The following is a 53,048-nucleotide window of genomic DNA, read 5'->3' on the forward strand; positions in this document are numbered from 1 at the left end:
TGAACAGTGGTGAGTTGACCACTCCCGCGCCCGGGCCGCGCAGCGGTGAGCCAGTCGGGATCATGACCGCGACCAGTGCGGTGACGAACGCGACGGCCACCAGGCTGGTGACCCGCAGCGCACGCTGTTCGCGGCCGGTCAGCTCCTCCGTTTCCGCCAGGCCCGCATCGGGGTCGTCGGCCTGGTCGGCGGCCAGGTCCGGCCGCTTGGCCAGGGCTGTCTCCACAACCACGGTGATGACCAACGCGATGAGAACGGAAGAGGCAAGTCCGAAGAAGTAGTTCGCCACCGGTGTCACGGTGTGGTGGGGGTCGACGGTTTGGGCCGCGGCGGTGGTGATGCCCGACAGCAGGGCGTCGGTCGTGGTGAGGGACGGGGAAGCGTCGTAACCGGCCGAGATGGAGACGAAGGCTACGACACAGCCCAGGACCGGGCTGCGGCCCGCTGCGCGGAAAGCCAGGGCGCCGATGGGAATAAGGGTCACATAGGCCGCGTCACCGGCGATGTGACCGACCATGGCTGCCAGTGATAGCGCGAACGTCAGGTAGCGGCCCGAAACCTGGGCGACCATCCGGCGGAGCAGGGTGGTGATGAACCCGCTGCGGTCCGCCACGGAGATTCCGAGCATCACCGCGATGATGGTCGGCAAGGGCGGGAAGCCCGCGAAGTTCTGCATGGCGTCGTCCACGATGACGGTCAGGCCGTCCGCGCTGAGCAGGTTCCGTACTGCGATGGTCTTCCCGGTCGAGTCCTGGACCACGCTGAACCCGGTGGCCGACAGGACCGCGCTGAGTGCGATGACCCCGAGCGCCAGCAACCAGAACAGCCAGAACGGATCCGGGAGCTTGTTCCCGATCCGCTCGATGGCCGCGAAGGAGCGGAAAGCGACAGGCGAAAGGGCCCGTCGCGGTTCGACGGATTTCACGTGGTGATCCTTAGGGGCGGTTTCAGGCGGCCCGTGTTCGGCGCGACATCTGGACGAGCTGCTCCACCTCGCCGGCGAGGCCGGAGCTGCCGCGGGCGGGTGCCTGCGCTTGCAGGGCCGCGGTGGGTGCGCCGAGCGCGAGACGGCCATCGTTGATCTCGATGACCCGGCGGCACAGGTGGTAGCCGACCTCCCGGAAACGCAGGACGTCGGCGATCCGCGACCTGGGGGGATCCAGGGCGATCGAGGGAACCTGGTCGTACAGCTCCCGCCAGAGGGGATAGAGAGCTTGATAGCTTCGGTAGTCGTGCAGCCACGCCGAGGCCGCCGTGAGTTTCGCGCCCCAGGACGGCAGGGTCAGTCCGACGGCCATTAGCGGGACGCCGACGCCGATGCACACCGGGGTGATGAACTCCAGGTCGGGCAGCTCCACGCGCAGGTGCAACGCCGTCACGCAGATCAGGCGGTGTACGCAGTAGAGCAGGTAGACGGCCGCACCGATCGCCGTGATGCGCAGCCCGCGACGCAGCCACACTCCGGGGGCCACGCGGGCGTAACGCACGCAGATGACCAGGATTCCGAGCAGCCCGGCAGCGAAGGCGACCGTGTAGAGCACGAGGTATACCGCGACCTGTGGGAGCTGCATGTTGTCCAGCAGGTAGTTCCCCGACCGGTTGGACACGGCGGGCCGGGCGGCCAGCCACAGGCTGATCAACACCCCCGCCATCAGGGCGGCGAGGACGAGCCAGCACTTCACGCGCCGCCGGGCTTGTTCCGCGGGGCAGGTCCAATAGCTCAGTGCCGCGAGAATTCCGGTACTGCACCCCACGCCGCCGAATAGGTGCACGACCAGCGCGGTGAGGTCCGGTATCCCTGTGAGGCGATCGGCGACCGCCGCGACATCAGGGGCGGCGACCGTCAGGGAGACGAACTTGAAGCCAAATGCCGCGGTCAGCATGAGCAGTGCGCGATCGCGGTGATTGGTGCGCAGGCCCAGCGACATGTAGATGCATGCGGCCAGGCAGGTCACGGCGCAGGACATGAAGGTCCAGTCCTTGATCTGGTCCACCGCACATCCCTTCCGAATCAGGTCCTGCGCAACGACTTCTGTATCCGGGCGAGCACGTCGGCTTGAGCGGAGGGCAGCGTGTCGGGTGGCCCCGGGTCGCCGCGGCCGAGGCGCTCCAGCATGATCGTCGCGACGATCTCCGCCTCTTGCTCGTCGCGGTTGGCGTATCCGCCGCGCCCCAGCATCCGGCGGACCATGCCCGGGTCGAGATCGGGGAAGAAGAGCTTGGCCGCCTGGTCCGAGAGGGCCTCGGTGCTGTTGTGCCCGCACAGTATGTGGGAGAACTCGTGGGCGATGATGTGGTTGCGGTGCTGGGCGCCGGTGGTCGCCTCGTAGATGACCAGGTCGGCGTCGTCGGTTTCGAGCCACAGGCCGCTGAGGCCCGATCCGTGCATGGCCATCGGGACGAGCCGGATCGGGCGGTCGTGTTCCGCGCTCACCTTGTCGCGCAGCGTCTGCAGGTCGCAGGGTGAGGGCAGGTCGAGTGACTCGACCAGCGTGCGGGCCCATCGGCGCAGGCCGCGTAAGTCACGGGGCCTGCGCCATTCACTTTTGTCGCGTCGGATCATCTTCGGCTTCCCCGTGAACAGGCGGCAGACCCTGGAGCTTTCGCACCTGGTCCAGCACAGAGGCGACGGCTTCGAGGTTCTCGTCCGACAGGCCCACCGCCCGCATGGCGATGCCGCGAATGCCCGCGTTGCGCATCCCTTCGAGCATCTCCAACTGCTCGGTGATCCGGTCGGACTCCTCGCGGTCGAGGAAGTAGCCGGGAGTCACGCCGAAGTACTCCGCGAGCGCCACCAGCAGCTCAGGTGAGGGGTTCGTGCGTGTTCCCGCGCGCAACGCGGACAGGTAGGCGCCGCTGACCCTCAGCCCGGGGTAGCGCTGTCGCACCTGTTCGGCGACTTCGTTGTTGGTCAGCTTCTGCCCAGCCGTTTGGTGCATCCGGAACAGGCGATCGAGTCGTTGACTCAACACCTGCGCCTGGCCGTCGGTGGTGCCGGACGTGCCTGGGTCTTGTGCGTTGCCCTCGTCAGGCACTTTCTACCTCCTACCGAGCAGGGCCGTCGCGCGCCGCAGCCGTTAAACCGCCGGCGCTCGGCCCGTGCAACATCGTGCAGGCAACTGTCAGTTCACGTCAAGGAAAGAGACTCAACTGGGAGTTGAATTGCGGGTTGGTTCATGCTTACAGTCGGCTGCAGGTCGCTCGACGAGACCTCCGAACCACGGCTCCGCAGCGGCGCGGGCCAGGCCGAGGAGTTCGTGGGTGGCTCCAGCCGAAAGGGGAGGTTTGGTCCGACTGTCGTGCCTGTGCATCGACTTGAAGGACGCACCGCCCGAAGAAGGGTGACGCCGGTGTCGGCCGCTGACGAAGACCCTTCCAGCGCCTCCCCCAAACCCCCAACCCCCTGTGCCGTCGAGGCGCGAACCTCCACCGCGCCAACGTGTCGCTTCCATGCCTGCGGAACCCTTCGCGGGCCGATTCGTAGCGAAATGCTCCCCATCTCACAAAGGATCGAGCTATGCAGGAAACTGGGCCGACGACTCGTGTTGCCCTCCAGGACGCCGAACGCGCAGTGGTCGAGGACCTGGTGCACAAGGTCCTCGAAAACTGCCCCGGACAGACGGAGTACCGCTACCTGAGCTTCTTGAGGGAGCACGTCGACACACCGATCGGCCGGATCCGCGACACGTACGAATCCGCCGAGGGCCAGCCCGTCCTGCTGAGCAATCTGCCGCAGTTCGAGAGCGTCGAGCACAGCAAGATCCTGGCACTGCTGATCGGCCAGACGGTCGGCAACTGCGTCGCCTACAGCGACTACAACGGCTCCTACATAACCGACATCCGGGCGACAGAGCTGTCCCGCGAGAAGAGCGCGGGAACCGACCTGCTGGCCATGCACAACGACCTGGCCTGGGCGAGCGACGTCTGCCGGCCCAGGACGCTGGTCCTTGTACCGCACCTGGCCGACGGCGTAGTGCCGCGCACCCTGCTGGCCCCGGCGACCGAAGTCGTGGACCGCCTGGACGCCGCCACGGTCGACATCCTGCGCTCACCGGTCTTCGAGGCCCGTTCAGGCTCCTCACTGGGCTGGAAGTACGAACGCGTCCGCAAGATGGCCCTGTTGGAGGAGAACAACGGGAAGCTCGTCGTCCGGCTCAACTTCTCGGCCTACACCCCCGCGGCACATCTGGACAGCGACCAGCGCGAGGCGGCCGCCGGAGCGCACCAGCAACTGCACGACGCTGCACTCGCCGTCGGCCAGCTGCGCGGACACGCCGCGCTCAAGGGAGAAGCACTCATCATCCCCAACGACCACTGCCTACACGGCCGGGACCCGATCGACTCGGGCAACAGCCGTCGGCTTCTGCTGCGTTCCTACGTCGTGCCCGACAGCGTGGTGGAGCACCACGGCCGCACCATGATCTCCCTCGAGCACTGACTGAGATGTCGGACATCATCGTCATAGGCGGCGGGCACGTCGGCCTGACCCTGCTCACAGATCTCGTGGCCACCGAAGAGACCCACGGATTCCGGCCGAAGCTGCTGTTCGTCCGGGACGCTACAGACCGCCCGTGCGGCACGGTGACCCGCACAAACCTCGTCGATGGGCAGCAGGACCGGGTCGAGCTGCGCGAGGACCACTTCGGGTCCCTCTACGGTCAAGAGGCCGAGGCTCTGCTGGAGCGAGCCGAGCACATCATCGTCACCGTCCCCGACATTCCGGTGCTGCGCCTGCAGCTGATGCACCGCATCGCCGGCCTTCGCTCCCTGGCGGACAAGGTGGTGACGTTCGTGCGGGCCGGGCAGGGCGGGCAGCCCATCATCGCCGACTGGGTGCGCCGCACCCCGAGCCTGCGCACCACCTCGATCGTCCTGGTCGAGGACTCCTTCTACGGCACCCGGGTCGCCGGCCGGCACATCGCCTACAAGCGCAAGCTGTCGGTGAATGTCTCGGTGTACTCAAATAGTCCGCAGACCGCCGCCGAACGGGTGCGGATGCTGTTCCCGCTCGGTGCGCAGATCGGCAGACCCTCGTGGCCCGACGTGGTAGTCCGCCCAGGGATCGGGCTCCTGTTCGACCCGCTCGGCTACATCATCCACATCGGTGTCGCCTTCTACACGAAGAACCTGGCCAAGACCCGGGCAGGCCTGAAGTACCTGCACTACACCGACGGCATCGACCAGGAACTCGCTCCGCTGCTGACTGCCCTCGACGAAGAAAGGGTCAAACTGGCCCGGGCCTACGGTGTCGAGACGGAGACGTTCCCCCGCATCATCGAACGGCAGTACGGGCTCCCGTACCAGTCCGACTTCTACGAGATGATGCAGTCGTGCCGGGACATCTACCGGTCCACTTCGTGTGCCTCCCTGGGCGAGCTGCGGCAGTCGCGGCTGGTACGCGAAGACTTACCGGGGCTGCGCACGATCCGCTGGCTCGCCGACGCCGCCGGCGTGAACCTGCCGGTCACTCAGCAGTACGAGGTTGATGTCACCCGGACCGCCCTGGAACTGGGGGTCGCCGCAGCCGATCTGGACGGATACCTGCCGCAGCTGTCGACGATGCCGACGGATGTGACGTTCCTCCGCTCCCTGCTGGTGGCTCCGCACGAGCTCCAGGAAGATGGCGGCCGCCTCAGGGCCGCATCCGTCCTCCCGCGCCTTCCGTGGTCCTGCATGCCGGGACCGGTGGCGCACGAAGAACTCCTACAGAAAAGGGTCGAGGTGCTGAATGCTGGATGAGGCGTTGGAAGGCTCATACGCGCGCTACGCGCGGAAGCGGCCGGTGAGCGAGCGGCGGCACACCGACGCGGCGGCGTACCTGCCGTCCGGAACCACAAGATCCGTACTCGATTTCGCGCCCTTCCCGTTCGCCGTCGAAGCGGCCTGGGGCTGCCGGCTGAGGGACGTCGACGGCCATGAATACCTCGACTACCTGGGTGACTACAGCGTCGGGCTGGCCGGACACAACCCCCAGGCGGTCCGCGAAGCCGTCGAGTCCGTGCTCGAAAGCGGGTGGTCATTCGGCGCGGTCGCGCCGGAGGAAGCCGAAGTGGCCCGCCGACTGTGCGAGCGGTACGAGTCGATGGACCTCGTGCGGTTCACCAGCTCGGGGACCGAGGCCAACCTGGCCGCGATCTCGCTGGCCAGCAAGTGGTCGGGCGATAGCATGGTTCTGGCCTTCGATGGGGGCTACCACGGTGGTTTCCTGAGCTTCAGCCGCGACGGCTCCTCGCTCAACGTGCCCTTCGACGCGGTCATCTGCGACTACAACGACCTCGAATCGGTGACATCGGCGTTCCGCACCCACCAGGGGCGATTCGCCTGTGTGCTGATCGAGCCGATGCTGGGCTCGGGCGGCCGCATCCCCGGCGACCCCGCCTTCCTGCGCGGGGTACGGGAATTGTGCGACAAGTACGGTGTCCCGCTCGTGTTCGACGAAGTGCAGACGTCGCGGATGTCGCTCGGCGGCGCGCAGTCGGTTCTGGGGATCAGGCCGGACCTGACTACGTTGGGCAAGTACATCGGAGGCGGATTCGGCTTCGGTGCCGTCGGCGGCCGCCACGACATCATGCGGCTGCTCAACCGCACGAACAAGCCGCACTTCGACCACTCGGGAACCTTCAACAACAACCGCTTCTCGATGGCCGCGGCGTCGGCGATGCTCAGCCGGGTGCTCACCGCGGAATGCCTCGACGAGCTGCTGCTGCGAGGCGAGCGGCTTCGGAAGCAGGCCGACGAACTGCTGCGTGGCCAGGGCTTCCAGGCCACCGGATGGGGCTCGCTCATCAGCATCCACCCCGTCGACCGCAAAGTCCGCTGCGCCGCCGACCTCGCGGGAGCCGACCGGCGCCGGGTCCAGTTCCTGTTCCACGAACTGCTCGAGCGCGGTGTGTACATCGGGAAGTCCGGGTTCGTGACACTGTCGCTGGCCCAGGACGAGCAGACCGACGAGATCTTCTTGAACGCCCTTGAGGGCGGCCTGCAGGCGGCAGCCGCAAACGGGGTCTGACGACCGCGACCGCCACGCCCACGACAACAACGGATGGAACTCATGACGATTGTCGACATGCTCGACTCGATCACCTTCGAAGCCGGATTTCCGGCGATGGCCCACCGGCAAGGGGAAGCGGTCGGCACGGTGGCTCTGCTGGCGAACCTGACGCCGGAGCAGCGGACGGCCACCCGCGAACTGCTCGACACGACCGGGTCGGTGCTCTTCCGCGGCTTCGGCGTGCGTACGGTCGACGACTTCGAGCGCGTCGCCCAGGGCCTGCTCGGCGAGCTCGCCCCCTACCGAGGCGGCGACTCGCCTCGGCAGGCGGAGAAGGGCTTCGTCTACAACGCCGCGGGACCCAGCCCGTCCCGGCTGCTCCGCGCGCACAACGAGCTCTCCTACGCGCCCTGGCACCCCACGACGCTCTGCTTCGCCTGCGGCCGCCCGGCGGACGAAGGCGGCGCGACCACCATCATCGACGGGCACCGGGTGTATCAGTCGTTGCCCGCCGAGATCCGCGATGCGTTCCGGACCAAGGGCGTGACCTACATCCAGCACCTGCCGGACAACAGCGGTGACCCGAGCGGAATCAAGTCCTGGCCCGAGACCTTCGAGACCGACTCCCGCGAAAAGGTCATGGAGTGGTGCCAGAGCAGTTACACCTCGGCCGAATGGACGGACCTCGGCCTGCTCACCACCAACCGCACGCCGGGCACGCTGGCGGTGGGTTCGGACCACCGGGAGGCCTGGTTCAATCAGGCGCACATCTGGCGCAAGGACGAAAGCGTCACCCCGGACGTGACCAACATGGACCGCTGGCGGACCCGCTTCGGCTACGGCGCCTTCTTCGGTGACGGCACGGAGATTCCCGCCGAGTACATCGACGTCGTCAGCCGGACACTGATCGACTGCACCGTGCCGGTCAACTGGGAAGCCGGCGACGTCCTGCTGGTCGACAACCGTGCCGTGATGCACGGCCGGTTGCCCTTCTCCGGCCAGCGCGAGGTCTTCGTGGCGTTCGCCTGATGAGCCTGACGAAACACCACGGGTTCCGCCACCTGTGGGTGGCGCAATCCGCGAGCCAGTTCGGCACCTACGTCAGCCGCGTCGTCCTGCCCCTGGTAGCGGCGACGACGCTGACGGCAACGCCGTTCGAACTGGGAGCCCTGTACGCCATCCAGAACGTGGCCTTCCTGGTCATCGGCCTCCCGGCCGGGGTATGGGTGGACCGGATGCGGCCGCGCACGGTGATGGTCACCGCCGACATCGTGCGCGCCGCACTGCTCGCGAGCATCCCGTTGGCATGGTGGGCGGGAGCACTGACCATGACCCACCTGCTAGCCGTCGGTCTCCTGCTCGGCTTCGCCTCGGTCATGTTCGACATCGCCTACCTCTCCTTCCTGCCGGCTCTTGTGAAACCGGAAGACCTCATGGCGGGCAATGCCCGGCTGGAAACCAGCCGCTCGGTGTCCCAGGTGGCGGGACCGGCCGCCGGAGGCGGTCTGGCCGGGCTGCTGTCCGCCGTGAACGCGGTCGGGATTCAGGTGCTCTGCTACGTCGTCTCCGCAGTGAGCCTGAGCCGGATCCGCCAGGAGGTGGACCCGGTACGACGCGAACGCCGGCCGATGCTGCCGGAGATCGCGGCGGGGCTGCGCTATGTGTTCGCTGATCCGCTGATGCGGGCGGTGACGTGCTGCTCGGCGACCTTCAACCTCTGCTACGCCATCGCGTCCCCGCTGCTCGTGGTGATGCTGGTGGACGAGCTGAAGCAGCCGGAGTGGGCCGTCGGGGCTCTGATGGCGGCCGGCGGAATCGGCGGTCTCGCCGGAGCGATGACTTCCCGGGTCGTCGCCCAACGGCTGGGCACGGCCCGGGTGATCTGGCTCGCCCTGGTGACTTGCATGCCGTTCGGCTTGCTGATGCCGCTCAGCTCCTCTGGGTGGGGTGTGCTGCTGTTCGCCATCCCGTGGTTCGTCCTGAACTACGGGCTGATCCTCTACAACGTGGCGCAGATCAGCTTCCGGCAGCAGGAGTGCCCGCCGGAGATGATGGCCCGGATGAACGCCACCGTTCGCTTCCTCATCTGGGGCGTACTGCCGCTCGGCGGAATGGCCGGCGGCGCCCTGGGCGACTGGGCGGGCGTCCGCACAGGGCTGGCCGTCGCCGCCGCCGGGATGCTGCTCTCGGCTCTGTGGGTCCTGGCCTCGCCCCTGCGCACCATGCGGGAACTCCCGGCCGTCCCCGCGACCACGTGATCCGCACCTCCGCACACCGCCGCCTCGCTCCGAGGCAGGCAGAAAGGTCAGGGCAGTGGACCTGATGAACCCACCCCACACGGGGGCGGATCTTTGGAGCTCTCTTCCGCCCGTATGGCGGCGAGGGGCACTTGAGCTGGCCGTCGAGCACGCGGCCGATGTCTTCGACGGCGTCGCGGGCGCCGCCGGACCATGGTGGCCGGCCCGGCCGGTCGTGCTGCGCCAAGCATTCCACCGAGAACTCGGGGAGCTTGCGGATCAGCTCGGCGAGCTCATCCTGCGCACATGCATGCGACGGGCGCGCACCGCGGGCGAGCTGCAGCACGCGCTCGGGCTACCCGACCGCGAGGTGCCGATGCTCAGGCGGGACGAACCGCTCGGTGAGCATCTGCTCGCCGCCTCGCGCCCCGACGTGGTGCTGGCCTTGGGAACACCCAAGTTCCTGGAGGTCAACATCGAAGGCGCGGTGGGCGGCACCGCACAGGCGGACCTGGTCTCTCGCAGGTTCTTGGACCTGTACGAGCAAGAACTGCCCACTCGAGGATTCACCGCGCCCCCATCTGCGGTTGACGCGCGGTTCGCGCAGATCCGGGCGCAGTTCGACCATGACCCGACGGTCGCCATCCCGCTGTACCAATACGGCATCCTGGCGGGGGCGACGACCGAGGACGAGCGGATCGAGCGGCACCGGCCCATGATCGAGAGCGCCCGGCGGCAGGGAGTCACCGCATTTCCGTGCCCATGGCGCGATCTGCAGAACGACGGCGAATACCGCCTCTTCGCCAAAGACCGGCAGGTCGACGCCGTGCTGCGGCTTTTCGTCACCGGCTCCGAACCGCCATGCGACGGGCTCACCGCCGTGATCGAATCCGCACGTCGAGGCACGGTGCACCTGCACACCTCCGAAGCGACCTGGCTGCTGAGCAACAAGACCGTCCTGGCCTGGCTGTGGGACGACATCGACGCACTGCCGCCCACCGACCAGCAGTTCGTGCGCGAGCACGTGCCGTTCACCGTCATGGCGTCACCGGAGCACGAGCAGATCGTCACCGAGGCCACCGCCGACCCGTCCCGGTGGGTGCTCAAGCCCGCGCACGGCCACGGCGGAGCCGGGGTCCTGCTCGGACACACACAGCCGGCCGAGACCTGGCGAGCGGCACTGAAGGCGGCGACAGACACCAAAGACCACGTCCTGCAAAAGCTGGTGCAGGCCGACCAGCTGGAGATGACCTTCCTGGACGACCGGACCGGACAGTTGCACACCCAGCCGGTTCCCTTCGTCCTGGGGCCTTTCATGTTCGATCGCAAGATCTCAAACGTCTTCGTCCGGCACGGCTCGCCGGGCGGCGGACTGATCGTGAACGCCCAGCAGGGGGCGGCGGTCAACAGCGTCCTGCTCGCCCCCTCATGAGCGAGGTCGTTGGGCCGTCCGGTTATCGTCTTGCCGTGACCACGCACACGGCAGTTCCCGTCTCCGTCGACGCGATGCTCGACGACCTCAGGACCCTCGTCGAGATCGAATCGCCTTCCGGCGATCCCACCGCCCTGGCCGCATCGGCCAAGACAGTCGCTGGAATCCTGGAAAACCGGCTCGGCGGCCGGGCCGTCCTCGTCGAGGGCGAGGCAGGACCGCACGTGCGTTGGTCGGGCGGGGGCGAGCCTAAGGTGCTGATCCTCGGACACCACGACACGGTGTTCCCGCTCGGCACTTTGGAACGGCGCCCGTTCCTGGTCAAAGACGGGCGGGTGACCGGTCCGGGCGTCTTCGACATGTTGGGTGGCTTGGTGCAGGCGGTCCACGGGCTCGCCGCGCTCGAGGACCTGACCGGCGTTGAGATCTTGGTGACGTGCGACGAGGAGAACGGCTCCCACACCTCGCGGAACATCATCGAGGAACGCGCACGGGCGTGTGGCGCGGCGCTGGTGTTCGAGGGTGCGACCGAAGGCGGTGGGCTGAAGACCGGCCGCAAGGGATGCGGCACCTTCGAAGTGCTGATCACCGGCCGGGCCTCGCACGCCGGCCTCGAACCCGAAGCTGGCGTGAACGCCCTGGTCGAAGCCGCTCACCAAGTGCTTCGCATCGAGGCGATGAGCCGGCCGGAAGTAGGTACCACCGTCACCCCGACCATCGCCTCTGCCGGTACGCAGAGCAACGTCGTCCCGGCCGAAGCGTCCGTGGTCGTGGACGTGCGCGTCGAGACCGCAGACGAGAAGGATCGCATCGAAGCAGCCTTCGCGGCGCTGACGCCGCACCTCGAGGAAGCCGTGATCGAGGTGCGCGGCGGCGTGGGCCGCCCGCCGATGCCGGAGACCGCAGCGACGGAGCTCTTCGCGATCGCCAGCCGACTGCTGCCCGGCATCGAGGCCGTGGCCGTGGGCGGCGGCAGCGACGGCAACTTCACGGCAGCGCTGGGGGTGCCGACCCTCGACGGCCTCGGAGCCGTCGGTGGTGGTGCCCACGCCGACCACGAGTACCTGTTGGTCGAGAACATGTCCGAACGCGCGAACCTGGTGACCGGCTTGGTGACGGCGATCTGCACCGCCTGAGCAGCGCGATCCTCACCGGATCCGTCCCGTCAACATCAGCGTCTGTGCCGATCGAGGGTGCCCAGATCAGGGCCCGGTACGGCCGTGTCGACCTCCTGTGCATCGACCTATGCCGAGCCCGCGACTATGTCGGGCGGAATGAGGAGCGGAGGATCGAGGATTAAGCCGAGTACGAACGCGGGCGTGCCGCCCGGCCCGCCCGTGTAGCCGCACTGGCAGGCCGGGACCGCAGTTTGCCCTGTCTGCACAATTTCGGCCCGTCTTCACCGCGACAAGTGCATGCACCCTTGTGGCGCCTGCCGGAACACCATGACGAGGCGGCGACTGGGAGCAAGTGCCGTGGTGAGCAGCGGGCAGTGCCGCGTCTCCGAGGTAGCTACCGCCCCGTTACAACGGGGTATCGCTTGTTTGAGTCCCGGAGGGCGATCGGCTCTCGCCCGGGTGGCGGCAGGGCAGGTCGTGCCGCGGACCCAGGTAGCTGATCATTCCAAGCGAAAAGCCGGTCTCCTCAGCGAGTTCACGGCAGGTCGTCCAGCGGCCCGTTGGGCGCGGAGCCAGTCGAGATCGATTTGGCGCCAGCGGGTCGCTTTGCCGTCGCGGGTCATCCCGTATTCACGGGCAGGACCTTGACGGCGTCGACGTTCACGCCGGCGTGCTCGGCGATCCACTTGAGGGAGCGGTATTCGTCGAGGAAGAAGCGGGCAAACTTGTCCCTGGGGAGAGCTTCACGAGCCCGGCGAACGGTCGGTTCCCTCTCCCACCTCGCGGTCTTTGCTCCTCCGGGAGGGGCTGACTGCTCCTGCAGGACGAACCGGACGGCGTCGTGCACGCCGAGGCGGCGGGCGGCCTGAGCTGTCGTCAGGGCGCTGCCTGGTCGTGGACTGATCCCTACCAGCTGCTCGTCTATGCGCTGTCGCCTCAGCCTATGATCCTGCCCGGCCTTGCCGAGAATGGCGCTGCCGGGACCGCGGACAGCGGCGACAGGGATCTGGCGCCGGCCACACCCCATGCTGCCGCTGTACCGGGGCCTCTCAGCGCGGCGGACCGAAGGGGCCTGCAACTGACGGGTGAGGTGGAACGGTTCGTCTCCGCCCACCGTGAGGGCAGTCCTGCGGTGGAGGCGATCACCGCTATCGAGGCGGTGGTGCGTGAGCTGTTCGCGGCCGGCGACCTGCTATCCGCCGCTGTGCGAGAGCGGGCCGAGCTTGCTCTGGCGCAGGCAGCGGAACTACTTACGCGTCCTGTCGGGTTTCCGGCCCGTCCCTGGAACTGGCGCGCGAGGTGCTGCTGAGCATGCAGGCGGGACCTCAAACCACCGCCGGGGGTGCCACTTCAGCGGGGTGGTTCCCTACGATGCCTGTGGCTGGGCCGCCACCGGCCTGACGCAGCTCAGTCGGCTGCCCGGCCAGTACACGCCCGCAGTGAAGGAAGCCATCTGTCGTCTGGCCGAGCGGCCTAGGAGTGCTTCGTCAGGTCGGGGCTGCGCTGGTGCTGTGCGGGTGAGGGGGTCGCCCGGACCAATGCCCGGGCGCTTCATGACGGTCACCCCTTGGAGGCGGCCTCCCGGATCAGCGGCTCGAACTCCCGCCGCACGTAGGCGTCGAACGGCTCCGTTAGCGCGCCGTCGATCACCCGCCGCACCCGGTGCTTTGCCGCGAATTCCTTGATCGCTGCGCGGGAGTCCGGCTCCACACCCCCGCCAACGATCAGCACCCCGAACTCCTCGGTCTCCAACAGCTTCCGGGCCTCCTCGTCGGTGCTCACTCCCTCCGCGTCAAAGCCGTCCGTGCGCAGCGTGGCCAGCACCTCCGTCACCCTGGCGGGCGTCCTTCCCAGCACCAGCGTCCTCATGGCCGTTCCTCTCCGGTACGTCGACATCGGCGCACCCGAACCTAGAAGCTCAACCGGACTTGAGGTCAACCCCAACTCTCGACCCACCCCGGCAGCCACATGATCCGCCGGACAGGACCTAGTGCACGCGGCGTCGAGCTGCCGCAGCAGGACGAGTGTCAGGCGGCCCATGGCCTCTTCGACCAGCGGAAGCAGCGGGGCCTGGGGTCAGCTGGCGAGGGTGGCGAGGAAGTCGCGGGCCGGCGGGGCGTCGCGGTACGGGGTGAGCTTGTCGCGGAAGCTGTCGAGGGTGGAGGAGCTGCGGGCGGAGGCGACGCCGCCGAGCAGGGTGACGGCCTGGGAGGCGCTCGCGCAGGCGTGTTCGATGTCCCCCTGGGCGAGGTGTGCCTCGGCGGTTCGGGTGAGGTAGAGGGCGTGGTCGCGGTGGTAGCCGTCCTGGTCGTAGGCGGCGGCCTGTGCCGCGTCGAAGTGGTGCATAGCGCGGGCCGGGTCGCCAAGATCCAGTGCGCACGATCCGGAAAGGTTTTCGAGCTCACCGGTCGAGAACCAGTAGCACCAGGCCGGATCGTCGTCGTGCGGGCCATGGGCGTGGGCGTCGTAGGCGGCGTTCAGCGCGCGGACGCAGTCTTTGGTGCGGCCGGTCTTGGCGTGGGCGCGGGCGATGCGGGCGTGGAGCATGGCCCGTACCCGCGGGGTGCTGCCCCGGCCGAGGGCGCGCTGGGCGACCTCGACGAGGTCGACGGCGTCGGCGGGGTTACCGGTGGAGTAGGTCTGGATCGCCATGAACGCCAGGGTGTTGGCGCCGGTGGCGTGGTCGTCGGCGACTGCGGCGGCGCGCAGGGCGGTGAGGTAGTAGCGCTGGGCGCTCGCGTGGTGGCCGGAGTCGAAGGAAAGCCAGCCGCACAGGCGGGCGCCCTCGGCTACGGCGGAGTGGAGGCGGGTGCCGACGGCGCTGGTGTAGCGGGCGTCGTCCAGCAGGCTGGTGGCGAGCTTGAGTTCCTCGGCGGCGAGGGTGCGCAGGCTGCCGCCGCCGAGGGTGTCGTCGAGGCGGCGCAGGTGGTCCAGGCGCTGTTCGAGGTGGTCGACCATGGCCGGGGTGACCGTGAGCCGCCCGCCCGCCTCGGCGGGGCTGGGCTGGCCGAGGGAGGCGAGCCAGTGGTCGGCGGCGCCGGTGAGGGTGGCGCCGGTGGCGATGAGGAACGCACGTCGGTCCATGGGCCCTCCGCGAGCGGTGTCGGCCAGGGCATGGAGCATGCCCGCCTGCGTCCACGGTAAGTCGACCACCGAGCGGTTATCGAGTGCCAGGAGCAGCCAGTCGGGCCAGTCAAGTGTGTGCACGGCCTCGGCTGGGATGCCGTGCAGGTCGGCCATGGCGAGCTGGGCGGTGAGTTCGGGGACGGCGGCGCCGTTCTCCCAGCGGCTGGCCTTCTCCCGCCGGGTGGCCATGGCCCCGTAGCCGAGGACGGCGTGACGGCCCGCCACCCGCCGCAGGTACTGCTCGGCGCTCAGGGGCCGCGGCCCGAGGGTGTGCCGGAGGAAGGCCAGCGGGTGGGTGAACAACTGCGGTGTCACGGCGGGTGCCCCCTCGGGGTGGGCGACAAAGGCGTGGACGGTGCACCGCACACCGTAGGGGGCGGCTCTGACATCCAGACCTGCAGCGGCCGCGGGGAGGCAACGCGAGGCAACAGCAGGGGCATTCCGCACCCGGCCGAGTGCGCGGTTGCCTTGAAGCGTCGTCAGCGGCCGCCCCGGCCAAGGGGGGCCGCGAGCACAGGAGGGGTGTGGGGATGTCTGCACAGAAAACGGGTCCGGGCCGTACAGGTGTGTGGCTGGTCGGGGCGCGCGGGTCGGTGGCGACCACCACGGTCGTGGGGGCGCTGGCGATCCGGGCGGGCCTAGCGGACACCGGCGGCATGGTGACCGCGCTGGAGCCGTTCACGGACGCGGGCCTACCCGGCGTCGATGAGCTGGTCTTCGGCGGCTACGACACCGCCGAAGTGCCGTGGGGAAAGAAGGCCGAGGCGCTGGCGGAGGCCGGGGTGATCCCGGCCCGGCTGGTGAAGGCGCTCGCCGCAGACCTCGCCGAGGCGGAGTGCGAGCTGCAGCCGGCCCCGGCCAGCGGCCACGCGGGGCGCGATGCCGAGCAGGTCGCCGCGGACCTGGCCGCGTTCGCCGCACGGCACGACCTGGCGCGCACGGTGGTGGTGCATGTCGCCTCCACCGAGCCCGCCGCCCCAGCACACCCGGCCCACCAGGACGCCGACGCGCTGGCCGCCGCGCTGAAGGCGGGCGAGGCGGTGCTGCCGCCGAGCTCGCTGTCCGCGTGGGCGGCCATGCATGCGGGCTGCGCGTACGTGGACTTCACGCCGTCGACCGGGGCGCGGCTGCCCGCGTTGGACCAGCTCGCTGCCCGGCAGCGGGTGCCGTATGCGGGCAGGGACGGGAAGACCGGGGAGACGCTGGTCAAGAGCGTGCTGGCACCGATGTTCGCCTGCCGGAACCTGCGGGTGGGCTCCTGGTCGTCGGTGAACTTGCTCGGCGGCGGGGACGGCGCAACCCTGGCCGAGCCCGGAGCGAACGCCGCCAAGACCGCCAGCAAGGCCGAAGTCCTGGCCTCCGCCCTCGGCTACCTGCCCGAGGGCCAGGTCCGTATCGACGAGGTCCCCGACCTGGGGGATGCGAAGACGGCGTGGGACCTGGTCACGTTCTCCGGGTTCCTCGGCGCCCGGATGCGCCTGGACTTCACCTGGTCCGGCATCGACTCCGCGCTGGCCGCCCCGCTGGTGCTGGACCTGGCCCGCCTCGCCTCCCGCGCCCACCAGATGGGCCGTACGGGCGCGCTGGAGGAGCTGGCGTTCTTCTTCAAAGACCCGCACGGTCACGCGCCGCACGATCTCGCCTCCCAGTGGCGGCAGCTGTGTGCCTTCGCCGCCGACCTGTCCGCCCCCGCCTCTGCACCGGTTCCGGCCGCCTGAGTGAAGGAGACCCCCGCGATGGACCGCAGCAACCTCACCTACGTGCCCGCCGACATGCGGCGGGCCGAGGAGCCGTTCGAGATCGTCGAGCGCAAGGGCCACGGCCACCCTGACACCCTCGCCGACGCACTCGGCGAACACCTCTCGGCCGCCTACTCCCGCTATACCCGTGAGCGCTTCGGGGCGGTGCTGCACCACCAGTTCGATAAGACCGGCATCCTCGGCGGCCGGGTCCAGGTCGCCTTCGGCGGCGGGCAGATGCTCGCCCCCGTCCGCGTCCTGCTCTCCGGCCGGGCCTCCGGCTCGTTCGCCAACGAGCCCATCCCGGTCCGGGAGATGCTCACCGAGGCCACGAGTGCCTTCTTCGCCGACCGCTTCCCCATGCTCGACGCGGAGCGGGATCTGCGGCTGCTGTACGAGGTCAGCCAAGGCGACAGCCCCGGCGGCATCGGCGCCAAGGACGCGGCGCACAACGTGCGCAGCCGCTGGTTCGCCCCCCAGTGCCTGGGCGACCTGCCGGAGCTGAAGAAGCTCGCGTGCAACGACACCTCCTCAGGCGCCGCGTTCTGCCCGCCCACCCCGACCGAGCAGCTCGTCCTCGACGTCGAGCAGGTGCTCGCCGGAGATGCGCGGCCGGCTTGGCTGGGCAGCGACATCAAGGTCATGGCCCACCGCTCCGGCCCGGTGGTGAACCTGACGTGCGCGGTGCCGCAGATCGCCGCCCACGTCCCGGACCTGGACACCTATGTGGCCAACCGCGAAGCGGCCCGCGCCGCGCTGGAGCGGCACGCGGCCGAGCACTACCCGGATCTTCAGGTGCGGATCTGGCTGAACACCCGCGACGACGAGCAGCGCCCGGAGCTGTACCTGACCCACACCGGATCCTCCATCGAGACCGGGGATGAGGGTCTGGTCGGGCGGGGCAACCGCTACGGCGGGCTGATCTCGGCGATGCGCCCGTTCACCATGGAGGGCATCTCCGGCAAGAACCCCGTCTATCACACCGGCAAGGTCTACTGCGTGGCCGCCGACCTGATCGCCTCCGGTATCCATGCCGAGCTCGGGCACGGCGCCGAGGTGCTGTTGGTGGGGCAGAGCGGGCGGGAGCTGACCAACCCGTGGGCCGCGGTGGTCCGCGTCGAGCCGGCCCCGGATGGCAGCGCGGCCCCGGACGCGGAGGCGGTGGCGCCGTTGGTCGACAAGGCGCTGGCGGCACTGCCCGGCAGCGTGCCCGACATCCTCGCCGGCTCCTACCGGATGCACTGAGAAGGGAGCGGGCGATGAGCGGGGATGCGGCTTGCATCACTGGGGTGTTCACTGCGGCGGTCGACCAGGCGAGCGCCGGGTACCGGCTGCCGCTGGCAGAGCTGGTCCCGGCCGCGGGCCGGGCTGGATTCCCGGTGCTGGAGGTGCCCGTCTTCGCCCTCGCCGCGTACGGCTCGCGGCACGGGCACACTGAGCTGGTCCGTCTCCTGGCCCGTCACCGGGTCAGGGTCGGGCAGCTCTCCTGCGGCACCGGCACCCCGGCCGACCTCACCGTCCCCGCCGCTCGCTGGGCCGAGGCCCTGGCTACGTGGCGGCGCTCGTGCCACCTGGCCGTCGCGGTCGGCTGCCCGCGTCTATCGGTGTTCGTCCCCCGCGCGGCAGTGGTAAGCGCATCCGTGGCGGCCGCCCGGCTGGGCGAACTCGCCGCCGTGGCCGATGAGGACGGGCTGCGGGTCAACGTCGAAATCCACGCCCCGGCCCTTTTGGCACAGGCCGCGGCGATCTGGCAGCAGGCCGCCACAGCGAACGCGGGGCTGTTGATGGACGTGGCCGCGCTCGCCCTGGCCGGGCTTGGCCCGGTCGAATACGCCGCAGCACTGCCGCCGGGTGCGGTCGGCTGGGTGCACCTGGCCGACCTGGGCGAGCCCGCCCCTGACGGGCGGCCGGGCCGGGTGCTGCCCGGCCAGGGCCGCCTGCCGCTCGCCGAAACCCTGACGGCGCTGCACATGGGCGGCTACGCCGGTCCTGTGGCCGTCGAGGTCCCTAGGCCCGAGCCGTACACGGCCGACACAACCGCGCATCTGACCCAGGCCGCCGCAGCACTGACCGGCGGGCCGCTGGCCCGCTTCTTCGCCCCGGGAGGCGCCGGATGAGCCCCCAGACCATCGCCGAGGTGGTGGAACTGGCCCGCCACGTCTTCGCCGTACCGGCGCGCGGCGGCGTGGTGCTGGGCGGCGGGGCGACCGCCAACCAGGTCATCGCGCTGACCGACGGCGCCGGCCGGCGCCGGTGGGTGCTGCGCAGTCCACGGCGCGATGCCCGCCCAGCGAGGCTGGGCTTCCTGCTCGGCTTCCACCACGCCGCCCGTGCCCGGGGCCTGCCGGTCGCGGTACCGCAACCCACGGTGGACGGCCAGGGATGGGCGCACGACGCGCACGGACATCCGTGGGTACTGCTGGAGTACCTGCCCGGGCGTCCCCTCACCGTGGTGACCGACGAGTTGGCCGAGTTGGCCGCCTGGCAGCTCGCGGCCTTCCACCGCCTGCCCGACCGGCTCGGCTTCCCGGCGGCGGCGGTGGTCCCGGAGACCGCGTGGGATGCGTGGCTGACCGCGCCCGATGCCACTTGGTGCGCCTGCGCCGAGACGGCCGCCGAGCACCGCAGTCTGCTGGACGCCTACCGGGTCCACCTGGAGCGGTTCCACCGGCACGCTGCCGAGCTACGGAAGGCGACCGACCGGGTATGGGGGCACGGGGACTTCCACGGCCACAACCTGCTGCACCACGCCGGGCGAATCACAGGCATTGTCGATCTCGACGGCGTCGGACTCCGCCCGAGGAGCACGGACGTGGCGTACGCGGTGCTGATGCTCGCCCGGACCGGCAGCGGCGACTACCGCCTCCAGCCGCATCTGGTCCGCAGACTCCTGGCCGGCTATCAGCGGCACGCCGCGTCGCCGCTCACCAGGGCGGAGACCCGGGCACTGTGGTCGGCCATGGTGCTCTCCCAACTTCCCGACCCCGCCCACCTGACCGCCCTGCGCCGCAGGGGCCGCGACCTCGGCCCGGCGCTGGCTAGACCGCTGGCGGCGCTGCGTGACCTCGCTGCCCAGCGCACCCGCCTGAGCAGCCTCCTTACCGAGAGCGCGCTGCGGTGAGCGCCGCCCTGCTGCACTGCGGCGGAGCCAACGTAGCCGTAGAAGGCAACGGCACGCTGCTCGATACTCTGTTGGCCGCGTGCCGGCCATGGATCACCGCTTCCTTCGCCGGCCCCGTCCCGCCAGGCGCATGGGCTGTGAGCATCGGCACGGGGGGCACTGGCGCGGCGGTAGCCTCCCGGATCGGGGCCGCTGTGCGCATCAGCCCTGCTCAGCGGCTCATCCACGTGGAACCGCCCGCCACGCCGGACAGTGTGAGGCCGCTGGTGCGGCTACTGCGTGCTCTGATGCGGCGCCAGCTCGCCGCCGACGGTGCCCTCTTCCTCGATGCCGCCGCCCTCGCCCCCACCGTGGCCGGGGGCGGTATCGCTCTGCTCGGCGGCGCGGGTGCGGGCAAGACCACCACGCTGCTCGCCGTCCTGCACCGGCACCACGGGGTGCTGGTCGCCAACGACGACGCCTCCCTCCACCTGAGCGGCGGGCGGGTGGTCGCCCGCGGTTACCCGCGGGCGATCGAGATACGCCGCGAGGTCCTGCCCCACCTCGGCGCCGCCGCCAGCCTGCTGACCGCCGAGGCCGACCCCGCCAGCCCCGACCGGGCCCTGTACCTGACGCCGCACCGCCTGGCCGCCACGCTCGGCACCCAGCTCGCCCCGACCGCCAAACTGTCCGCCCTGGTGCTGCTTGCCCGCGGCACCGGCCGCCCCGTCCTGCACCGCCTCACCCCCGAGCAGGGGGCCGCCGCCGTGGCCGCGAACCTCGCGGCCGCCGACCCGTACGAGCCCTGGCTCCAACCGCACCTGCCCGCCTCGGCCCCGCGCCCGGAGCAGGCGCACCGTCTGGCCCAGGCCGTGCCGGTGTGGCGGCTGGCCCAGCCGCTGACCGCCCTGGTCGAGTCCGCCGGCCTGCTCGCCGATCTGTCCGCATCTCCTGGAGGCTTACGATGACCCCACCGGCCCTTGCCGCCGATCACCCGCCCATCGAGCTCGCCCGGGTAGCGTTCACCCAGCTCACCGGCGAAGCGGTGGAGCGCATCGCCCCGCTCTCGCGCGGCTGGGGCCACCTGTCGTGGACCGTACGGACCGCCTCGGGCCGCTACCTGATCAAGACCGGGATACGGCGCCCGGCCCAGTCCGACCTGTACCGGCAAGTTGCCGCCCAGCAGATCGCCGCCGCCGGCGGCGTCACCACCCCACTAGTGGTCGCCATCGGCGACGGCGGCGGCCCGCTGCAAAGGCCCTGCTACGTCCAGACATGGATCGAGGGCACCGACGGCGCCACCGCCCTGGGCCGCCTCGATTCGGACGGCAGCGCCTGGTTCGGCCGCGCCCTGGGACAGGCTGTCGCCGCCCTCCACCGCGTCCCCGGGCCCCGGTTCGCCGAGGACTGCGCCGGCAGTGTCACCTACCCCACCTGGCAGGCGGCGTGCATCGCCCGCCTGACGCGGCTGGTCGCCGCAACCGAGAAGGCCGAAGCCCTCCCGGCGCCGATCCTGTACGGGGTTTCCGACCGCCTCACTGCCCTGATCGACGGCCTGAACAGCACCATCACCCCCCGCCTCACCCACCGCGACGTGTATCTGCCCAATACCCTCTTGCCGGAGCGCGGCCCGGCCTCGGCCGCGCTCCTGGACTGGGAGGCCGCCGCCTTTTACGACCCGGTGTGGGACTTCGTCAAGCTCGGCATGTGGGTCTTCGACCAGCACCCGCAACTACGTGGTCCGTTCCTTGACGGATACACCTGCCACGCCGCGCTCCCGGACGGCTTCCAGGAGCGGCTGACCGTCTACCAGGGGATCGAATACCTCGCTGCCTTCCCCTACTTCGGGGCGGCCTGGCCGGATGAGGCCATGCTGGGCGGCTTCCGCAGGTTGCTGGCTGGCTGGATGGACATCCACGGCCTGCCCGGGCAGCGGCCGTGACCCGCCGGGCCGGCGAAGGGCCGGTGACGCTGGTGGTCGGCGGCAGCAGCGGCATCGGAGCCGCCACCGTCCGCCGCCTGCACGCGGGCGGCCACCGCATCCTTGCCACGTACTACCAGCACCGCGAGCGCGCCGACGCGCTCGCCGCCGATCTCGACCCCCAGCAGCGCCGTCTGGTCTTCATCCCCGCCGACCTGGCCGACCCCGGCCAGCCGCAGGACCTGGTTCAGCAGACGGTGGCCCAGTACGGACGCCTGGACAAGATCGTGCACTGCGCCGCCGTCATCGACACCACCGGCCTCGCCCAGCTCACCGCCGAGCGCTTCGACCAGGTACTGCACACCAACGTCACCGCGGCCTTCCTGCTGCTGCGGGCCGCCGCCGCACAGCCCACGATGAGCGCCGCGGTCGTTGTCTCCTCCATCGCCGCCACCTTCACCGGCCCGGACTCCGCCGCCTACGAATCCTCCAAAGCCGCCGTGACGATGCTGGCGCGGTCGCTGGCCGTCGCCTATGCACCCCGCGTGCGGATCAACGCCGTTGCCCCCGGCGCGGTGGAGACCGAGCGCTCCCTGGCCGACCCTGGCTTCCCTCGAGGCATGCAGCACAGGCGGATCCCGCTCGGCCGGCTCGCCGACCCGCAGGACATCGCCGCCGTGTCCGCGTTCCTGCTCAGCGAGGACGCCGCCTATCTGACCGGGCAGGTGATCAGCGTCGACGGCGGCCTGTCCCTGAAACTCACCTGACGCGAAGGGAGATCGCCATGGACGAGCAGCACCCGAAAGGCCGCAGGGCCGCTGCCCGGCTGCGCCATCTGGTGCCCGCCGGGGCCCACGCCTACAGCAAGGCCCAAGACCAGTGGCCCGCCACCGCCCCGCCCCTGCTCGATCACGGCGAGGGCGCCTGGGTATGGGACACAGACGGCCACCGCTACACCGACTGGTTCGCCGGACTCAGCTGCTGCCCGCTCGGCCACGCCCACCCCGCCGTGACCGCCGCCGTCACGGCCGCGATGCGCAAGGGCACCGCCTTCCAGCTGCCCACTGCCATGGAGCTTCAGGCAGCCGAGACCTTCCTCGGCCTGGTCGCGACGGGTGACGACATGGTCAAGTTCGCCAAGAACGGCTCCGACGCCGTCGACGGCGCCCTCAGGCTCGCCCGCTACGCCACCGGCCGGCCGCTGGTGGCCAAGTGCGCCCAGCACCCGTTCTTCTCCACCGGTGACTGGTTCATCGGCACCACCGCCGCCTGCGGCGGCACGCATCCCGAACCCGCCGCCCGCACCCTCAACTTCCCGTACAACGACACGGCCGCCGTCGAGACGCTGTTCACCACCCGCGGCCAGGACCTGGCGGCAGTCATCCTGGAGCCTGTCCGCTTCACCCCGCCCGACCCGGCGTTCTTCGCCCGCCTGCGCCAGCTGTGCACCCGGCACGGCACCGTGCTCGTCTTCGACGAGACCGTCACCGGGCTGAAGTACCAGCTAGACGGTGCCCGCGGCCTCACCGGCGTGCACCCGGACCTGACCTGCTGGGGCAAGGGCATCGGCGGCGGTCTGCCCGTCTCCGCGCTCACCGGCCGCCGCGAGCTCATGGAACTCGGCAACCACACCCGCCCTCTGCCCGGGCAGCCGCCACTGTTCCTGCTGTCCACCACCCACGGCAGCGACGGCGCCAGCCTGACTGCCATGATCGCCACCGTCACCGAGATCGCCGCCACCGACGCCCTCACCCGCGCACACGCCGCTGGCGCCGCTCTGCGCCGCGACGTCGAGGCGGTGCTCACCGAGGCGGGCCTGACCGGGCACATCCGCCTGACCGGCTACGACTGCTTCCTGGGCATCGAGACCACCGGGAACGGCCAAATCAGCGGGCCCCGCCTCAAGACGCTCTTCCTCGCCGAGGCCATCCGCACCAGGGCCCTGGTGAGGGGAATCTTCTACCCCACCGCCGTGCACACCGCCGAGCACCTGGACCTCACCACGCAGGCCGTCCAGCACTCGGCCGCAGTCTGCGCCCGCGCCCTGGACGGACACACGGGCCTCCCCGTGCCCGAGGCGGCCCGCCGCCCGCTGTGACCAGGCGCCCAGCGGCTACTCGCGGGTAGTGCTGTAACCAGCGCCGACTGCCGCCAGCAGCGCGGCCACCCCATCCGGATACCACGGCATCAGCGCGCTGGCCTCCTCCACCGGCACCCAGGCCACCTCCGACACGTCATCATCGTGGTGGTCGGCCGACGGCTGGCCGGACAACAGCTCGGCGCGGAAAACGGTGAAAACGTCGTGCACCGCAGCATCGATGCGCTCGCTGACGTGCACGACCGGGCCGGCCTCGACCACGACCCCGGCCTCCTCCTTAGCCTCGCGGACCGCAGCCTGGGCGAGGGTCTCGCCCACCTCGCGCCGCCCGCCGGGCAGGCTCCAGGTGTCCTTGTTCCGCACCAGCAGCACCCGGCCCTCGGCTGCATCGCTCACCAGGGTGTAGGCCACATCGACGCGCTCCGCAGACATCAACCGCATCCTCTCCGTCTTCTCCCTTTGATTGTCCCGTCCTGCGCCCACCGCCGCACGGACATCACGGAGGTGCGGCCACGACAAGATCGTCCCACTCATCATCCCGTCTCACTGAGGTGTGACGGATTCCCCGGCCGCCCGTCGCTGGCCGGGCCGCCGGGTGGTGCGGATCGGTGACACTGTCCGCAGGCCAACCCAGCCGTGGACGCCCACCGTCCACGCATTGCTGCGACACCTGGAGAAGGTTGGCTTTGCCTACGCGCCCCGGCCGCTGCCAGTAGACGGCTACGTCGATGGACAGGCCGAGCTTGCGGGAGAGGATAGCCGCCGGCACCTCCGTAGCCGGTGTGAACAGCGCGGCGTTGCGGCCAGCTCCGGGATGGGCACCTATTTTGACCAGGCGCTTACGCACGCGGCGAGGGTTGATTCACTGGTGTCATCGCGGGCGCGCTCCACGCCAGGATGCGCAACGCGTCCCCACCGCGTCACCCCGAAGGCATCGGGACAATGTGGGTGGCGCAGCCCTTGGCGATCGGGCATGCTGTTCCGTTCTGGACCGGTCGGTGTCCGGCAGACAGGGGGACTGGTTGGCCATGGAGGCAGCACCGCAGCGGGACACTCCGGTATACAGCCGCTTGGTCGCCGAACGCGGTGATGTTCCGGCCCAGGCACGCCAAACCGCCGAGCGGACCCTACGGGAACTGCAGCGGTTCATACCCCCTTCCGCGGGGCCCCGTCCGCACAGTCAGTGATGCTTTGGGGTAAGTAAATTCCGTACATCGTCCAGCATTTTCCGGTACCCGCGCGATTGCCGGGCCGACCGGCCGCCCGGTCCGGAGGCGGTCGTCGCGCGCACGCGGGCGCCAGTCCGCTCCCTCCGGTCCGCCAGGCGTGCGACGCCTAACACAGGGCTCCGGCCTCGCCTCGGCACCGGTGGCCACGGGGCCGTCGCCACCAGCCTGGCTGCTGGATGCCGACGAATTTTCCTGGCCTGCCCGGGCGGTGTTCCTGTCCTGGGCATCCACCGGCTTGAGGGCTGGAGCACGGTGAGGACAGCCGTTCGGTTCTCGCGGCTCGACGCCGGGCAGACCTCTCGGGTGATTACGGAATGCGACCTGACAGTCGTGGCACCAAGTAGGTACCATCAGGGTATGCCGTCACTGAATGTGCCCTTCACCGAAGAGGAAATGGAAGGCGTCCGCGCAGCCGCCTCCGCAGAGGGCAAGAGCCTGAAGAAGTACCTCCACGACCTCGGCGTGCGCGAGATGCACCGCAAGCAGTTCGTCGCCGGGGCCACCGCATGGGCCGACAAGCTGCGCGATGAGTTCGACGAGGGGTTCCCCGAGGAAATCCCGCCCTCCCAGCACGACACTGGGGCTGCGGCCGCCTGATGGTTCTGCACATCGATGTCTCCTGGCTGCTCGATGTCCAGGAGGCCGCTCTCGGGCACGAAGATGTGTCGGTGACCGACTACTCCGCGCTGGTGGCGGCCGTCGCGCGGCACAAGACCCGGACGCCGACCCTTGAGTCGTCCAATCCGGATGCCGCCTGGCGTGCGGCCGCGCTCCTGCACACCATCGTGCGTCTTGAGCCGCTACCGCACCGGAACAGCCTTTTTGCCGCTTTTGTTGCCGCTCAGTACATGGACCAGTCCGGTGAAGGCATCGACCCGCCCTACGGCGCGCTGGTGGCACTGGTCCGCAACATCCAGGACCGCAAATCCACCATCTACCAGGCCGCCGACGCAATTCGCACCTGGCGCATCTGACATGAGCCGCGCCCGCTTGCGGGCGCGGCTCTGCCGCCGTCCTGTCGAAGCGGCATGAGGACCGTACGCCACGTCCTCACATGATGCGCGCCGGGTCGTCCACCTGGGTAGTGCTCTGTCCTGGCGCATGTGACGGGGCCAGGCCGATCTCGCGCAGCTGCTCTTCCTGGTCGATGGTCAGGTCGTCACCGGGGTGGCGCAGCCAGGCGCGGTAGGCGCGGCCGTCGCCGGGCTGGGTGAGGCTTTCGCCCTGGTGGTGGCAGTGGCGGGCGGTCTGGCAGTGGCGCTGCCAGGTAAAGGGCCACCTGGGGGTTCCAGTTGGGGTCGATGCGGCTGAGTTCGGCCCTGAGGCCTTCGTCGATGGTCTGGTTCTTGGCCGCGTGGCGGTAGTTCTTCAGGCGTTCGCCGGTCTTGGTTCCGTCGGGTGCGGTGTATCCGACGGAGACGGCCAGTCCGCCGCATTCACGGGCGCATTCCTCGGCGTAGGTGATGAAGGCGTCGCGGTTGGCTTCGGCGGGGTTCCACAGCATGCCGTGGGCGTTGAGGAAGGAGATCTGCCATTCCTCGAGGTCGCCGTTGCGGTAGGCGGTGCGCTGGTACTCCAGCCAGGTGTAGAGGTCGGCGCGGTGGGGGTCGGTGTGCGCGGCGGTGGCCTGGGCTCGGGTGACGCCGAGGTGGCCGTGTTCTTCCCAGTAGGCCGTGACCAGCAGCGTCATGTCCGCCCAGTCGTTGGAGGCGCCGTGCGGCTTGAAGACCCGCAGGGTCATGACGTTGTGGATCTCGCGGGGGTGAGGATCTGGCCGTCGGTGCCGACGATCTCGGGGAATCCCCCGCCGCCCACAGAGGGGTACAGCGCGCCCCCGCCGGATGGTGCGCATCGCGGTGCGGTTCGCTCCCGGCCTGGTGCGCACGCACCGCCCAGGTTCATCCACGGCGGCGCCGACGGAGGCGCGCGGTGCGCCACGGGTTCGGTCGGCCGCCGGGGTACTGCGGTGAACGGCGCCGGACTGGCGGTGGCTTCGGCGACGGGTACAGCGCCGCGCGCAGCCGGGACGCGTCGGCGAGCTACTCCAGGCGCTCCAGGAGCTCCGGCGAGAGCGGCGGGATCGGATCGACCATGCGGGCCTCCGTACTCGGGTGCTGGTCCCCGCACCCTCGCCTCTCTTCGCCGCCTCCAGGACGTGCGCGTCGTCCGCGTCCCGGCAGGAGCTTCGGCGACTTCGTCGTCTGTCCCGCCGGACGGTCCCCGGCCATCACGGCTGGAGGCCCTGGCTGGGGCCGGGCTGCGGGTGCTGCTGTTCTCGCTCCTGGCGGCGCGGGTCGACCGGGTCGGCGGCCGGGGCCGGGAACTCCCGGTCCTCGACGGCGCGGCGGCGGGCGTCGGCAGCGCGGGTGATGGCGGCGAGCCGCTCCAGGTTGGCCGGTGTGCGCATCCATGTCTCCGGGTCGGTCGTACGGCCCTCCAGGTATTCCTCGGGCATCGCGGCCTGCTGCTGGGCGTGGACGGCGGCGGCCCGCTGCGCCGGGGTGAGCGCGGCGTCCCGCCCGGGGCGGTCGACGCCGTGCGGCGGATCGGTGTCGTGGTCGGCGGGCGTGGCGGCCGGCGTGGTGCGAGCGGCGCGAATCGCGTTCTGCACGGCGAGGCTGGCAACCCGGGCCCGCTCGTACCAGCTCGACTCGCGGGGCGGCTTGCCGTCGGTGCCGGCGATCCACCAGCGATCGGGCTCGGTGAAGTCGGCGGTATAGAAGAGCTGGTCGGCCTCCGGGGTCCGGCGGCCGGGCTTCGGAACGGTGGACTGACGGCTGTGGTCGGACAGGGCGCGGTCTGCGATGTAGTCGTCCAGGCCGCGCGTGAACTCCTGGCCGCGCAGGGTCTCCAGCAGGTGCCGGCGGGCTTCGGCCAGGACGTGGCGGCGGGCGAATTTGCCGCGGACGGTGGAGACGACCGCGGCGACGTCGATGGCGGCGAGTGCGGCGTCCACGTGCGGATCGACCCGCGCCCGGATCGCCGCGCCCGCCGCGCGGCAGCGCTGAACGAGCCCGTCGACCATCTGCTTGCCGAACTTCAACAGCGCGGACGCCCGCCACCACGCGAGCAGCTGCTTCAACGGGCGCGGAGTCTTCTTCTCAGGGCGGGTGTCCTGCGCCGCCTGCCACCCGAGGCCGTGGCGGGCGCGCTCGCCGGGCAACCGCCCGTGCTCCTGCGCGAACTTGTAGGTGAGGCCCTCCAGGACGTCCTCGATCCGCTGACGGCGGGTGGAGGACCAGTCGATGAGCTCGGGGTCGACCCCTGCTATCTCCATCACCGGGCGCAGGCCCGGCGTCACCTCCCGGGGCACCGTCGCCAGCCCCAGCTCCTCACACATCTCGGTCGTCATCGCGAGGGTGTAGAGCGTCCCGGCCGCCACCACATGCCGGTAGAGACGGCGGGTGTCCAGAGCACCCCACACCGGCTCGCCGTCGTCGTCCAGGCGCTGCACGCGGTTGAGGACCAGGCAGTGGTCATGCAGGAGCGGGAATCCGTCGCGGTTGTCGAAGTGCCGGAACGCCGCGACGACCAAGGCCGGCGTCTTCGCCCGCCCGCGTCCCGAGGACCACCGGGTCTCCGCGACCTCATCCTCCAGCCATCGCAGCGCCTTGGCGATGGCCCGCTCGTGTGCCCGCTCGATGATCCGTCGTGTCTTGGCGTCTCCCAGCGCCCACAGCACGATCAGGGACGCCTGCGGCCGGAAGGTGAAGTCGAGCGCGAGCAGCGGAGTCTGCTTGCGTGCCTCGATCTCTTCGATCGGCTGCCCGAGCACGGTGGCCAGTTGTGCCGTGGCCGGGTCGGCGCCGTCGTCCAGGAGGCCGCGCTCGATGTGGTCGGCGTCCGGGTGCCGGCACTGCCCGAACAACAGCTCCATCTGCCGCTCGGACACCTCCGCGCCCTCGGTGAGCCCGAGCGCGGCCAGGCCGCGCCCCAACCATCTCCCGGGTGGGAGCCCGGCCATCTCCTGGGCGTCCTTCAGGGACTGGCCGACCGGACGGCGTCCGTCCCCGAACGCGACTCCGCGCACGTAGTACCGCCACGCATTACGCCTCTGAACCTTCGCGACACTGAGCATCCCCACACAGGACACCCGTTCTGACCTGCGGAAAAACATGATCCCGTGAGGCGGGACAGTTCACCAGAACTTCACCGCCGATCCCGCCGGGCGGTCGCCCGCGGCGACACCGTGCCCGCCCGGCGGACACCACCAGGGCCATGCAAATACTGCGCGGGCATCCAGTCACACAAGCCTCAGATGCCCCGGAAAACGTCAGCAGACGACTCCACCTTCTTCGGCGGTGCAGAGCACGTCGTTCCAGAGCTAGCCGATCACCGCGTGCGGGAAGGCCGTCGTCTCCGAGCTCATTCGATGACCGGGCGTCTGTGGCGGGGGCAATCCACGGCTGGTGGCGGAACGCGACCGCTGGGGGTCGGTCCGAGGGGTAGCGACCATGCCTTGCGGACGGTGTCGATCAGGGGTCGGGCGCTGTAGGGCGATATGCCGAGTTCCTGACGTGCGTCGGCCAGTCGTTCAGGGTCGCCGTCCGGGCCGTGCTCAGCTGCCAGTTGTGTCCGGCGCTCAAGTCCTTCGGTGCTGAAGATGTCGAGCAGGGTGAGCGAGAAGTAGGCGTACGTGGAGGCCTCGTCGATGAGCTGGCGTGCGTCACTGCTGAGGTCCGGATCGGCTGGCGCGCGCGGTGGGTCGCTGGCGCCCGCCGGGTCTGGTCGGGGGCCATGGGTGTAGAAGGCGAACTGATCCAGGGTTCGCAGCATGTCGGCTTCTACGCACGGGCAGGGGTCGCGCAGATAGCCGCAGAGGGTGCGGAAGGAAGCGAGGACGCTGTTGGTGTCGTGGGTCCACCGCTGTTTGCTCAGCAGGGTCCTGAAGCCAGCGAACGTTTCCGCGAGTTCTTCCAGGATGAGGTGGCGGGAGATGTGAGTGAGCTCGTACGACTGTGTCTTGTCCTGTATCTCGCGGAGCTGCAGCCCGTAGCGGAGCAGGTCGCGCAGGATGCCGCCCGAGAGGGCATGGGCGAGCATGACGTGCGGGTCTTTCAGCCTCTGGGAGCGCTTGGCGAGGATGGCGCGTGACTCTTTGAGGGTGCTGGGCTGGACGTGGATGATGTCGTCCAGGGAGCTGTCGGTCACGTCCCGGTGCGGCAGGCCCCGGCGGACAAAGGCGGCCCCGACGTCTTCGGCTACCGAGATCAGGTAGTGGACCAAGGGAACGCCAAGGATCGCCTTGATCTCTCGGAGGAACGCCAGGGCTTCGGTGTCCGCACCGAGGCGGTCCACTTCGTCGATGGCGATCACGACCGTCTTGCCCTCTCCGACCTTCTCAGTGGCGATGCACTTGAGTAGTTGGCGGAACTCTTCCACCGTGCGAGGGAGGTTTCCCGGCAAGTCCGGTTCGCCTGACGTGGTCCCTAACTCAAGGCAAGTTGTCCAACAGTGTGGACGGCGCGAGAGCGGGGGGTGGCTGTGGTTTGGTGGCGGATGCGGTGTTCGAGTGCGGTGAAGCGGCGTCGCGTGTGGGTGTTGGCCAGGGCCCGGTGGACGGCGGAGGGCTGGCCGATGAGCATGACGCCGCGGCGTGCGCGGGTGACGGCGGTGTAAAGCAGGTTGCGTTGGAGGAGTTGGCCGGCAGAGGTGGTCATGGGGATCACGAGGTAGGGGTATTCGCTGCCTTGGGAGCGGTGGACGGTCAGGGCATAGGCGTGGAGGAGTTCGTCGAGGTCGGTGAACAGGTAGGGGACGGGTTCGCCGTCGGTCAGTGTGACGGTGAGCTGGTGGGCGTCGGTGTCGATGGCGGTGATGGTGCCGGTGGATCCGTTGAAGACGCCGTTGTTTCCGCGGTGGGGCTGGTTGCGGATCTGTAGGACGCGGTCGCCGAGGCGGAAGGTGTGTCCGTCGTGGTGGTGCTGTGGTTTGTCGGGTGCGGGTGGGTTGAGACGGGTTTGCAGGCGGGTGTTGAGGGCAAGGGTTCCGGTCGCGTGGCGCTTGGCGGGACACAGGACTTGGATGTCTCCGGGGGCGGCGTCGAAGTGGTGTGGGATGTGGGTGGCGACGAGTTCCACGATGTGTTCGGCGATGGCTTCGGGGTCTTCGAGAGGGCGGCAGCTGAAGACGCGGGCAGCGGGTTGGGGTGGCAGGCCGTGCAGGATGCGGTGGGCGTTGTCGATGATGGCCGCGCTCCCATCGTCCTGGCGGAACACGTGGGTGAGCTGGGTGCGGGGGATGTCGGGGACAGCGAGGAGGTCTCGCAGGACACGGCCGGGGCCGACGCTGGGCAGTTGGTCGGTGTCACCGACCAAGAGCAGGTGGCAGCCGGTGCGGATGGCTGCGGTGAGCCTGGCGGCGAGCTGGACATCGAGCATGGAGGCCTCGTCGATGACGACGAGGTCAGTGGCCTTCAGCAAAGTGTCATCGTCGGGCGGGTCGGACGTGTTGGGCCGGGAGCTGATCAGGCGGTGCACGGTCATAGCCACCTGCCCGGTGGTCTCCTCCATGCGCTTGGCGGCCTTCCCAGTGGGGGCAGCCAGCGCAATGGTGATGCCGACTTTATCGGCGAGGGTGACAAGGGTGCGCAGTGTGTGGGTTTTACCGCAGCCCGGCCCTCCGGTCAGGACTGACAGCGGTCCGGTGAGCGCAGTCAGGACTGCCTGCCGCTGCTCCCTGGTCAGGCCCTCTGGGACGGCCTGGGTGAGGAGGTCGGTCCAGTCGGCGCTGGCGACCAGGGTGGGCGGGGCGTGGTGCAGGCGCAGGATGTCCTCGGCCAGTCCGGTCTCGGCGCGGTACATGGAGGTGAGGCTGACTGTGGTGACGGGGTGGAAGGTGTCGGCGTCCTCGGGGGCGGGTGCGGGCAGCTCCTCGACGACGGTGTCGCCGCTGGCGCGTAGGGCGTCCAGGGCCTGGCGCAGGACGGGGTCATCGAGGATGTCGGCGGTGGTGGGGTCATCGTCGCTCAACAGGTGGCGGGTGCGGGCGAGGAGGATGCATTCGGGGAGGTGGCAGTCGCCTCGGGTGCGGGCCCCGGTGAGGGTGTGGAGGAGGGCGGCTTGGAGGCGTTGGTCGCTGTGTTTGGGGATGCCGACGGCGAGGGCGATACGGTCGGCGGTCTCGAAGCCGATGCCCTGGACGTCGCGGCACAGGTGGTAGGGCGTTTGGCGGATCATCTCCATGGGGCTCTGGTCGGTGTCGGTGTAGGTCTGGTAGATCTTCACGGCGAGGTGCGCAGAGATGTTGAGGCCTTGGAGGAAGACCATGATCTCGGCGATGGCCTTCTGGGTGCGCCAGGCCAGGGTGATGCGCTCCAGGCGGGTGGGGCCGATGCCGTGGACCTCCAGAAGACGCATGGGTGCCGCGTCGATGACGTGGAGCGTCTGGTCGCCGAACTGGTCGACAATCGCGGTAGCCAGGGTCTCGCCGATGCCGTGGATCATTCCGGAGGCGAGGTAGAGGCGGATCGCACGGAGGGTGGCGGGCCAGGTCCGCTCGCACACCTCGGTCTTGAACTGACGGCCGTAGCGAGGGTGGTGGGTCCAGGTGCCGGTCAGTCGCAGGCTCTCCCCCGGCTGTGTACCGAAGAGCGCCTTGCCGACCGCGGTGACCGTTTGAGGTCCGGGTGTGTCGTCGGTGACGGCCAGGCGGAGCACCGTGTGGTGGTCGTAGGTGACATGGACAAGGTGGTCGACGACCCCGTCGACGCGGTCGCGCGGTGGGGGGCTGGGCAGTGCGGTCACAGGTGGTTTCTTCATGGTGTGTGCAGGGGCTGGGCGAACGTCGGGGCTGAGGCTATGGACCACCGGGTCAGGTGAGTTTCTTCGCCACGGTGCCCAGAAGCTGAGCGGAAGTAGCGGTTGTCAGGAAGCGATCCCAGGCTGCGTCGAGGTGTGTCTGCGCTGCGTTGCGGGCGGCGTCGAGTGTGTGGTGAAGGCTTTCCCTAAGGTAGGCCTCGATGTCTTACCCGTGCCGGGCGGCTTCCTGGCGCCGCCGTTCATGGGCATCGCGCTCAAGTGCCACGTTGGCCAAGAAGGCTCCTGCTGCATCGGGGTAGATGGTGCCCAGGGTGTCACGCGGCAGTAGGGCGAGTCAGGGTGACGTCGATGGCGTGATGGGGCACGAGGGCACCTGTGTTCGAGCGGGACTGTTTTCCGGGGTTGGGGGCGGGTGGTCACGGTGGGCTCGGGCTGGTCGGGGCGGTGTCGGGAGAGGGGTGTTCTGGCCGGTGTAGTGGCTCGGGTGGAGCCAGAGGCCTTTGTCGGGGTCGGCGGTGGGCACGAGCCAGACGGGAACACTGAGGGTGAGGGCGCGGCGGCACATGTCGTTGGTGCTGCCGGGGTGGGCGGGATGGAAGTCTTCGTGGAAGGCAATGACCAGGCGGGGGCCTTCGTCGTCGAGTATCCGCTGGTTGCGTTCGGCTTCACTCCAGCAGCGGGTGCGGGTGCGGCGGCCAGGTGCTGGGGCGAGGGGATGGCAGCGGTGGCGCCAGGCTGGCAGGTCGTGTTCGGTGCACCAGTGGTGGGCGGCGCTCGCGGCGCCGGTGCCGGCGCCTTCGATGACCACGAGGTCGTTGCCGTGGCGGGCGGCGGCGCGGTCCAGGAGGGTGGTGATGGTGTCGGGCCAGGGCCAGCGGCGGCTGCCGCAGATCAGCACGCGGGAGGGAGAGTCGGTCATCTGCTGCCCTTGGGGGCGGGGTGTGGAAGGTCAGGCAGGTGGTGGCGGATGTGCTGGTGGTGGGTGCGGGGGTTGAAGGGTTCCCAGGTGGTGCGGGCGATGTCGGCGGCGTCAGGGGCGGTGGCGTGGGCGGTGCAGCGTTGGGCGCGCCAGCGCAGTTGTTCGCTGTAGGGCAGGTGGGTCAGGTCGTAGAGGGCCAGCCACAGTTCGGCGAGCGGGAGGTGGCCGGGTTCGTGGTCGGGGTGGAGGGGGGCGAGGATCCAGGTGCCGGGGAGGCCGTCGGGGTCGAGGATGGGGTGGGGGCAGCGGCGGCGGGCGCGGGTCTGGGCTACGCAGGGGATGTGTTCGAGCGGGCCGGGGGCGAGGTAGCGCAGGCACAAGCATTGCCCGACCGGCCGGGCCTCCCCCGGCGCCACGTCGTGGGCGGGTGAGTCGGAGCGCGGGGGTGGGGATGGTCTGAAGCGGCTGGTGTCTTGCAGGCGGCGTGAGGCGAGAGCCAGGCTACGGCGCAGGTCGTCGAGCATGCTGCTGCCTTGCTGAGTGGGGGCGGCGGGGCACAGGGCGCGGTGGCGTACGCGGCACCAGGGTGAGCCGTCGCCGGAAGGATGGGCGATGCCGGTGTCGATGTGCCAGCGCTGGTTCGGTGGCACGGCGGCCGCGGGAAGTTCGTCGGGGTGGAGCGGGACGGGGTTGTGGCCGGCGGTGCGGTCGTACCACTCGATGCGGTTGCCGCAGGCTGCGCACCGGCTCTGCTGGGCGGTGCGCAGGAGGCGGGTGGGACTGTCCGGGGCCACGCGCAAGAAGCGTGGTGGACGGCGGTGTTTTGGGCTGCCATCCCACGCCAGCTGGTCGGCGGAGGTGTTCGTGGTGTGCATGGCCAGGAACCTGACAGGCGGCACGCCGTAGGGGCGGCAGCGCAGCCGCGGGTGTCCCCTGTCTGGCCGCAACGGTTACCTGCCGATGTGGTGAACATGCCTGCCAGTGGCACCCCCGGCACCGGGGCTGCGACGGCGCCCTGGTGCTGCTGCTGACCCGTGACCGCGACGCCCAGCTTTGGCGGCTGGCCGACACCTGCAGCGCCTGCGCCGCGGCCACCGACTACGCGGCCGCCGTCCCCGAATCCGCGCACCAGCCCTCGCCTCTCCCCCACCGTTCGGGACAGGAGCCGCCCCCTGCGCAATCCACCCCCTCCCTGCCTGGCCGGGAGGTCCCTCACCTCCCATTGCCACGAGATGGTCTTGTACGGACACGACCTCCTTGAAGACGGCTTGTGGTGGCCCGATCCCCCGGCTCACGGCTGAGAGGCCGTTCTCTTTCCGAACCCCGTGTGATGTCTTTGCTGGTCAGGCATGAAGTAGCTGCCGCTGCGGGAGCCTGGGCCTGTTGCCGGGCGAGATGTCGTGGAGGTGGCGGATGCCGTCGATGCGGGCGGTTCTGGAAACGCGGCAGAAGGCCGCAGCCATGCAGGTGAAGCAGCTCGAAGCCGAGTTGGAGCGGGTGCGGGCTGCTCTGGCAGAGGCGGAAGAGGTGCATCGGCGCCGGGTGATCGGCCTGGAGGAGTTCTTGGAGGCGCTGGCCGAGGAGGATGTACCTGCGGATGTGTCTGGCGAGGTGTCGCGGAGAAAGCCGGCCGGACCGCGCCGGGCGGTGCCTCACCGGCGGCAGGCGGCCGAGGTGTCGGAGTTGTCGCCGGACTATCAGGCGTTGATGGCCGCTGCGGCCGATGCGGGAGCCGACGGGCTGGGTGCCCGGCGGGCGGCGGTGGTGCTGGGCTGGGACAGCGCGTCCGCCTCTCGCGTGGAGGGGGCCAGGGCGCGTCTGAAGCGGCTGGTGGAACGGGGCTGGCTGGTTGAGGCGAAGCCGGGCAGGTTCACGCCGCCCGCATCGCAACAGGACCCTGGTGTCGGACGGTCAGACGGCGGCTCATGAGCATAGACATCGACCACAGCACGACGGCTTCACTGGTGTCGGTGCGGCGCTCGTAGTCCCGGACCAGGTCGGTGCCGTCACCGGGGCCTGCGGCCTGGGCTGGCAGATGTGGAGCCACCATCTCACAGGCGGCCGGGTGGAGGTCTTATCCACCCGGCTCAAGCGGGAAGGCCGGTGGTGGGTGCGCACCGATGTCTCGAACGTCGGCCACCTGCGGCTTTGCCCAGGAGGCGGTCGACTTCCTTCTCCAGGTTCTCGCGCGCCTTCTCGGGGCTGACGAGCGCGGTCTTCGGGTCGTAGGGCTGCACCCGGATTTTCAGCGCCGACAGGCTGGTGGCGAGGTCGTCGGCGACGCTGAGCAGGCCCACCAGGTTGACGTCACCGGGCTGGTGCGGCGGGGGCAGTTGGTCTGGTAGCTGTCGAGCGGCTTCAAGGGTCGTGCAGGTCGGTCAACGCGGTCCCTCCCGGCTCGGGTGCCAACGCTTCCCGATTCTCGACCCGCACCGAGGCCACGACGGAGTGAAGGCGCAGATCGGTCACACGCTGGCCGGTCTGCATCCATCAGCGGTCGCGGGCCGCTCCCCTGCCCTGGTCGGGCCGAGGCGTGTGGTGCTGCTGCTGATCGGTGGGACGGTCCGCGTCGGCTGGTCGCTCCGGCTGCTGACGGTCGGCGATGGCGCGGCGGCGGGCGTCGGCCTCGCGAGTGAAGGCGGCGAGCCGGCTGAGGTTCTCTGGCGTGCGCAGCCACGTCGCGGGGTCCGTCGTCCGGCCCTCCAGTTGCTCCGGCATCGCGGCCTGCTGGTGGGCGTGGACGGAGGCGGCCCGCTGCGCCGGGGTGAGGGCGGCGGGCCGGTCTGGGTGGTCGACGGCGTGCGGCGTGGCCGCCGCCTGGTCGTGGTTGTGGTCGTCGGCGTGCGCGGCGGCCGTCGCGGTCGCGGCATGGGCTTCGTCCAGCGCGGCGGCGGGGTCGGTGCGGGCGGTGTGGATCGCGTTCTGCAGGGCGAGGCTGGCGACCTGGGCCCGCTCGTACCGGGTCAACGCCCGCGGCGGCTTACCCGTGCCAGCGATCCACCAGCGGGCGGGGCGATGTAAGTCGGCGGTGTAGGTGATCTGGTCCGGCGCCGGGGTCCGGCGGCCCTCTTGGGGCACGGTGAGCTGGCGTCCGTGGCAGGCCAGGGCTTGGTCGGCGATGTAGTCGTCCAGGCCGGGCGGGCACGCGCGGCCGCGGAGGGTCTCGGCGAGGTGCCGGCGGGCTTCGGCGAGGACGTGGCGGCGGGCGAATTCACCGCGGACGGTGTAGACGACGGCGGCGACGTCGACGGCGGCGAGCGCGGTGTCCACCAGCGGCCGCACCCGGGCCCGGATCGCCACCCCTGCTGCACGGCACCGCTGAAGGAGTCCGTCGACCAGCTGCTGCCCGAAGCGCCGGATCGCGGACGCGCGCCACCACACGCGCAGCTGGTGCAGGGGGCGCGGGGTCTCCTTCTCCGGGCGGATGTCCTGCGCCGCCCACCACGCGAGCCCGTGACGGGCGCGCTCGCCGGGCAGCCGTCCGTGCTTGGCGACGTACCTGTCGGTGATGCCCTCCAGCGCGTCTTCGATCCGCTGACGGCGGGTGGCCGACCAGTCGATCAGCTCGGCGTCGACCCCGGCTATCTCCATCACCGGGCGCAGGCTCGGCGTCACCTCCCTGGGCACGGTCGCCAGCCCCAGCTCCTCACACACCTGAGTCGTCATCGTCAGGGTGTAGAGCGTCCCGGCGGCCACGACGTGCTGGTAGAGGCGGCGGGTGTCCAGCGCGCTCCAGGTGCCGTCCGGGCGCAGCGCCCGGTTAAGCAGCAGGCAGTGGTCATGCGGGAGCGGGAAGCCGTCCCGGTTGTCGAAGTGCCGGAACCTCGCGACGACCAGGGCAGGGGCCTTCGCATGCTTGCGGCCGGACGACCACCGGACCTCCGCGACTTCGTCCTCCAGCCAGCGCAGCACGGTCGTGATGGCCCGCTCATGCGCCCGCCCCCGACCGCCGGCCAAAGACGCTCCACCCAGCACCACGTCACCGACTCCCTTCACTCAAGCAAGACACCCCCAGCCCCTGGGTGAATTCCAGGGGTCGTCGCAACACGTGATCACTGACGTGTGGCGGCGAGAAGTTTAGACAGACGCTCGGCTGGGGTTCCCCAGTCGAGCGTCTTGCGTGGGCGGCTGTTGAGTTCGGCGGCGGCTGCGTCCAGGTCCTCACGGCTGTAGCGAGACAGGTCGGTGCCCTTGGGGAAGTACTGCCTGAGCAGGCCGTTCGTGTTCTCGTTTGAGCCGCGCTGCCAGGGGCTGCCGGGGTTGCAGAAGTAGACCGGCATGTTGGTGGCGGTGGAGAAGTTGTGGTGGCCTGCCATCTCGTTGCCTTGGTCCCAGGTCAGTGACCGCCACAGGTGGGGCGGAAGTTCGCTGATGGTGGCGGTGAGGGCCTGGTGAAAGTGCTCCGCCCGGTGGCCGTTGGGCAGGTGCACCAGCATGGTGAAGCGGGTTGTTCGTTCGACCAGCGTGCCGATCGCGGAGGCGTGGTTGGCGCCGACGATGCAGTCCCCTTCCCAGTGGCCGGGGACGGCGCGGTCGGCGGCCTCGGCGGGCCGGTCGCTGATCATCACCATGGGCGCGGTGAAGCGGGGCTGACGCTTGTATGCCTGGCGCCGGGGGCGCCGGCGGGCCCGCCCGGTCCGCAGAGCCTTGGTGAGCTCACGGCGCAGTTCTCCGCGGCCTTGGACGTAGAGCGCCTGGTAGATCGTCTCGTGCGTCACGCGCATCTCCAGATCGTCGGGGAAGTCCCGGCGGAGCTGGTGGGCTATCTGTTCCGGGCTCCAGCGTCTTTCCAGACGCTCCTGAATGTAGTCCCGCAGTCGGGTGCACTGGCCGATCTTCCCGGGCTTGGGGCGGGGACGGCGGGCCTCGGCCCTGGCCTGGGCTGCGTAGGGCCGGTAGACCCAGTGTGAGTCGTCGCCCCGCAGGGCGATGCCGTTGCGTCGTATCTCCCGGCTGATTGTGGACGGGCTGCGGCCCAGCTCTGCGGCGATCGCTCGGACAGTGGCCTTCTCCCGTATCCGGTCAGCGATGTGGATGCGCTCGGGTTCAGAGAGGTACCGGGACGGCGAAGAGGCCGCACGCCCAGGACGGGCGGGCGGCCTCGGCCGCTTCTTGCCGCCCCCGGGGCGGCCGTTACGCCACTCACGACCGGTCCGAGGGTTGACGCCGACACGTCGGCTGGCCTCTGCGTTGCTGAATCCCTGCTGCACGAGCCGGAAGTATTCCTCCCGCTCACGGTGCAGCTTCTTGCGCCCTTGCTCCTTCCGGCTCTCCCGGATCCTGAAGTCCATCCCATCCCCTGAGCTGGGGTGTTGCGACGACCACTAGAACGGAAGCTGGTGCCGCCGGGGGCTTCATGCTTCCCGGAGGAGACGCCATGCCCACGTACGAGGCCCCTGCCCCGCATCCCTTGCCGAAGTGGCGCGTCATCTGTCGGCCGTCGGCCCGATGTTTCACCCGTTTCACGGTGTGCGGTGCAGGCGGTTTGATGCCTTGCGTCCCGGAGCGGCAGCACGGGCGAAAGCCGGATTACCGATGAGGCCGTTGCCTTCGGCAGGATGGGCCCATGACCGAGATCCGCACACCCCGCCTCCTCCTCCGTCGCTGGCATGACGCCGACCTCGCGCCGATGGCGGACATCAACGCGGACCCGCGGGTCATGCACTGGATTGACGACGGCTCGGTGCACGACCTGGACCACACGGCAGAGACCATCGAGCGGTGGGAGGAGGAATGGGACGACGAGGGCTTCGGACTCTTCGCCATCGAGCTGCTGGCCTCGGGTGAACTGGCAGGCTTCACCGGACTGTCCGTGCCCGAGTTCCTGCCGGAGGTACTGCCCGCCGTGGCAATCAGCTGGCGACTCGGCTCACAGTTTTGGGGCCAGGGATACGCGTCCGAAGCCGCACACGCCACGCTGGAGTTCGCGCTCCAGGACCGCGGCCTCGACCGCATCATCAGCATCAACCGGGCGGGTGACGACGCCTCCGAGAACCTCATCCGAAAGCTCGGCATGGTGCCCGAGCGAGAGACGGCGCACCCGGTGTACACCTATCCGCTGCGCGTTCACACCATCGACCTCACCGAGTTCCAGGCGTGAACCGGCCGCGCCATCGATCATCACCAGACAGCCGACCGCTGTCCATACGTCCCCGACTGGTCGCCACGGAGCGGACACCCAGACGAAGGATGTTACATTTCCGTCGCTGACCTGCGCTTTCACGGAACTGCGGCCAGAGCCAATTCCAAAGAGCCCTATCAGAGGGCGTTTGATCTAGGTGGATTGCCCTTTATCTACTAGTAAGTTCCTCGCCAGGTGGGTGTCGTCTCGTCCGTTATGCGCTTGGTGAGGTTGTCGATCGAGGCGACGTGGATCATGGCCTCGGAGCTGGCGGGCAGGATCTCGTAGTCTCGGGCGAGACGCCGGTACAGCATGATCCAACCAATTCTTCGCTCGACAACCCAGCGCCTTTTGACAACGTGGAAGCCACGAACTCCCAGGGTTTCTGTTGACGACTTCGACGTCGATTCCGAGGCTGGCTCCGTGCTCGATGACGGCGTTCTTGAAGCCGGTGTCGACCCAGCTCCTGGAGATGGTCGGGTAGGTTTTCTTGGCCTGGTCGAGCAGCTGGATTCCCACGGCGTTTTCGGAAAGGCTCGCGGCGGTGACGGTCACGGCGAGGATGAGTCCGATCGTGTCGGTGAGGATGCCCCGTTTCCTGCCGACGATCTTCTTGGCGGCGTCGATTCCCTGGCTGGTCAGGGGCACGTTGGCGGAGGTCTTCACGCTCTGGGTGTCGATCACGGACGCGGTCGGTTCGGGCGTGCGTCCTTCCTTCACGCGGGCGAGCCCGGTCAGGTCGTAGTTGAGCTGGACGAGGATTCCCTCGTCGCGCCAGGCGGCGTAGTAGGCGTAGACGGTGCCGTGGTTGGGGAAGTCGTGCGGGAGGTATTTCCAGGGGATTCCGGTGCGGTTGATGTAGAGGAGTGCGTTGAATACGTCGCGCAGGTCGACCTTGGCCAGCTGCCCGGTGGGTCTGCGGTCGAGCCGGGCCTTTCTCCAGGCCGTCAACGTCGGCTCGATTAAGGCCCATCGGGCGTCGGACAGGTCGCTGGGGTACGGCTTCGGCTGGCTCACGCCGTAGCGTGATCATGGATGCGGCGGACGGTGCTGTTCCGCTGCTGCTGGGCGTTTCTGCCTGATCTTCAAACCAGACGGACTTCATGCAGGAGAACGGGAGTAAACGGGCGGCCAAGTCCGCAGCTCGATGGACGCGAGGGTGCGCGTATAGGGCCAAACACCCCAAGCCCGACGGCCACGAAAGTTACTTACCGACACAGGCCATCTCTAAATACCCACTGAAAGCTCGGCACGAAGTTCCCTTGGTATCTGCCGAGCACCCAATGCACACGCCTCCACGGTCTCTCGCAGGTATTGGGCTTGATCCCTTTCGATGAGGCTCACGCACCCGCTATGGGAGAGCAGTTCACGGGCCGCGTAGTGCTGTGACCGGGTAGGTTCGCCGGGTTGATCCGGTAGTGGAAGGGGGTATTCCCATCCGGGTTGCCAGTGCGCCGGGGCTTGGACGAGGTCTTCGAGGCGGGCGCCAGCGAGTAGGCAGTCCAGAGCCCAGCCAGGTCAGTGAGGAAGTCTTCGGTGGCGGCCAGAACCTCGCGGTAGCTCTGGCCGCCGCGTTCGCCCCGTTGTGGGGTTCACGACTCTGCGATCAACGTCGCTGTGGCGAAGACGCGGAAGAATACGTCGCGGCCGTCACCGGTCTGAGTATTTGCCAGTCACCGGTCCTGTGGATCGGGCATTGTCGTCTTGCCGCAGCACCTGCGACGTCCGCGTCTGGTCGTCACCAACCCGTCTGCGTCCGATCAGGGATATGGAGGAACCATGCAGTGGAGGACCGAGCAGTTCGGGTCGTCCCACGAGGGCAGGGCAGCCGCGGTGCTGGCCGACGGCAGCGAACCCAAGCCGATGTACTTCGATACGGGAAGCGGCAGCAACACCCACAAGACGAGCGATTGGTGGGTCTACGACGGCACACTGGGCGCTCCCCGGGCGGCCGACCTGCGCGGTTCGTGTTCGTGCGGCTGGCGCGGCACGTCCCGGCACCCCATCGACTGGTCCCAAGTCTCCGAAGGCCGCTCGGACGAATACGACACCTTGGGCCCGCGCGAGGACTGGGCGCAGCACATCGCCGAGGTCGAGTCGCGATCGGTACCGCTGCCGACTGACCTGGAGGACTTGGTGGACCGGCTGGACGAGAAGCTGAGCGCCTTGGCCGGCCAGGCCCCGCTGGCCGCGCTGAAGGCAGCGGCAGCACTCGAGCGCATCGCCGAACGCGTCGGCCGCCAAGCCGCCTACGACGTGCAGGCCGACGAGCTGTCGTGGGAGACGATCGCAAAAGCTCTCGGCCTGACGGAGGAGGACTCCCGCTCCCGCCTGTTCCACTACAGCCTCATGCGCTGACCGGCTCAAACGCAGACGGGCCTGCCCTTGTACCAGCGTCACCGCAGCGGCGCGCTGGCATCACGACCGGAGACATAGTCAGCGCGGGGCTCGCGAGCGACTGCTCCCGTCTCATCACACAGCCCCTCCAGGTGATTACTCTTACGCCGAGATTCCGTGGCCAGGCAGCGTTCAGTGGCTACCGCGCTCACCGCCACGGCGCTCATGAGGTCGTGCAGCAGTTTCTCGGGCATGTGGCCTTGGCCGAGCTGTGCGGAGGAGACGGCTGCGGACAGAGCATGGCGCTCAGCTGAGCTCATCCGCTCGCAGCAGCCTGGGTGGGCAAGAACCTCTCGCGCGACATATCCGTCCCTGCATGCCGCTGCCTCATTGATGATCCGGTCGGAAACCTCAGCGGCGGTGGGCTTGCCGGTGGATTCGGAGAGATCGAGCACGCTAAGGCCCACGCGGCTACGGAACACGGCGAGTTCGCGCGCGGTGTCGAGGCTGAGATAGTCCTTCGTCATGGCCGCGACGGAGGTCATGTCAGGCTCGCCGGACGTGGCGAGGCAAAAGACGGTGAGGCACGCGGCAACAGGGCGTTCCCACGCTTCGGAAAGCGTGCTGTCCTTCAGGAACTCCAGCGCGGATGCGGGCTCTCCGGTGAGGCAGCGGGCCAGGACCTCCACCTGGCGTCCGTCGAAGAGACGGTTGCCAACTCCGCGATGCTGCTTGGCGTGCGCACGTACGCGGTCCCATTGGCCTGCTGCCACCAGGGCACGAGTTCCGTCACCGAGCAGGACGGTCCACAGCCATTGGCAGACCTGTCGGTGAGCGTCGTCCGAGGACGTGAGGTTACGGAAGGATACGGCTCGGCCGTCGATGACAGCTTCTGCGCGTGATCTGACTGCTTGGTTCAGTGTGTCGAGCAGTTGGTAAGCGCCATCACCATCACCGCCGCGAATTAGCAGTCGGGCGAGGTTGACCAGGGGTTCGAGGGCATACCGGGCCTCCTGCGCGCCCAGAGGCTGGGCGCGCAGGTAGACCTCGGTGTGGCGCCAGCACAAAGAGCGCGCCAGTTCGGGCATGCCGCAGTCGCTGGCGATCAGAGCCGCCATGTTCTGCGCGGCGGCGGCTGAAGCGAGCTTGCCGTCATGCTCGGCGGAGTGGACCAGGTCGCTGGTCTCCTGGACCCGCTCGGCGAGGGGCGGGCACGCTGGCCGCGGACGGGCCACCAGCGGGAAGCGTTGGGCTATGGCGTCAGGAGGTTTCCACACGGTCCGCAGTGGTCCTTTCGGCGGTGGGGTCAGGGCCGAAGATGACGGTCTTGGCGGCGGCTGCGAGGGCGGCCTGAGTGGCGTAGGGCAGGCCGATCCGGTTCCAGGCGAAGATCACGTGGTGGGCCAGGATGTCGCGCAGTCCGCGGTGCAGTGCTCCGGAGGCGGCGAGGTGGGCCAGCTCCTGCCCGGCGGCGGTGTAGGCGCTGGCCCATCCTGCGGCGTGGGCCAGGGGGCCGTCCTTGCGGAGCTGGCTGTCGGCGTCCACGGTGATCAGCCGGTGCACGGCAGTGTGCAGTCGCTCGGTACTGCTCCGGTCGAAGGCGGTGGGCAGTGCTCGGTGGGTGGCTACCCGCGCCCAGACATCGCCCTGCTCGTACCAGTCCAGGCCGGCCGAGCGCATCAGGGTGCTGCACAGCATGAGGGACATCTCCCGCCGGTGTCCGCTTGCGGCCCCGCCCTCGCCTTGGAGGTAGGTCAGCAGGCCACGGCTGTCGCGGTGGAAGAGGCGGTGGGCCGCTGCCATGGCTTCGACTCCGCCGAAGGCGTGCACTTCGGGTTCGTAGATGGCCGGTGTCCAGTCGGTGATGTGCCCTGCTGCTGTCAGCGCGTCCAGTTCCCGGCCGATGGGGCCGTGTGTGTCGGTGTCGGCGGCGGGCAGGTAGCGCACGCGCCAGCACGGGCGTTTGCGGATGAGGAACCACGCGTTGATCGCACCTTCGTCCTCGGCGGTGCGCAGGAGGGGGTTGAGGCGGGCCAGGGCGGTTTGCTCGGCACGGCTCCAGTCGGGGAAGGCGATGTTGACCTGGTGCCACGCGGGCGAGTTGTCCATCGGAGTCTCCAGGGTGATCACGCCAGGGCGAGAAAGGCGTCCCAGTGCGGTGCGGGTGCGATTCCCGTGCCGACGGTGTGCAGGGCGAGGGCTGCTCCAGCGGCGCCATCGAGCAGTTCGGGATCGTGGTCGGGCCGGTCGAGTGCGCCGATCAGGCGGTCGGTCACGCGTGGCAGCTCTGCGGTGATCGCGGGGTTCCTCGTCTGGTCGGCCATCCGCCACGCGGCGTGCAGCAGTCCGGCCATTCCGTGGCACAGCCCGATCTCGGGGAGCAGGTTCAGTTGGTTCGGGTCGCGCAGGGCCGCGAGGATGGCGCTTTCGGCGGCCTGCACCCGCGCGGGATCGCCCAGTGCCAGGCCGGCCAACTGCTGGGCGGGGGCGGTGCCGCTGACGCCGTAGCACCAGGAGGGCCGGGGCCGAAGTGCCGGATCGATATGTCCGTCGCTCGCCTGCTCGACCGAGATGAGACCCGGCCACCAGGGCCCAGTGTCGTCTTGCTGGCGCCACTCGTCGGTCCACGTGCAGATCCGCCTGATCGCCTCTTGTGCTCCGGGGAGGGGGAGTCCGCGGAGCAGGGCTAGCGAGAGCACAGCGAGGACGGAGCCGATGCCGTGGGACAGCCCGAAGTTCCCGTGTCCTCCGGGGAAGTCCGGGTTCGGCTCGCCGTTGGGAGATACGTCGGTCCACCAGGCGGGGAGGTCGCCATTCTGGGGAAGGGGGTCAGTCAAGCGCACCAGGTAGGCCAGCACATCGGCGGTGATCTCGTGATGCGGTTGGCGTGCGAGATGGTAGACGCCCAGCCCGGCGAGCCCGCGGATCAGGTCGAACTCCTTCATGGCGGGGCGTTCGCCCCGGTCGATGCGGGCGTGGGCGTGGGCCAGGCGCCGTCGGGTGACCGCGATGGTGGCTTCGTTCAGTTTCTCCAGCGCGTTCCGGTACCGGCCGGTGGAGCCTGCGGCGGCGTGCAGGACGAAGGCCAGGGCCGGGGCCCCGAGGTAGAGGCTGGCATTGGAGGCGGCGGTCAGGTCCTCGGAGGCTGCCCGGGATATCCAGGTGTGCGCGGTGTTCCAGTCGCCGTGGCCGGTGTGGGCTCGTTCGACGTGGAGCAGGGCGATGCCCGCTGCGCCGCCGGCAAGCGATTGCGGCCACGCTCGCCCGCCGGGTGTTGCGGCCCAGGCGGTGTGCGGGTCGGCCAGCGCCGCAACGATGGCGTCGGCGGCAGCCAGCGCCTGCGGTATCGGTCTCATGAGCCGCTTCTCCTTCGTGCGGTCCAACTCAACGCTGCGGCGCGGGCCAGGTGCAGGCAGTGGCGTTCTGCGTCCAGGTCGAGTCCGGCTATGCGTGTGTGGTGCAGATGCAGCAGTTCGGGCAACAATGCGGTCGCGCGGGCCGTGCCAGCCGTGTCAAGCACGGCCTTGTAGGCGGCCAGCGTTTCGCGCCGCTGGGCCCAGCGAGCGACGATCTGCTCGCCGCAGGGCAGCCGGGCCAGATCGCCTTGCCCGTGCGGGTTCCCCAGGGCGACCGCTTGGTCGTACAGATCCCGGGCGGGAGCTGTGCTGGTGGTCCGGGCGTGGTCGATCAGCCAGTTCATCGCTTCGGCGGGGCTCCCGATCAGGCTGGTCGTGAGGTCGAGCATGCTGGCGGCGGTCAGGGCCCGTGTGTCGGGGCCACCTTTCACCGCGCTGGAGGCAATCTGTACGGCGGCGGCCTCCGAGTCCGCCGCGAAGTACGCCTCGACGGCGTCGATCGCCAGGGTCCCTCCGAAGCGGGCAGTCTCGGGGAAGTCGGTGTCCCACTGCACCCGGGAGATCAGACCGGCCTGGCGCAGTCTCCGGGTCCAGGCACCGATCGCCGCCGGGGTACTCGCGGCGCTGTCAGTCGGCACGACCAGGCGCAGCCGCAGATGGTCATCGGGGTCGCGATAGGGCAGGAACCACCACCGCGCTCTGCTGTCCAGTTCGGCGAGCAGGCCGGGAAGATGACGGGTGAGAATGCTGCCGTAGCGGTCGGGGTGGGCGTAGAGCTTCACAAGGAAACGCCCGCCGCAACCGGGAAGATAACCATGCTCGCGCCGGAAGCTCAGCCCGCCCTCCAGCCACCGCGGTGCTTGTTGGGGCTCACCGCTGAAGGCGAGGGGGATGACGAGTTCGTGGGCCCGCCCTCCGATCCATCCCGCGTCGGCGGCCGTTTCCGCGCGGAGTACGGCGGCGCCGTCGCGCTGCACCTGTGCGCGCAGCAGCGCCCGGTGTGAGGGCTCGGTCAGGTCCAGGCGGATGCGCTGGTCGCCATCGCCGGTATAGACCGTGCTCGGCGCGGCCACCTGGTCTCGCCATGCGGCCAGCGAACAATCCCACTGGGCCCCGTCCTCCTCGCGAGCAGCCAGTTCAGCGGCCGTGAGCAGCCAGCGAGCCGGGGACAGGATCGTGCGCCGGTAGCGCAGCGCGGGGAGGAACGGCAGGCTTCTTGCGGCTCCCCAGTCGAACCTCGTGCACGGGACGCTCATCGCGTTGGTGGCCTCGGTGAGAAACCGGACCAGCGGATGCGTGCGATGGACCGGCTCCACCGCGTTGAGGGTCACGAACTCCAGCGGCCGACGCCGGGTCCGCGAGATCAGGCAGAGGCGGTGCGCGTCCGCAGTGACGGCGATATCTTCCAGGAGCACCCGCCCGTTGTCGTCGTGGTCGTGGCACTCGCCAAGGGGAAGAATGGCGGGCATCACCAGGGGAGCTCGCGCGACGTTCTCGGTGTCCACATGCAGCGGGGGTGCGGAGATCTGTACCGTCAGCGCGCCCTCGGTCGCGGTGGGCGCGGTCGCGTACGCCCTCGCCATCCGCTCGCGGTCACCGGGGTCGAGGAGGTCCAGGAACCTGCCGGTCACCGTTCCGGCGGTGCGCGATACTCCGGTGATCGCGAGCGTGAACTCCCCGTCCTCCAGAGCCCGGGCGCTGTGGGTATGAATGCGCACGGTCAGTTCCGTGGTCGGCTGGACGCGCATGTCGGGGCCTGCGGCGGTGAGGTCGGCGATCATGGCCTCGTCCAGAACGATCTCGTGCTGGCGGCGCAGCGCCGCGTTCTGCGCGAGCGCCAGCAGCTTCACATCCTGCTCGATCAGCGGGCCGCCTGCCGGGGCGGGTGGCCCGCCGAGGAATCCGGCCGGGTAGCCCAGGCCGGTGTCGCCGTCCACGGCGTCCAGGATCGGCACCAGGGCGCGTGGGCCGTAGCGTTCCAGGAAGCGGCTGTGCCAGCTCGCCCAGGCGCGGCTGAGGAATGGGCGGCGGGCCAGCCGTACCAGCGCCGTCGCCGCCCGCGCGGCCTCGGCGGCGACCGCATGCGGGATTGTCACCTCCCCCTCGAACCGCAGGTCGACGCCGAGCGCAGGCCCGGAGCAGGGGCTGAGGTTCTGCATCGCGGTGGTGAGCTGGGCGCGCTGCTCTCGCCCTCGGGTGGGGGTGGTGTTGTGCTGGGCCAGAGCGTCGGCTATCTGGCGTAGTTGTGCAGTGGTGTTGGCGACCGTGGCAATGTCCTCGGCCTCCGCTGCGTCGAGTGCATCCAGGAGATGGTCCAGCGGATCCGTCGTTGTGATCGGACAGCGCAGGTTCGTGATCAGGAGGCGTTGGGCGGTCAGGTCCGCCAGCAGCTTGTCGATGACGTCGGCGGGCACGTGGGGAAAGTCGGCGGTGAGTTTGGAAGCGAGGTCCTTGGCCCGGAGGGGATGGCGCGCTACGTCCATGGCCGACCTGACGGGTGTGGTGGCGCGGACCCGGACGTGGGCCGGGCGCCCGCCGGAGCCGGCGCCGCGGTGCTCGAGGATCAGGTGACCGTCCTTCTCGACCGCCAGCGTGTGGGCCTGGACCGTCAGGCGTTGCAGGAGCGCGGGGTCGGCTTCCAGCCGTTCGATCACCCCGGTCAGCCACGCGGCGTCTGGCTTGGCAAAGGCCCGGTGTCCGGTGCCGATGCGCACAGTCGGCACCTCAGCGATCCGGGCCGAAGCCACCCCGGCGAACAGGCCGAACGGTGTGGCCCGGCTCGAAGCGCGCAGCAGGTAACGCATGACGGCCAGCACCGCCTTCCGCGCGGCGGGCTCGGGCAGCTGCCTCCCGTCGCGGATCTCCCGGACGCGGCGGGCCAGCACGGGACTGGCCTGCTCTAACGCGGCTGCGAAGCCGGGTATCTGCAAGGTCCGCTCAAGCCACGGCCGCCAGGACTCCGCACCTCCGGTCGGATCGGGCCATGACCGGACCTGGCGATCCGGCGGCCAGGCCGCGGCCCGCAGCATCGCGGCATCGACGTACTCGTACACCGGCACCCCCATCGACGTGCGGTGTCCGGCCAAAACCGGCCGGACACCGCGGATCAGGACTCCGGACGGCCTGCTACGGGCAGGTCGTCGAGCAGGCGGACTGGCAGGTCTTGCCGCAGCCGTCGTCGGTCATCTGGATGAGCCTGTCGGCCGAAGGACCGGCCTCGACGATGGACACATCCAGGTCCCAGCTCTCGAAGTCCCCCTCATGGCCCGTTACCGGCGGGGCCGACTGCGCCGCCGCGTCCTCGAATTGGACGGACACACAAACCTCCCTGATGATTGGGTGGTGCGCACTTCCCCGCGTCCCCGGGACGATGTCGCGGGGGCGCGGAGCCTATGACCAGGAGATCTCGACGGCCCCGAGCTGTTTCGCCACGATTCCCTGGGATGGTTCTGCCGTGCCGGTGGGCATCGGCCGGTACTGGATGCGGGCCGCGCCGCGCCGCTGATGCTCAGATGCCCAACGGCGCAGCAGATCGACGTAGCGCGCCGCAACTGCCTCCGCATCAGGCCCGTGGGCGAAGACGCCGCTCTCGAAGCCGCCTGTCTCCTGATTCGGCCGTTTGGTGCGGTATGCGAAGCTCCCGCCGACGACCAGTGCGGGCACCCCGCGCGTCACCGACAGCGCGAAGCCGCCCTGTTCGACGAGGTCCTTGCTGCCGTGCAGCATCACCATCTCGGCCGTGCTTGTCGCCAGGAACAGCTCCAGCTCGTCCGGCAGGTCGAAGGCCGCCCCGGACCACACCTCCAGCCGAGGTGAGCGCGCGGCGGCGGCCAAGGCATTGATGTCGAAGTCCTGCTTCTGGTCATCGACCCGCAGCCCGATGCCGTCGGCGACCCGGATGAGCCGCTCGGTGTAGGCGCCGACTCCCTGCATGGGCACAAAGCCGCACAGCCGGTAGCTGTCGCTGACCAGGCCCTCGCCATCGCGGTCGAACGCGATCGAGCGGGTGAGCCCCCGCACACGCAGCGGGACGACGATCCTGCCGCGCTCGGAGAGCTGGTCCAGCCACGCCGACGGAATATCCCACGCCCCGGCCGTGACGATGATGCGGTCGAACGGCGCGTGCTCGGGTACGCCGGCGTCGGCGTCGGACTGCACCACCTCGACCTGGTCGTATCCCGCCGCATCCAGGCAAGTGCGGGCGCGCTCGACAATCTCCGCATCGATGTCCACTGAGACCACCGCCCCGGTGTCGCCGACGAGCTCGGCGATGAGCGCGGCGTTGTAGCCGCCCGAGCCGACTTCGAGGACCCGCATTCCGGGTTCGATCGCGGCCTGCTCCAGCATCACCACTTGGATATGGGTGGCCGACAGAGAACTGAGGGCAGTGCCGTCCTGATCGCGCTTGATCACCAGGGCCTGGTCGGCGGCGTACGCGGCCTCCAGCGGCTCGCCGAGGGCGAACAGATGCCGGGGCACTGTGGCCACAGCGCCAGCGAGGGACTCGGACGTCATCGCGCCTAATTCGCGCAGCTCCTGCACCATGGCCGCCCGTAGCGAGGCCGCTTCGCCATCCAGGCCTTTTTCTCGGACCGTAGTCATTGTGTCACCCTATCGAGTCGTGTTCCGTGCAGCCCCAGCACTCTCCGCAGGGGCTCCATCGCCATTCGTGAGCACGAGGCCTCCGGGAAGAGCACAGCCGGATCTCGGTCTCCTGGGGCCTGCGGTCACATTGAGATCTGACCTCCGGCTTCAGGCTGCGAGCGTCGGTGCGGGGGACAGGGCGCGGCGCAGCGCGGAGAGGCTGAAGGTGGCAACTACGGGGGCGTGGTCGGACGCCTCGCGTACGTCGTCGTTGACGACGACCTCCAACCGGGTCAGGGCCTGCGCAACCTGCGGCGTGGCGTAGATGCGGTCAATCCGACACGTCGGGCCCTGGTCTGTGCGCCACAGCGATGCCGTGGGGGCAAGGGCTTCCGGCTGGCCGAGCACGGTGGCGGCATAGTGTCCCATCTCCTTGAAGACGGGCTGCTGCCCGCTGCGCTCACCTGCGAAAATTTCGTCCGGCCGGATGTCGGACACGCGCTCGCCGTTCTGCTCGAACGTACGGTGCTCGAAGTGGACACGGTCGGCAATCTTGCTCCAGTCGGGCAGCGAGGCCGTTTCGTCGTCCGACCGGTGCGGGTAGGAGTTGCAATCGCCGCCGATGATCGCCGCTTTGCCGGGCTCGCCGAGCGTGGTCAGCCGCCGGGCTTCGCTCGCTCGCTGTTCCGGGTCGAAGAAGCACAGATGGAACGATGCCAGGGACAGCTTCGACCGGGCGCCCTTGACGCGCACGACTGGGTTGCAGATCGGATGCCACAGGCCAGTGGTGTACTGGTAGTACTCGGTCGGCACGCACAGGTTTGGGTCGGTATATACGCCAGTCGGATTCGCGGATTCCGGGGTGGCTTCGGCGAGGAACGGGGTGTGGCCACCGAGGCGTGCGGCCTCCGCCCACAGCGCGCGCTCTCCGTGCATGTCGGCGCGCTTCAGCTCCTGGCGGAGGAGCACATGCGGCTTGAGCATCGCGAGGACGCCCATGGCGAGGTGCCATCGCTCATCGGCCCCGTTGGTCATGCCGTTGCGCTCGACGTTCCATGAGACGACGCGGAAGGCATCGCCTTCAAGCTCGGTCAACAGGTCCCCTTCGTTTTTGGGTTTTCGTGGACTGGTTCACCACGTCGTGGAGTGCTCTCTTGCCGCTCGATCATCCGGTTCGTGCCTCCGGACCACCGAGCGGCGGTCTATGTGCCCGCAGTGCCGAGAACGAGGCAAGCCAAGGGCCACGCAGGTCGTACCGGACGACGCTGCCCCACCTGGTGGTGCGACGACTGGGGCAGTAGCGCGTGAAGCGCATGAGTTCGGATCGCTGATAACCCGGAAGGTATGGCCGTTCTGCTTCCAGGAGTTCCACCTCGCGGGGGCAGGATTGGCAGTGGGCATGCCGCGCTCCTCAGTAGGTAAGCTCGCGCAGGGTCGTCGTCAGGGCACTGCTTGGGTTCCTCGACGGCGGCTCCTGCGGTCTGGTGGTCCCCGAGCCACGCCCACGCGATGCCGAAGGTCGGGCGGTCGAGTTCGGTCAGGACTTCGCCGGCCGACTCCAGCATCCAGACCAGGGCGCGCGCTGGGTAATCCGTGGTGTTATTCAGGGGGTCGCGGAGTTCTCGGCCAGGGCCGTCGTAGTCCCTGTGGCACCAGTAGGTACTGGTCAACGACTGGGTCACGCCGACCACCTGCTCTGAGCACGATCGGCCGAGCCGAATGTCGGCAGCGGTTCATCATCGTCGACGGCCAGTTGGTCCAGCAGTGCCAGAATCGCCATCGCCAAGCGTCGCAGGTTCGCTTGATCAACCGTGTCTTCGGTCACCTCGCGACCTCGAAGGAGGTCAGCTTCCTTGATCGCCGCGTCAAGTTCGAGGCTGGGTGCTCTGGCAGCTCGCTGGTGAGCGTGGGTCACGAGGTTGCCGAGCATTCGGCTCAGGTGGTCCGCGTGTTGTAACAGGACGGGTGCCTCATCGCTGGGGGCTTCGTCCGCTCGGCGGCGCACGATGCCTGCGAGCTGACCCCATAACCGGCGACGAGGGGTTCGGCGTCGGCGGCTCCCGGCGATTCCTGTAGGCCCCGCCGCGGCACCCAAGATCGCGTCCAGGTCGTCGTCCAGGTACTCGTTCAGGAAGCGATCGTGCAGCCTGGCCGCGACCCTCGTCATGGTGTCTACGCTGCTGTCAGCATCTTCGGGCCAGGGAGTCGATGTGCTGCTCATACGGCAGCTCCGTCGGCCCGGAACTCGACCCACACGTCCTTGCCATTATCGGTCGGGTCCGCCCCCCAGGCATCGGCGGTCGTGCTGAGGATGAACACCCCGCGCCCGCTCTCGCTCTCCCAGTCCGGCTCGCACACCACGGGGAGCTTCGGGCTGTCGTCGCTGACTACGATGCGCACTCGTGACGGGGACACCTGGAGGAGAAGTACGCACTCGTCGGAGTCGGCATGCCGATACACGTTGGAGAGCATCTCCGTCACGCACCTGACGGCCGGGTCGACGTACTCACCCCAACCCCATAACCGGACCTGAGCGGTGACTGCTCGGCGGATGCGGCCGATGCACTTCGGGTCAACGGTCAATTGCTGCTGGTACTGCTTCGTGCCTGCCTCTGCCATGACGGTCATGGCTCCTCCATCGCCCTGATGCCGAATCCCCAGTGGACCGACCTGCGCCGACCCGTTCGACGTATGCATTCGGGGCGGCGAGGGGAGATAAAGATTTCCGTCACGATGAGGGGTTGACCATGTCACGGCGAGTGCCACCTCGCGCACCACCGGGTGACACGGGTATCACCGGCATGTCATCTGAGCCCCACTTGTGCCCGAGGCCCCTATGGCTGGTCCAAGTTGCGCAATAGTGGGCTGTGGTACTTCCAAGGCTGCTAAGCCTCGATCCACCGACGTGGTTTCGAAGTGCTCTCTGGGCGGGTTCTGGGCTGTCGGCTGGGGTGCGGGCATGGGGTATCCACTGGTCTTC

At 69.4% G+C, this 53,048-nt stretch carries 47 protein-coding genes and 2 pseudogenes (1 of these 49 cut by a window edge); 22 read left to right on the forward strand and 27 right to left on the reverse strand.

What is annotated here, in order from left to right; all coding sequences use genetic code 11:
* The 4 genes in view from ABZU99_RS24385 to ABZU99_RS24400 are tightly spaced (at most 22 nt apart) and all read right to left on the reverse strand, a layout consistent with a single transcriptional unit that may run on beyond the window.
* Positions 1 to 925, reverse strand: partial view of an AbgT family transporter gene (locus ABZU99_RS24385; RefSeq protein ID WP_356046425.1) — the 5' portion only. 608 nt of this gene lie to the left of the window's left edge; only the first 925 of its 1,533 coding nucleotides appear in the window; it begins with the start codon at positions 923 to 925; its stop codon lies off the left edge, out of view.
* Positions 926 to 947: 22 nt separating this feature from the next.
* Positions 948 to 1,994, reverse strand: a complete 1,047-nt coding sequence (locus tag ABZU99_RS24390; protein ID WP_356046423.1) for an MAB_1171c family putative transporter — start codon at positions 1,992 to 1,994, stop codon at positions 948 to 950.
* Positions 1,995 to 2,011: 17 nt separating this feature from the next.
* Entirely contained in the window at positions 2,012 to 2,563 is a 552-nt protein-coding gene (locus ABZU99_RS24395) for a toxin (protein WP_356046421.1), read from the reverse strand.
* Positions 2,541 to 3,035: a helix-turn-helix transcriptional regulator gene (locus ABZU99_RS24400; RefSeq protein WP_356046419.1), complete on the reverse strand. Its 495-nt coding sequence runs from the start codon at positions 3,033 to 3,035 to the stop codon at positions 2,541 to 2,543. The genes ABZU99_RS24395 and ABZU99_RS24400 overlap by 23 nt, the downstream gene beginning before the upstream one ends.
* Positions 3,036 to 3,517: 482 nt before the next feature.
* Between ABZU99_RS24400 and ABZU99_RS24405 the strand changes: the two genes are divergently transcribed.
* The 7 genes from ABZU99_RS24405 (at position 3,518) to ABZU99_RS24435 (ending at position 11,796) form a co-directional block, all read left to right on the forward strand.
* Positions 3,518 to 4,438: a hypothetical protein gene (locus ABZU99_RS24405; protein ID WP_356046417.1), complete on the forward strand. Its 921-nt coding sequence runs from the start codon at positions 3,518 to 3,520 to the stop codon at positions 4,436 to 4,438.
* 5 nt (positions 4,439 to 4,443) lie between these two features.
* Entirely contained in the window at positions 4,444 to 5,739 is a 1,296-nt protein-coding gene (locus tag ABZU99_RS24410; protein ID WP_356046415.1) for an NAD/NADP octopine/nopaline dehydrogenase family protein, read from the forward strand.
* Positions 5,729 to 7,009, forward strand: a complete 1,281-nt coding sequence (locus ABZU99_RS24415; protein ID WP_356046413.1) for an aminotransferase class III-fold pyridoxal phosphate-dependent enzyme — start codon at positions 5,729 to 5,731, stop codon at positions 7,007 to 7,009. The genes ABZU99_RS24410 and ABZU99_RS24415 overlap by 11 nt, the downstream gene beginning before the upstream one ends.
* Before the next feature lie 42 nt (positions 7,010 to 7,051).
* Entirely contained in the window at positions 7,052 to 8,020 is a 969-nt protein-coding gene (locus tag ABZU99_RS24420) for a TauD/TfdA family dioxygenase (RefSeq protein ID WP_356046412.1), read from the forward strand.
* The gene (locus tag ABZU99_RS24425; protein ID WP_356046410.1) at positions 8,020 to 9,249 is read left to right on the forward strand and encodes an MFS transporter; all 1,230 of its coding nucleotides are present in this window, start codon (positions 8,020 to 8,022) and stop codon (positions 9,247 to 9,249) included. The genes ABZU99_RS24420 and ABZU99_RS24425 overlap by 1 nt, the downstream gene beginning before the upstream one ends.
* Positions 9,250 to 9,313: 64 nt before the next feature.
* Positions 9,314 to 10,660, forward strand: a complete 1,347-nt coding sequence (locus tag ABZU99_RS24430; protein ID WP_356046408.1) for a hypothetical protein — start codon at positions 9,314 to 9,316, stop codon at positions 10,658 to 10,660.
* Between the two features lie 35 nt (positions 10,661 to 10,695).
* Complete coding sequence (locus ABZU99_RS24435; protein WP_356046406.1) at positions 10,696 to 11,796, forward strand: M20 family metallopeptidase; 1,101 nt, start codon at positions 10,696 to 10,698, stop codon at positions 11,794 to 11,796.
* A gap of 601 nt (positions 11,797 to 12,397) precedes the next feature.
* Here ABZU99_RS24435 and ABZU99_RS24440 read toward each other — a convergent pair.
* Complete coding sequence (locus tag ABZU99_RS24440) at positions 12,398 to 12,625, reverse strand: hypothetical protein (RefSeq protein ID WP_356046404.1); 228 nt, start codon at positions 12,623 to 12,625, stop codon at positions 12,398 to 12,400.
* Between ABZU99_RS24440 and ABZU99_RS24445 the strand changes: the two genes are divergently transcribed.
* On the forward strand, positions 12,620 to 13,087 hold the full coding sequence (locus ABZU99_RS24445; RefSeq protein WP_356046402.1) for a hypothetical protein: 468 nt from the start codon (positions 12,620 to 12,622) through the stop codon (positions 13,085 to 13,087). The two genes, ABZU99_RS24440 and ABZU99_RS24445, sit on opposite strands and share 6 nt — an antisense overlap.
* A gap of 251 nt (positions 13,088 to 13,338) precedes the next feature.
* On the opposite strand, the gene ABZU99_RS24450 is transcribed toward ABZU99_RS24445, so the two are convergent.
* On the reverse strand, positions 13,339 to 13,647 hold the full coding sequence (locus ABZU99_RS24450; RefSeq protein WP_356046400.1) for a hypothetical protein: 309 nt from the start codon (positions 13,645 to 13,647) through the stop codon (positions 13,339 to 13,341).
* A gap of 207 nt (positions 13,648 to 13,854) precedes the next feature.
* On the reverse strand, positions 13,855 to 15,219 hold the full coding sequence (locus ABZU99_RS24455; RefSeq protein ID WP_356046398.1) for a transcriptional regulator: 1,365 nt from the start codon (positions 15,217 to 15,219) through the stop codon (positions 13,855 to 13,857).
* Positions 15,220 to 15,434: 215 nt separating this feature from the next.
* Between ABZU99_RS24455 and ABZU99_RS24460 the strand changes: the two genes are divergently transcribed.
* The 8 genes from ABZU99_RS24460 to ABZU99_RS24495 all read left to right on the forward strand — a co-directional run bounded on the left by ABZU99_RS24460 (position 15,435) and on the right by ABZU99_RS24495 (position 23,762).
* Positions 15,435 to 16,622, forward strand: coding sequence for an inositol-3-phosphate synthase (locus tag ABZU99_RS24460; protein ID WP_356046396.1), 1,188 nt, complete (start codon positions 15,435 to 15,437; stop codon positions 16,620 to 16,622).
* An 18-nt stretch (positions 16,623 to 16,640) separates the two neighbouring features.
* Positions 16,641 to 17,888, forward strand: coding sequence for a methionine adenosyltransferase (locus ABZU99_RS24465; protein ID WP_356046394.1), 1,248 nt, complete (start codon positions 16,641 to 16,643; stop codon positions 17,886 to 17,888).
* A gap of 44 nt (positions 17,889 to 17,932) precedes the next feature.
* On the forward strand, positions 17,933 to 18,760 hold the full coding sequence (locus ABZU99_RS24470) for a sugar phosphate isomerase/epimerase (RefSeq protein WP_356046392.1): 828 nt from the start codon (positions 17,933 to 17,935) through the stop codon (positions 18,758 to 18,760).
* Positions 18,757 to 19,764, forward strand: a complete 1,008-nt coding sequence (locus tag ABZU99_RS24475) for a phosphotransferase (protein WP_356046390.1) — start codon at positions 18,757 to 18,759, stop codon at positions 19,762 to 19,764. The genes ABZU99_RS24470 and ABZU99_RS24475 overlap by 4 nt, the downstream gene beginning before the upstream one ends.
* 287 nt (positions 19,765 to 20,051) lie before the next feature.
* On the forward strand, positions 20,052 to 20,711 hold the full coding sequence (locus ABZU99_RS24480) for a hypothetical protein (protein WP_356227993.1): 660 nt from the start codon (positions 20,052 to 20,054) through the stop codon (positions 20,709 to 20,711).
* Entirely contained in the window at positions 20,708 to 21,685 is a 978-nt protein-coding gene (locus tag ABZU99_RS24485) for an aminoglycoside phosphotransferase family protein (protein WP_356046386.1), read from the forward strand. The genes ABZU99_RS24480 and ABZU99_RS24485 overlap by 4 nt, the downstream gene beginning before the upstream one ends.
* Complete coding sequence (locus tag ABZU99_RS24490; protein WP_356046384.1) at positions 21,682 to 22,431, forward strand: SDR family oxidoreductase; 750 nt, start codon at positions 21,682 to 21,684, stop codon at positions 22,429 to 22,431. Before ABZU99_RS24485 ends, ABZU99_RS24490 begins: the two co-directional genes overlap by 4 nt.
* Positions 22,432 to 22,448: 17 nt before the next feature.
* Complete coding sequence (locus ABZU99_RS24495) at positions 22,449 to 23,762, forward strand: aminotransferase class III-fold pyridoxal phosphate-dependent enzyme (protein ID WP_356046382.1); 1,314 nt, start codon at positions 22,449 to 22,451, stop codon at positions 23,760 to 23,762.
* Between the two features lie 15 nt (positions 23,763 to 23,777).
* On the opposite strand, the gene ABZU99_RS24500 is transcribed toward ABZU99_RS24495, so the two are convergent.
* Positions 23,778 to 24,194, reverse strand: a complete 417-nt coding sequence (locus ABZU99_RS24500; protein WP_356046380.1) for an NUDIX domain-containing protein — start codon at positions 24,192 to 24,194, stop codon at positions 23,778 to 23,780.
* 163 nt (positions 24,195 to 24,357) lie between these two features.
* On the opposite strand from ABZU99_RS24500, the pseudogene ABZU99_RS24505 reads away from it, so the two are divergent.
* From ABZU99_RS24505 to ABZU99_RS24515, 3 genes and pseudogenes are all read left to right on the forward strand, one after another.
* A pseudogene (locus ABZU99_RS24505) lies at positions 24,358 to 24,480 on the forward strand (aminoglycoside phosphotransferase family protein); the annotation flags it as partial.
* An 868-nt stretch (positions 24,481 to 25,348) separates the two neighbouring features.
* On the forward strand, positions 25,349 to 25,588 hold the full coding sequence (locus tag ABZU99_RS24510) for a hypothetical protein (RefSeq protein ID WP_356046378.1): 240 nt from the start codon (positions 25,349 to 25,351) through the stop codon (positions 25,586 to 25,588).
* Entirely contained in the window at positions 25,588 to 25,965 is a 378-nt protein-coding gene (locus ABZU99_RS24515; protein ID WP_356046376.1) for a toxin Doc, read from the forward strand. The genes ABZU99_RS24510 and ABZU99_RS24515 overlap by 1 nt, the downstream gene beginning before the upstream one ends.
* 185 nt (positions 25,966 to 26,150) lie before the next feature.
* Here ABZU99_RS24515 and ABZU99_RS24520 read toward each other — a convergent pair whose 3' ends face one another.
* The 6 genes from ABZU99_RS24520 to ABZU99_RS24545 all read right to left on the reverse strand — a co-directional run bounded on the left by ABZU99_RS24520 (position 26,151) and on the right by ABZU99_RS24545 (position 34,464).
* On the reverse strand, positions 26,151 to 26,732 hold the full coding sequence (locus ABZU99_RS24520) for a helicase associated domain-containing protein (RefSeq protein WP_356046374.1): 582 nt from the start codon (positions 26,730 to 26,732) through the stop codon (positions 26,151 to 26,153).
* Positions 26,733 to 27,218: 486 nt separating this feature from the next.
* On the reverse strand, positions 27,219 to 29,021 hold the full coding sequence (gene mobF, locus ABZU99_RS24525) for a MobF family relaxase (protein WP_356046372.1): 1,803 nt from the start codon (positions 29,019 to 29,021) through the stop codon (positions 27,219 to 27,221).
* Positions 29,022 to 29,356: 335 nt separating this feature from the next.
* Positions 29,357 to 30,373 (reverse strand): hypothetical protein, encoded by a 1,017-nt coding sequence (locus ABZU99_RS24530; RefSeq protein ID WP_356046370.1) that lies wholly within the window; start codon positions 30,371 to 30,373, stop codon positions 29,357 to 29,359.
* Between the two features lie 47 nt (positions 30,374 to 30,420).
* On the reverse strand, positions 30,421 to 32,736 hold the full coding sequence (locus tag ABZU99_RS24535; protein WP_356046368.1) for an ATP-dependent RecD-like DNA helicase: 2,316 nt from the start codon (positions 32,734 to 32,736) through the stop codon (positions 30,421 to 30,423).
* Between the two features lie 349 nt (positions 32,737 to 33,085).
* On the reverse strand, positions 33,086 to 33,670 hold the full coding sequence (locus ABZU99_RS24540) for an SLOG family protein (RefSeq protein ID WP_356046366.1): 585 nt from the start codon (positions 33,668 to 33,670) through the stop codon (positions 33,086 to 33,088).
* Positions 33,667 to 34,464, reverse strand: coding sequence for a DUF6083 domain-containing protein (locus ABZU99_RS24545; RefSeq protein WP_356046364.1), 798 nt, complete (start codon positions 34,462 to 34,464; stop codon positions 33,667 to 33,669). The genes ABZU99_RS24540 and ABZU99_RS24545 overlap by 4 nt, the downstream gene beginning before the upstream one ends.
* Before the next feature lie 628 nt (positions 34,465 to 35,092).
* On the opposite strand from ABZU99_RS24545, the gene ABZU99_RS24550 reads away from it, so the two are divergent.
* A complete protein-coding gene (locus ABZU99_RS24550; protein WP_356046613.1) occupies positions 35,093 to 35,599 on the forward strand; it encodes a hypothetical protein in 507 nt (168 codons plus the stop codon).
* Between the two features lie 158 nt (positions 35,600 to 35,757).
* Here the strand turns inward: ABZU99_RS24550 and ABZU99_RS24555 are convergent, their stop codons facing one another.
* The 3 genes from ABZU99_RS24555 to ABZU99_RS24565 form a co-directional block, all read right to left on the reverse strand.
* Entirely contained in the window at positions 35,758 to 35,967 is a 210-nt protein-coding gene (locus ABZU99_RS24555) for a hypothetical protein (protein ID WP_356046362.1), read from the reverse strand.
* A 193-nt stretch (positions 35,968 to 36,160) separates the two neighbouring features.
* Positions 36,161 to 37,648, reverse strand: coding sequence for a MobF family relaxase (gene mobF / locus ABZU99_RS24560; RefSeq protein WP_356046360.1), 1,488 nt, complete (start codon positions 37,646 to 37,648; stop codon positions 36,161 to 36,163).
* A 74-nt stretch (positions 37,649 to 37,722) separates the two neighbouring features.
* The gene (locus ABZU99_RS24565) at positions 37,723 to 38,961 is read right to left on the reverse strand and encodes an IS30 family transposase (protein ID WP_356046359.1); all 1,239 of its coding nucleotides are present in this window, start codon (positions 38,959 to 38,961) and stop codon (positions 37,723 to 37,725) included.
* Positions 38,962 to 39,236: 275 nt separating this feature from the next.
* On the opposite strand from ABZU99_RS24565, the gene ABZU99_RS24570 reads away from it, so the two are divergent.
* Positions 39,237 to 39,770 (forward strand): GNAT family N-acetyltransferase, encoded by a 534-nt coding sequence (locus tag ABZU99_RS24570; RefSeq protein ID WP_356046357.1) that lies wholly within the window; start codon positions 39,237 to 39,239, stop codon positions 39,768 to 39,770.
* Between the two features lie 197 nt (positions 39,771 to 39,967).
* Here ABZU99_RS24570 and ABZU99_RS24575 read toward each other — a convergent pair.
* Positions 39,968 to 40,808: pseudogene (locus ABZU99_RS24575) on the reverse strand (IS5 family transposase).
* 762 nt (positions 40,809 to 41,570) lie between these two features.
* On the opposite strand from ABZU99_RS24575, the gene ABZU99_RS24580 reads away from it, so the two are divergent.
* A complete protein-coding gene (locus ABZU99_RS24580) occupies positions 41,571 to 42,149 on the forward strand; it encodes a hypothetical protein (protein WP_356046355.1) in 579 nt (192 codons plus the stop codon).
* 38 nt (positions 42,150 to 42,187) lie between these two features.
* Here the strand turns inward: ABZU99_RS24580 and ABZU99_RS24585 are convergent, their stop codons facing one another.
* From ABZU99_RS24585 to ABZU99_RS24625, 9 genes are all read right to left on the reverse strand, one after another.
* A complete protein-coding gene (locus ABZU99_RS24585; RefSeq protein WP_356046353.1) occupies positions 42,188 to 43,405 on the reverse strand; it encodes a hypothetical protein in 1,218 nt (405 codons plus the stop codon).
* Positions 43,389 to 44,237, reverse strand: coding sequence for a thiopeptide-type bacteriocin biosynthesis protein (locus ABZU99_RS24590; protein ID WP_356046351.1), 849 nt, complete (start codon positions 44,235 to 44,237; stop codon positions 43,389 to 43,391). Before ABZU99_RS24590 ends, ABZU99_RS24585 begins: the two co-directional genes overlap by 17 nt.
* A gap of 17 nt (positions 44,238 to 44,254) precedes the next feature.
* Positions 44,255 to 45,484, reverse strand: coding sequence for a lanthionine synthetase C family protein (locus tag ABZU99_RS24595; RefSeq protein WP_356046349.1), 1,230 nt, complete (start codon positions 45,482 to 45,484; stop codon positions 44,255 to 44,257).
* Positions 45,481 to 48,549, reverse strand: a complete 3,069-nt coding sequence (locus tag ABZU99_RS24600) for a lantibiotic dehydratase (protein ID WP_356046347.1) — start codon at positions 48,547 to 48,549, stop codon at positions 45,481 to 45,483. The genes ABZU99_RS24595 and ABZU99_RS24600 overlap by 4 nt, the downstream gene beginning before the upstream one ends.
* Positions 48,550 to 48,610: 61 nt before the next feature.
* Positions 48,611 to 48,802, reverse strand: coding sequence for an FxLD family lanthipeptide (locus ABZU99_RS24605; protein WP_356046345.1), 192 nt, complete (start codon positions 48,800 to 48,802; stop codon positions 48,611 to 48,613).
* Between the two features lie 72 nt (positions 48,803 to 48,874).
* Positions 48,875 to 50,086: a methyltransferase, FxLD system gene (gene fxlM, locus ABZU99_RS24610; RefSeq protein WP_356046343.1), complete on the reverse strand. Its 1,212-nt coding sequence runs from the start codon at positions 50,084 to 50,086 to the stop codon at positions 48,875 to 48,877.
* Between the two features lie 150 nt (positions 50,087 to 50,236).
* Positions 50,237 to 51,163 (reverse strand): endonuclease/exonuclease/phosphatase family protein, encoded by a 927-nt coding sequence (locus ABZU99_RS24615; protein ID WP_356046341.1) that lies wholly within the window; start codon positions 51,161 to 51,163, stop codon positions 50,237 to 50,239.
* 583 nt (positions 51,164 to 51,746) lie between these two features.
* Positions 51,747 to 52,289: a hypothetical protein gene (locus ABZU99_RS24620; RefSeq protein WP_356046339.1), complete on the reverse strand. Its 543-nt coding sequence runs from the start codon at positions 52,287 to 52,289 to the stop codon at positions 51,747 to 51,749.
* Complete coding sequence (locus ABZU99_RS24625) at positions 52,286 to 52,696, reverse strand: ATP-binding protein (protein WP_356046338.1); 411 nt, start codon at positions 52,694 to 52,696, stop codon at positions 52,286 to 52,288. Before ABZU99_RS24625 ends, ABZU99_RS24620 begins: the two co-directional genes overlap by 4 nt.
* Positions 52,697 to 53,048 lie beyond the last annotated feature (352 nt).

Source organism: Streptomyces sp. NPDC005266, from assembly GCF_040607655.1.
GTDB lineage: Bacteria > Actinomycetota > Actinomycetes > Streptomycetales > Streptomycetaceae > Streptomyces.

Coding starts and splice junctions, on each gene's coding strand:
- ABZU99_RS24425 (WP_356046410.1), top strand. CDS start 8,020: ATGAGCCTGACGAAACACCACGGGTTCCGCCACCTGTGGGTGGCGCAA.
- ABZU99_RS24540 (WP_356046366.1), bottom strand. CDS start 33,670: ATGACCGACTCTCCCTCCCGCGTGCTGATCTGCGGCAGCCGCCGCTGG.
- ABZU99_RS24570 (WP_356046357.1), top strand. CDS start 39,237: ATGACCGAGATCCGCACACCCCGCCTCCTCCTCCGTCGCTGGCATGAC.
- ABZU99_RS24580 (WP_356046355.1), top strand. CDS start 41,571: ATGCAGTGGAGGACCGAGCAGTTCGGGTCGTCCCACGAGGGCAGGGCA.
- ABZU99_RS24430 (WP_356046408.1), top strand. CDS start 9,314: ATGAACCCACCCCACACGGGGGCGGATCTTTGGAGCTCTCTTCCGCCC.
- ABZU99_RS24520 (WP_356046374.1), bottom strand. CDS start 26,732: ATGACCCTGCGGGTCTTCAAGCCGCACGGCGCCTCCAACGACTGGGCG.
- ABZU99_RS24590 (WP_356046351.1), bottom strand. CDS start 44,237: ATGGACAACTCGCCCGCGTGGCACCAGGTCAACATCGCCTTCCCCGAC.
- ABZU99_RS24510 (WP_356046378.1), top strand. CDS start 25,349: ATGCCGTCACTGAATGTGCCCTTCACCGAAGAGGAAATGGAAGGCGTC.
- ABZU99_RS24420 (WP_356046412.1), top strand. CDS start 7,052: ATGACGATTGTCGACATGCTCGACTCGATCACCTTCGAAGCCGGATTT.
- ABZU99_RS24600 (WP_356046347.1), bottom strand. CDS start 48,549: ATGGGGGTGCCGGTGTACGAGTACGTCGATGCCGCGATGCTGCGGGCC.
- ABZU99_RS24415 (WP_356046413.1), top strand. CDS start 5,729: ATGCTGGATGAGGCGTTGGAAGGCTCATACGCGCGCTACGCGCGGAAG.
- ABZU99_RS24460 (WP_356046396.1), top strand. CDS start 15,435: ATGTCTGCACAGAAAACGGGTCCGGGCCGTACAGGTGTGTGGCTGGTC.
- ABZU99_RS24410 (WP_356046415.1), top strand. CDS start 4,444: ATGTCGGACATCATCGTCATAGGCGGCGGGCACGTCGGCCTGACCCTG.
- fxlM (WP_356046343.1), bottom strand. CDS start 50,086: ATGACTACGGTCCGAGAAAAAGGCCTGGATGGCGAAGCGGCCTCGCTA.
- ABZU99_RS24495 (WP_356046382.1), top strand. CDS start 22,449: ATGGACGAGCAGCACCCGAAAGGCCGCAGGGCCGCTGCCCGGCTGCGC.
- ABZU99_RS24480 (WP_356227993.1), top strand. CDS start 20,052: ATGCGGCGCCAGCTCGCCGCCGACGGTGCCCTCTTCCTCGATGCCGCC.
- ABZU99_RS24595 (WP_356046349.1), bottom strand. CDS start 45,484: ATGAGACCGATACCGCAGGCGCTGGCTGCCGCCGACGCCATCGTTGCG.
- ABZU99_RS24625 (WP_356046338.1), bottom strand. CDS start 52,696: ATGACCGTCATGGCAGAGGCAGGCACGAAGCAGTACCAGCAGCAATTG.
- ABZU99_RS24515 (WP_356046376.1), top strand. CDS start 25,588: ATGGTTCTGCACATCGATGTCTCCTGGCTGCTCGATGTCCAGGAGGCC.
- ABZU99_RS24485 (WP_356046386.1), top strand. CDS start 20,708: ATGACCCCACCGGCCCTTGCCGCCGATCACCCGCCCATCGAGCTCGCC.
- ABZU99_RS24465 (WP_356046394.1), top strand. CDS start 16,641: ATGGACCGCAGCAACCTCACCTACGTGCCCGCCGACATGCGGCGGGCC.
- ABZU99_RS24620 (WP_356046339.1), bottom strand. CDS start 52,289: ATGAGCAGCACATCGACTCCCTGGCCCGAAGATGCTGACAGCAGCGTA.
- ABZU99_RS24475 (WP_356046390.1), top strand. CDS start 18,757: ATGAGCCCCCAGACCATCGCCGAGGTGGTGGAACTGGCCCGCCACGTC.
- ABZU99_RS24450 (WP_356046400.1), bottom strand. CDS start 13,647: ATGAGGACGCTGGTGCTGGGAAGGACGCCCGCCAGGGTGACGGAGGTG.
- ABZU99_RS24500 (WP_356046380.1), bottom strand. CDS start 24,194: ATGTCTGCGGAGCGCGTCGATGTGGCCTACACCCTGGTGAGCGATGCA.
- ABZU99_RS24395 (WP_356046421.1), bottom strand. CDS start 2,563: ATGATCCGACGCGACAAAAGTGAATGGCGCAGGCCCCGTGACTTACGC.
- ABZU99_RS24405 (WP_356046417.1), top strand. CDS start 3,518: ATGCAGGAAACTGGGCCGACGACTCGTGTTGCCCTCCAGGACGCCGAA.
- ABZU99_RS24565 (WP_356046359.1), bottom strand. CDS start 38,961: ATGGACTTCAGGATCCGGGAGAGCCGGAAGGAGCAAGGGCGCAAGAAG.
- ABZU99_RS24550 (WP_356046613.1), top strand. CDS start 35,093: ATGCGGGCGGTTCTGGAAACGCGGCAGAAGGCCGCAGCCATGCAGGTG.